Source organism: Desulfoconvexum algidum (assembly GCF_055382125.1).
Genome location: NZ_AP042394.1, coordinates 4,495,070 through 4,552,740, shown reverse-complemented (window position 1 = coordinate 4,552,740; position 57,671 = coordinate 4,495,070). Strand labels below are relative to the sequence as shown.

The 57,671-nt window shown below is 44.1% G+C and carries 54 protein-coding genes and 1 pseudogene (2 of these 55 running past the window's edge); 43 read left to right on the top strand and 12 right to left on the bottom strand.

What is annotated here, in order from left to right; translation table 11 throughout:
* From ACZ45G_RS20670 to ACZ45G_RS20650, 5 genes are all read left to right on the top strand, one after another.
* Positions 1–507: the final stretch of an FAD-dependent oxidoreductase gene (locus tag ACZ45G_RS20670; protein ID WP_464172396.1), read on the top strand. 3,954 nt of this gene lie to the left of the window's left edge; the window shows 507 of its 4,461 coding nt (coding positions 3,955–4,461); its start codon lies beyond the left edge, outside the window; its stop codon occupies positions 505–507.
* Positions 504–959, top strand: a complete 456-nt coding sequence (locus tag ACZ45G_RS20665; RefSeq protein WP_464172395.1) for a hydrogenase iron-sulfur subunit — start codon at positions 504–506, stop codon at positions 957–959. The genes ACZ45G_RS20670 and ACZ45G_RS20665 overlap by 4 nt, the downstream gene beginning before the upstream one ends.
* A gap of 41 nt (positions 960–1,000) precedes the next feature.
* Complete coding sequence (locus ACZ45G_RS20660) at positions 1,001–1,669, top strand: methylenetetrahydrofolate reductase C-terminal domain-containing protein (protein ID WP_464172394.1); 669 nt, start codon at positions 1,001–1,003, stop codon at positions 1,667–1,669.
* Entirely contained in the window at positions 1,666–2,598 is a 933-nt protein-coding gene (locus tag ACZ45G_RS20655) for a methylenetetrahydrofolate reductase (RefSeq protein ID WP_464172393.1), read from the top strand. Before ACZ45G_RS20660 ends, ACZ45G_RS20655 begins: the two co-directional genes overlap by 4 nt.
* 135 nt (positions 2,599–2,733) lie before the next feature.
* Positions 2,734–3,069, top strand: a complete 336-nt coding sequence (locus tag ACZ45G_RS20650) for a YebG family protein (protein WP_464172392.1) — start codon at positions 2,734–2,736, stop codon at positions 3,067–3,069.
* 273 nt (positions 3,070–3,342) lie between these two features.
* Here the strand turns inward: ACZ45G_RS20650 and ACZ45G_RS20645 are convergent, their stop codons facing one another.
* The 3 genes from ACZ45G_RS20645 to ACZ45G_RS20635 form a co-directional block, all read right to left on the bottom strand.
* Positions 3,343–3,651: a putative signal transducing protein gene (locus ACZ45G_RS20645; RefSeq protein WP_464172391.1), complete on the bottom strand. Its 309-nt coding sequence runs from the start codon at positions 3,649–3,651 to the stop codon at positions 3,343–3,345.
* Between the two features lie 122 nt (positions 3,652–3,773).
* Positions 3,774–4,664 carry a DMT family transporter gene (locus tag ACZ45G_RS20640; RefSeq protein ID WP_464172390.1) on the bottom strand — a complete coding sequence of 297 codons (891 nt, stop codon included), beginning with the start codon at positions 4,662–4,664 and terminating at the stop codon, positions 3,774–3,776.
* A 531-nt stretch (positions 4,665–5,195) separates the two neighbouring features.
* Positions 5,196–5,747 carry an EF-hand domain-containing protein gene (locus ACZ45G_RS20635; RefSeq protein WP_464172389.1) on the bottom strand — a complete coding sequence of 184 codons (552 nt, stop codon included), beginning with the start codon at positions 5,745–5,747 and terminating at the stop codon, positions 5,196–5,198.
* Positions 5,748–6,414: 667 nt separating this feature from the next.
* On the opposite strand from ACZ45G_RS20635, the gene ACZ45G_RS20630 reads away from it, so the two are divergent.
* The 13 genes from ACZ45G_RS20630 (at position 6,415) to ACZ45G_RS20570 (ending at position 20,984) form a co-directional block, all read left to right on the top strand.
* Positions 6,415–6,588: a hypothetical protein gene (locus ACZ45G_RS20630; RefSeq protein WP_464172388.1), complete on the top strand. Its 174-nt coding sequence runs from the start codon at positions 6,415–6,417 to the stop codon at positions 6,586–6,588.
* Positions 6,589–6,621: 33 nt separating this feature from the next.
* The gene (locus ACZ45G_RS20625; RefSeq protein ID WP_464172387.1) at positions 6,622–6,840 is read left to right on the top strand and encodes a hypothetical protein; all 219 of its coding nucleotides are present in this window, start codon (positions 6,622–6,624) and stop codon (positions 6,838–6,840) included.
* 92 nt (positions 6,841–6,932) lie between these two features.
* A complete protein-coding gene (locus ACZ45G_RS20620) occupies positions 6,933–8,534 on the top strand; it encodes a transposase (RefSeq protein ID WP_464172386.1) in 1,602 nt (533 codons plus the stop codon).
* Between the two features lie 469 nt (positions 8,535–9,003).
* Positions 9,004–10,413: a transposase gene (locus ACZ45G_RS20615; protein ID WP_464172385.1), complete on the top strand. Its 1,410-nt coding sequence runs from the start codon at positions 9,004–9,006 to the stop codon at positions 10,411–10,413.
* A gap of 328 nt (positions 10,414–10,741) precedes the next feature.
* A complete protein-coding gene (locus tag ACZ45G_RS20610; RefSeq protein WP_464172384.1) occupies positions 10,742–11,440 on the top strand; it encodes a lysophospholipid acyltransferase family protein in 699 nt (232 codons plus the stop codon).
* 483 nt (positions 11,441–11,923) lie between these two features.
* The gene (locus ACZ45G_RS20605; protein ID WP_464172383.1) at positions 11,924–12,493 is read left to right on the top strand and encodes a lipid-binding SYLF domain-containing protein; all 570 of its coding nucleotides are present in this window, start codon (positions 11,924–11,926) and stop codon (positions 12,491–12,493) included.
* 128 nt (positions 12,494–12,621) lie between these two features.
* Entirely contained in the window at positions 12,622–13,764 is a 1,143-nt protein-coding gene (locus ACZ45G_RS20600; protein WP_464172382.1) for a DUF362 domain-containing protein, read from the top strand.
* Between the two features lie 234 nt (positions 13,765–13,998).
* On the top strand, positions 13,999–14,187 hold the full coding sequence (locus tag ACZ45G_RS20595; RefSeq protein ID WP_464172381.1) for a YgaP family membrane protein: 189 nt from the start codon (positions 13,999–14,001) through the stop codon (positions 14,185–14,187).
* 24 nt (positions 14,188–14,211) lie between these two features.
* Positions 14,212–14,469: a hypothetical protein gene (locus ACZ45G_RS20590; protein WP_464172380.1), complete on the top strand. Its 258-nt coding sequence runs from the start codon at positions 14,212–14,214 to the stop codon at positions 14,467–14,469.
* 232 nt (positions 14,470–14,701) lie between these two features.
* A complete protein-coding gene (locus ACZ45G_RS20585) occupies positions 14,702–15,352 on the top strand; it encodes an HAD-IB family phosphatase (RefSeq protein WP_464172379.1) in 651 nt (216 codons plus the stop codon).
* A 186-nt stretch (positions 15,353–15,538) separates the two neighbouring features.
* Entirely contained in the window at positions 15,539–16,873 is a 1,335-nt protein-coding gene (locus tag ACZ45G_RS20580; protein WP_464172378.1) for an efflux RND transporter periplasmic adaptor subunit, read from the top strand.
* Complete coding sequence (locus ACZ45G_RS20575) at positions 16,870–20,115, top strand: efflux RND transporter permease subunit (protein ID WP_464172377.1); 3,246 nt, start codon at positions 16,870–16,872, stop codon at positions 20,113–20,115. Before ACZ45G_RS20580 ends, ACZ45G_RS20575 begins: the two co-directional genes overlap by 4 nt.
* 2 nt (positions 20,116–20,117) lie before the next feature.
* Positions 20,118–20,984 carry a class I SAM-dependent methyltransferase gene (locus ACZ45G_RS20570; protein ID WP_464172376.1) on the top strand — a complete coding sequence of 289 codons (867 nt, stop codon included), beginning with the start codon at positions 20,118–20,120 and terminating at the stop codon, positions 20,982–20,984.
* A gap of 75 nt (positions 20,985–21,059) precedes the next feature.
* Here ACZ45G_RS20570 and ACZ45G_RS20565 read toward each other — a convergent pair whose 3' ends face one another.
* The gene (locus tag ACZ45G_RS20565) at positions 21,060–21,467 is read right to left on the bottom strand and encodes a metal-dependent transcriptional regulator (RefSeq protein WP_464172375.1); all 408 of its coding nucleotides are present in this window, start codon (positions 21,465–21,467) and stop codon (positions 21,060–21,062) included.
* A gap of 174 nt (positions 21,468–21,641) precedes the next feature.
* Here ACZ45G_RS20565 and ACZ45G_RS20560 point away from each other — a divergent pair, with 174 nt between their 5' ends.
* From ACZ45G_RS20560 to lon, 4 genes are all read left to right on the top strand, one after another.
* On the top strand, positions 21,642–21,878 hold the full coding sequence (locus tag ACZ45G_RS20560; protein ID WP_464172374.1) for a FeoA family protein: 237 nt from the start codon (positions 21,642–21,644) through the stop codon (positions 21,876–21,878).
* A complete protein-coding gene (feoB, locus tag ACZ45G_RS20555) occupies positions 21,875–24,091 on the top strand; it encodes a ferrous iron transport protein B (protein ID WP_464172373.1) in 2,217 nt (738 codons plus the stop codon). Before ACZ45G_RS20560 ends, feoB begins: the two co-directional genes overlap by 4 nt.
* Positions 24,092–24,106: 15 nt before the next feature.
* On the top strand, positions 24,107–24,292 hold the full coding sequence (locus ACZ45G_RS20550) for a hypothetical protein (protein ID WP_464172372.1): 186 nt from the start codon (positions 24,107–24,109) through the stop codon (positions 24,290–24,292).
* Between the two features lie 186 nt (positions 24,293–24,478).
* Positions 24,479–26,875, top strand: a complete 2,397-nt coding sequence (gene lon / locus ACZ45G_RS20545; RefSeq protein ID WP_464172371.1) for an endopeptidase La — start codon at positions 24,479–24,481, stop codon at positions 26,873–26,875.
* Between the two features lie 97 nt (positions 26,876–26,972).
* Here the strand turns inward: lon and ACZ45G_RS20540 are convergent, their stop codons facing one another.
* Positions 26,973–27,374, bottom strand: a complete 402-nt coding sequence (locus ACZ45G_RS20540; protein ID WP_464172370.1) for a hypothetical protein — start codon at positions 27,372–27,374, stop codon at positions 26,973–26,975.
* Positions 27,375–27,821: 447 nt separating this feature from the next.
* Positions 27,822–28,805 (bottom strand): adenosine kinase, encoded by a 984-nt coding sequence (locus ACZ45G_RS20535; protein ID WP_464172369.1) that lies wholly within the window; start codon positions 28,803–28,805, stop codon positions 27,822–27,824.
* A gap of 262 nt (positions 28,806–29,067) precedes the next feature.
* Between ACZ45G_RS20535 and metK the strand changes: the two genes are divergently transcribed.
* Both metK and ahcY read left to right on the top strand, forming a co-directional pair.
* Entirely contained in the window at positions 29,068–30,240 is a 1,173-nt protein-coding gene (metK, locus tag ACZ45G_RS20530; protein ID WP_464172368.1) for a methionine adenosyltransferase, read from the top strand.
* Between the two features lie 163 nt (positions 30,241–30,403).
* A complete protein-coding gene (gene ahcY, locus ACZ45G_RS20525; RefSeq protein WP_464172367.1) occupies positions 30,404–31,849 on the top strand; it encodes an adenosylhomocysteinase in 1,446 nt (481 codons plus the stop codon).
* A gap of 110 nt (positions 31,850–31,959) precedes the next feature.
* Here ahcY and ACZ45G_RS20520 read toward each other — a convergent pair whose 3' ends face one another.
* From ACZ45G_RS20520 to ACZ45G_RS20510, 3 genes are all read right to left on the bottom strand, one after another.
* Complete coding sequence (locus tag ACZ45G_RS20520; RefSeq protein WP_464172366.1) at positions 31,960–32,349, bottom strand: winged helix-turn-helix domain-containing protein; 390 nt, start codon at positions 32,347–32,349, stop codon at positions 31,960–31,962.
* 157 nt (positions 32,350–32,506) lie between these two features.
* Entirely contained in the window at positions 32,507–33,190 is a 684-nt protein-coding gene (locus tag ACZ45G_RS20515) for a DUF6515 family protein (protein WP_464172365.1), read from the bottom strand.
* Positions 33,191–33,199: 9 nt separating this feature from the next.
* Positions 33,200–34,180: a hypothetical protein gene (locus ACZ45G_RS20510; RefSeq protein WP_464172364.1), complete on the bottom strand. Its 981-nt coding sequence runs from the start codon at positions 34,178–34,180 to the stop codon at positions 33,200–33,202.
* 216 nt (positions 34,181–34,396) lie between these two features.
* Here ACZ45G_RS20510 and ACZ45G_RS20505 point away from each other — a divergent pair, with 216 nt between their 5' ends.
* On the top strand, positions 34,397–34,687 hold the full coding sequence (locus tag ACZ45G_RS20505) for a hypothetical protein (RefSeq protein ID WP_464172363.1): 291 nt from the start codon (positions 34,397–34,399) through the stop codon (positions 34,685–34,687).
* 216 nt (positions 34,688–34,903) lie between these two features.
* A complete protein-coding gene (locus tag ACZ45G_RS20500; protein ID WP_464172362.1) occupies positions 34,904–35,098 on the top strand; it encodes a hypothetical protein in 195 nt (64 codons plus the stop codon).
* A 179-nt stretch (positions 35,099–35,277) separates the two neighbouring features.
* Here the strand turns inward: ACZ45G_RS20500 and ACZ45G_RS20495 are convergent, their stop codons facing one another.
* Both ACZ45G_RS20495 and ACZ45G_RS20490 read right to left on the bottom strand, forming a co-directional pair.
* Positions 35,278–36,591: a TAXI family TRAP transporter solute-binding subunit gene (locus ACZ45G_RS20495; RefSeq protein ID WP_464172361.1), complete on the bottom strand. Its 1,314-nt coding sequence runs from the start codon at positions 36,589–36,591 to the stop codon at positions 35,278–35,280.
* Positions 36,592–37,364: 773 nt separating this feature from the next.
* Positions 37,365–37,547: pseudogene (locus tag ACZ45G_RS20490) on the bottom strand (Rdx family protein); the annotation flags it as partial.
* An 880-nt stretch (positions 37,548–38,427) separates the two neighbouring features.
* Between ACZ45G_RS20490 and ACZ45G_RS20485 the strand changes: the two are divergent.
* The 16 genes from ACZ45G_RS20485 to ACZ45G_RS20410 all read left to right on the top strand — a co-directional run bounded on the left by ACZ45G_RS20485 (position 38,428) and on the right by ACZ45G_RS20410 (position 53,796).
* The gene (locus tag ACZ45G_RS20485; protein ID WP_464172360.1) at positions 38,428–38,715 is read left to right on the top strand and encodes a 4Fe-4S binding protein; all 288 of its coding nucleotides are present in this window, start codon (positions 38,428–38,430) and stop codon (positions 38,713–38,715) included.
* The gene (locus ACZ45G_RS20480) at positions 38,712–39,965 is read left to right on the top strand and encodes a pyruvate synthase subunit PorA (RefSeq protein ID WP_464172359.1); all 1,254 of its coding nucleotides are present in this window, start codon (positions 38,712–38,714) and stop codon (positions 39,963–39,965) included. The genes ACZ45G_RS20485 and ACZ45G_RS20480 overlap by 4 nt, the downstream gene beginning before the upstream one ends.
* 1 nt (position 39,966) lies before the next feature.
* Positions 39,967–40,929 carry a thiamine pyrophosphate-dependent enzyme gene (locus ACZ45G_RS20475; RefSeq protein ID WP_464172358.1) on the top strand — a complete coding sequence of 321 codons (963 nt, stop codon included), beginning with the start codon at positions 39,967–39,969 and terminating at the stop codon, positions 40,927–40,929.
* A gap of 13 nt (positions 40,930–40,942) precedes the next feature.
* A complete protein-coding gene (locus ACZ45G_RS20470) occupies positions 40,943–41,491 on the top strand; it encodes a 2-oxoacid:acceptor oxidoreductase family protein (RefSeq protein ID WP_464172357.1) in 549 nt (182 codons plus the stop codon).
* 55 nt (positions 41,492–41,546) lie between these two features.
* Positions 41,547–42,203: a 4Fe-4S dicluster domain-containing protein gene (locus tag ACZ45G_RS20465; RefSeq protein WP_464172356.1), complete on the top strand. Its 657-nt coding sequence runs from the start codon at positions 41,547–41,549 to the stop codon at positions 42,201–42,203.
* A gap of 15 nt (positions 42,204–42,218) precedes the next feature.
* Positions 42,219–44,828, top strand: coding sequence for a molybdopterin-dependent oxidoreductase (locus ACZ45G_RS20460; protein WP_464172355.1), 2,610 nt, complete (start codon positions 42,219–42,221; stop codon positions 44,826–44,828).
* A gap of 18 nt (positions 44,829–44,846) precedes the next feature.
* Positions 44,847–45,758, top strand: a complete 912-nt coding sequence (locus tag ACZ45G_RS20455; protein WP_464172354.1) for a DMSO reductase — start codon at positions 44,847–44,849, stop codon at positions 45,756–45,758.
* 249 nt (positions 45,759–46,007) lie between these two features.
* Positions 46,008–46,196 carry a DUF2080 family transposase-associated protein gene (locus ACZ45G_RS20450; protein ID WP_464172353.1) on the top strand — a complete coding sequence of 63 codons (189 nt, stop codon included), beginning with the start codon at positions 46,008–46,010 and terminating at the stop codon, positions 46,194–46,196.
* A 14-nt stretch (positions 46,197–46,210) separates the two neighbouring features.
* A complete protein-coding gene (locus ACZ45G_RS20445) occupies positions 46,211–46,651 on the top strand; it encodes an N-acetyltransferase family protein (RefSeq protein WP_464172352.1) in 441 nt (146 codons plus the stop codon).
* Positions 46,652–46,833: 182 nt separating this feature from the next.
* Positions 46,834–47,952, top strand: coding sequence for a branched-chain amino acid ABC transporter substrate-binding protein (locus tag ACZ45G_RS20440; RefSeq protein ID WP_464172351.1), 1,119 nt, complete (start codon positions 46,834–46,836; stop codon positions 47,950–47,952).
* A gap of 156 nt (positions 47,953–48,108) precedes the next feature.
* Positions 48,109–49,011, top strand: a complete 903-nt coding sequence (locus ACZ45G_RS20435) for a branched-chain amino acid ABC transporter permease (RefSeq protein WP_464172350.1) — start codon at positions 48,109–48,111, stop codon at positions 49,009–49,011.
* Between the two features lie 52 nt (positions 49,012–49,063).
* Positions 49,064–50,266 carry an ABC transporter permease subunit gene (locus ACZ45G_RS20430; protein ID WP_464172349.1) on the top strand — a complete coding sequence of 401 codons (1,203 nt, stop codon included), beginning with the start codon at positions 49,064–49,066 and terminating at the stop codon, positions 50,264–50,266.
* 4 nt (positions 50,267–50,270) lie between these two features.
* Complete coding sequence (locus ACZ45G_RS20425; protein WP_464172348.1) at positions 50,271–51,059, top strand: ABC transporter ATP-binding protein; 789 nt, start codon at positions 50,271–50,273, stop codon at positions 51,057–51,059.
* Entirely contained in the window at positions 51,052–51,759 is a 708-nt protein-coding gene (locus ACZ45G_RS20420; RefSeq protein WP_464172347.1) for an ABC transporter ATP-binding protein, read from the top strand. Before ACZ45G_RS20425 ends, ACZ45G_RS20420 begins: the two co-directional genes overlap by 8 nt.
* Before the next feature lie 297 nt (positions 51,760–52,056).
* Positions 52,057–52,248: a bacterial transcriptional activator domain-containing protein gene (locus tag ACZ45G_RS20415; protein WP_464172346.1), complete on the top strand. Its 192-nt coding sequence runs from the start codon at positions 52,057–52,059 to the stop codon at positions 52,246–52,248.
* 93 nt (positions 52,249–52,341) lie between these two features.
* The gene (locus ACZ45G_RS20410) at positions 52,342–53,796 is read left to right on the top strand and encodes a TrkH family potassium uptake protein (protein WP_464172345.1); all 1,455 of its coding nucleotides are present in this window, start codon (positions 52,342–52,344) and stop codon (positions 53,794–53,796) included.
* 22 nt (positions 53,797–53,818) lie between these two features.
* Here the strand turns inward: ACZ45G_RS20410 and trkA are convergent, their stop codons facing one another.
* Positions 53,819–55,237, bottom strand: a complete 1,419-nt coding sequence (trkA, locus tag ACZ45G_RS20405) for a Trk system potassium transporter TrkA (protein ID WP_464172344.1) — start codon at positions 55,235–55,237, stop codon at positions 53,819–53,821.
* A gap of 427 nt (positions 55,238–55,664) precedes the next feature.
* Between trkA and ACZ45G_RS20400 the strand changes: the two genes are divergently transcribed.
* Positions 55,665–57,671, top strand: the 5' portion of a protein-coding gene (locus tag ACZ45G_RS20400; RefSeq protein ID WP_464172343.1) for a methyl-accepting chemotaxis protein. The gene runs 120 nt beyond the window's last position; 2,007 of the gene's 2,127 nt are visible here — the first part of the coding sequence; the start codon lies at positions 55,665–55,667; the stop codon falls past the right edge of the window.

Here is a 57,671-nt window from a genome sequence, read left to right as displayed (position 1 = left end):
GAGGCAAGTTGCGATCTTGTGGTCTTGAGTGCCGGGGTTACGGCTGCTGACACGAAAGAATTGGCCACCATCATAAAAGCCCAGCGCAATCCCGAAGGGTTTTTCATGGAGGCCCATGTCAAGTTACGTCCTGTGGATGGGGGAACAGAAGGGGTGTTTATCTGCGGGACGGCCCACGGACCCAAGTTGATAACCGAGACCATTGCCCAGGCAATGGCAGCGGCTTCCCGTGCCACCACATTTCTTGCCCAGGAATATTTGACCTTAAGTGCGGTCACAGCGGAGGTCGACCAGGCCAATTGCGCATCCTGCCTGGTCTGTGTCAGGTCTTGTCCCTATCATGTGCCGGTGATCAATGAGGAGGGGGTTTCCTACATTGATCCGGCCCTGTGCCAGGGATGCGGGGTGTGTGCCTCTGAGTGTCCGGCAAAAGCCATAAAACTCAATTGGTATGATGATGATTCATTGCTCAGCAAGGTGGATGCTTTGCTGGAGGGGGTACTATGATAAAAGAATTCGAGCCGGTGATACTGGCATTTTGCTGTAATTTTTGAGGGTATTCAGCTGCGGACCTGGCAGGTTCCATGAGATTGAAGATCCCGACAAGTTTTAGAATTGTTCGCCTTCCCTGTACGGGCAAGATTGATATTATTCATATCCTGAGGGCCTTTGAAAAAGGGGCGGACGGCCTCTATGTGGTGGGGTGTATGGAAGGTGATTGTCATTTTAACCAGGGCAATTACAGGGCGCGCAAGCGGGTTGAACAGGCCGCAAAGATTTTGGATCAGGTGGGGGTTGGCGGAGAACGGGTGAAAATGTATAACCTGTCTTCAGGTGAAGGCCCTTTGTTTGCACAGTATTCCATTGAAATGGTCAACAAGATAAAAGAAATGGGCCCCAGCCCCGTTCGCCTGGCCAAACAGAAAATGGCAAAACAAAAAAAAGCAACGGCAGCTTGATATGGTTTGAAAAATTTAACAGCTGAATATGAGGTAAGCGTATGATAATCGCAGAAAAAAAACCCATTGAAGAAATTATCGAAGAAGTACGCAATTTTGACCGCATTCTGATCCTGGGATGTAACGAGTGTGTGACGGTTTGTGAGGCCGGTGGTAAAAAAGAGGTGGAGGTGCTGGCATCGGCATTGAGAATGTATTTTATCACCCAGGGCCAGGAAAAAATAATCTCTGAGCACACCATAGAACGTCAGTGCGATCATGAGTATCTGGAGGAGATCCGCAAGGATATTGATAAGTATGACGCCATTGTATCCCTGGCCTGCGGGGTGGGGGTTCAGTTTGCAGCGGAAAAATATTTGACCATGCCCCTGTTGCCCGGGGTGAACACCATCTGTCTGGGTGCCAATGAAGACCGGGGGCTTTGGACGGAACGCTGCCAGGCCTGCGGCTCCTGTGTTTTGGCAAGAACCGGGGGGATATGCCCTGTTTCCAGGTGTGCAAAACGGGTGCTCAACGGCCCCTGCGGCGGATCCACCGATGGTAAATGCGAACTAGGTCCGGATACGGATTGTGCCTGGCAGCTCATTATTGATCGGCTCAAAGCCCTTGGCAGAATGGATGATTATGAAAAGGTAGCCCCCATCAAAGATTGGTCCACAGACCGGGCAGGCGGCCCCAGAACCGTAACCAGGGAGGATGTAAACATATGAGCGAGTTCGTAAGTGCCGGCAGGCTGGAAAGAGTCATGAAAGCAGGACACCTGGGCGTCACCTCCGAGTGTGGTCCCCCACGGGGAACAGATCCTGAAGAGGTGCGCAAAAAAGGCATGCTGATCAAGGATTATGTGGATGCCATCAACGTCACGGACAACCAGACCGCCATGACACGGATGTCTTCCCTTGCCGCCTGTGTACATTTGAAACTTCTGGGAATAGAACCGGTACTCCAGATGGTAACAAGGGACAGAAACAGGGTGGCCCTCCAGAGTGATATCCTCGGGGCGGCTTCTTTTGACATTCCCAATATGCTCTGCCTCTCCGGTGATCACCAAAGTTTTGGGGATTGTGCCCAGGGCCAGAATGTCCATGATCTGGACAGCATGCAATTGGTCCAGACTGTTCGCCACATGCGCGATGAAGGGAAATTTTTGGGAGGAGATGATATTAAGCGGCCGCCTAAAATATTTGTGGGGGCGGCTGCCAATCCCTTTGCAGATCCCTTTGAAATCCGGGTGCCAAGGCTTGCCAAAAAGATTGCCTGCGGTGCGGAATTCATCCAGACCCAGTGTATCTACAATATAGACAAATTTAAGGAATGGATACGGCGGGCAGTGGATAGAGGGCTGACTGAAAAAACCTTTATCATGGCCGGCATGACCCCCATGAAATCCGTGGGTATGGCCAAATATATGAAAAAAAAGGTGCCGGGCATGGATGTGCCCGATGAGATCATCGCAAGGCTCGCCGGTGTTGAAAAGGGCAAACAGGCCCAGGAAGGCATTGATATCTGTGTGGAACACATCCAGGAGCTCAAGGAAGTGACAGGGGTTGCAGGCTTTCACATAATGGCCATTGAGTGGGAGGAAAAAGTACCGGAGATAGTTGAAAGAAGCGGTCTTTACCCACGACCGGAAATATAATTCATTTTTTTTTTTGTGCAAAGGGCCCTGGTAAGAATATCTCTTTACCAGGGCCTTATTTTGTATTAAGAGATATAGACAGTGGGACCTATCCCCCAAGTTTTTTATTATCATGCCGGATTCCAAGGAGAAAACATGGCTGTAATTGTAAAGTATATTGTTGTCAGGAATGGAGAGGAAAAAATGACATTTGCGACAAAAAAAGAAGCAGACGCCCATGATAAAATGCTTGATATTGCTGACAATTTGTTTGATTTCCTGGAAAGCGCCAAAACAAAACTCACCGAGGACCAGCTTGAAGAAATTTCCCTGGTCATGGCCCAGAAACGTGATGCGCTCATGCTTATTTTACGGGGGATGAACCCCAAAAAACAAGCCCCTTCCAAGCTGGCAGATAAACCAGTTTCTAAGCCAGCAGCCAAACCAGCAGCCAAAACAGCAGCCAAAACAAAGATAAAAGAAAAAAAATAACCCCTGTTTTTGCACGTGTTGAAAAATATTTATGGGAAATCTATGTTTTTGTTTAACAGGATAGATGCGGTTTATAAGTTTAATCCAGTTCCGAACTGATATTTTTAACAAATACAGGCCCGGAAAAAATTAAGAATTGGATACTTATCCTTGAGTCAACGTCTGAAGCCCACGGACTGCCAACCAAAGGGCGGGAACTGGGTACTTGCCCCCAGCAGTTCGGTGCAACGATGGTTATAAGGCTGCTCAGAAATGACTCGAATTTTTACCTTTTTAAAGAAAATCCTTTAATAATTCTATAGCATTTTCATACTCATCTTTATCAACCATCAGTCTACTCGTACCTGCAATATTATACATAGTGCCAAAAGATTCCCCATGGATTACATAATTAATTTCAGTAGCATCCAAAATGGATTTGATAATGCTTATTTCATCTTGCCTTAAAGAGGAGGTCACTTCTTTATAATCAACATTTTTAATAATATTTTCAAGCAACGGTTTTTCAACGAGGGGGGTTTTACAATCAGAACATTCTGTATAACCATCTCTATATTCATAACCGCATTTGGGGCAAAACATATTTTATTATTCCTTGTGATTTATATCATTTAAGCTCATTTGCCAGCCAAGGCGATTCGGGTCCTGTACAGCTTTACCTGTTGATTCATCAATTGAAAAATCGTGTGCTGTTTTGAGAAATTTTAACATTTTAATTTGCCTGTTGAGGTGATATTTTGTCGCCTAACGATATCTCGCTGAACCATGCCAACGACTAACAGCACAATTAAAATAGCAGATACCTGCATTAATGTGATGCGTTCATTGTCCAACCAACTCCACATAAGTGCTTCTACCGGAATGACATAGGTAACCATGCCAGCAAAAAGGGGGCCGTTAACTTTAATCATTTTATAAAAAAATAGCATGGCAACTCCCCGTGCAAATATCGATAACAGTATGATAGCAATAATAGCTGGAACAAAATTATCATCAATTGTGATGGTTTCAAATATTAGCGCTAATGGTGTTAGGGCAATGGCTCCAGCCGTCATAAACAGGGCAACGAGAATAATCGGTGGCAAATCCTGAAGCGAACGCTGGACAAGGGTATTTGATACTGCATAACAAAGGGGAACAGATAGGGCCATAAACAAGTAAAACCAACTGACATTTCGATCCAACCCATCAATAACCATCAATGATAGACACACCATTCCGATCAAAATGCCAAGAAATTGTTTCCGACTGGGGTATACGCCTAATAAAGGAATTGATACCAAAATTGTAAAACTGGGTACCAAGGCGACCATCATCCCGATAAACCCATGCCCAATCAGTTTGACAAGAAAAGGTTGTGCTGCATAGGGAAATATGTAACCAAGCAAAGAAACAATCGACAACGGTATCAAATGTTGACGCCGAATCTTCCACGTCTTTTGTTTGACCAGCCAGGATATCCAGAGAACCAAGGCGCCACCAAACGTGGTACTGGCTCCAATTGTCAGCGGGCCAAAAGCAAGGCCTGCTTTTTTCATGAGGAAAAAAGCACCACCCCAGATCAGAGATGTAATAACGAACAATATGTACTGCATTATAAGCCTTCTTATTTATGCCCCAAAAAGATTTTTTAAAATATCACGATTATCGAATTGATTGGACTTTTCTAATCATTGCGGGTAGAGGCAACATGTTATTTACAAGACACACGAGTAAGCTGATGCATGTGTTCGATTTTTTGATTTTGACCAAAAGCCAATATCTTTGGATGGATAATAATCCTTAGCTGCTGGAATCTAAATTTATTGGTCAACAATAGTGGAAGAAGCCAACACCTAACTCTACCAGATGAATGGTTAACATAAATACCAATGAGCTCGCTTTTTTACTATCTCAAAAATCCTTATTCAGAACTGTTTGTCTCACATTCCATTCACCGTCCAGGACTTCTGGCTTTCCCCATAAAAAAAGGGATAAATCGCACTATGTTATTGGGTATCGCCTTCATACTCTGACCGCGATTAACCCCTCAACAGGGCATAGTTTCCCCTTGGTATCTATTGTCGGAGCAGCAAATCATCATGACAGTCCGGCATTTGATCATACCGTTAATAAAAACATCCAGTTTATTCAACATGTTTCATATCGTGGGCTTTTTTGAATTCATGCCATTCATCGTGGTCCAGGGCACCGCTCCCATCAAGATCAATTGCGTTGAATGCCTTTGTCGTTTCAGATGCGTCCGGGAAATGGGCGTTGAATTCCATAGGGGTTACCAGATCATCTTTATCACTATCCATGTCCGGGAAATGCGCATTGAAACCTGACGGATCAGGCAGGCCTGTGGCATGGAAATCTTTCTTATCATGCATTCCCATCCCCTTGTGCATTTCCTTAAAATTGTGCCATTCATCATGATTCAGCATCCCGTCTTTGTCGCTATCCAGGAAATCAAAGGCCTTTTGCTCCATGGACGGGAAAGCACTCTTGAACTCTTTAAAACTAAGAGCGTCGTCACCATCAGTGTCCAGATCAGATAAATGCGCCTTCAATGCCATGCCTCCGCCTTTATTGTAACCGTCTTTATGGGGATAGGACTGATCGCAAAGTGCTGCGGTAGCGGATACCAATATAAAAAATAGTGCCAATGCCAAGAAAACCTTTAATTCCTTCATCATATCATCTCCGTAATTATACGTTCTTTTAATCATTCTTGTAAAAAACATTTTTTTTGGGTCCGACACATCCATTGATTGGATTGCCATGCGGGTCTTAATGCCGGTTCTTTAAAATATAAACATTCACAACAAGAATTCAATCAAATACTGATCCTTTTTGTAAATGTCCGGATGACATCTTTTTTCCTGCCATTAAGGATATTTTCTATTTAAAATTATTAAAAATGCAGATAGTATCTTGTGCTGTTATAGATCTGAAAAATTTTTATCTTGGATAATAAACCTTGAGTGTTGGTTTTTGAATTTCAGTTCACTTGCAGGTAGATTTATTCTAAAAAGCGGCTTAAACTCGGTATCAATTTTCTGTGGTAGGATCACACTTTAAATTTCTTAGCTTGCAATTATTACCTACTCATGTATACTTTAATCAAGTTAAGTAGGAGTGAAATATCTATCAGGACAATATCCTTGAGGGTGTCCTATCCACTCACTTTGTTTTCAAAACATTGTATTTTATCGTCCAATTTTGTTGATTTTTTTCGGTGTAAATCCATATTCAACCTCTATTGATAGAATTTCTGAAATTTCACATGTGATTATAAAAGTCATCAACCGAAGATATCGTCTATTATTAAGATGATAGATAAAACACAGAAAAGGATTAAAAATGACAAATAGAACTATTCGTCAGAATAATGGTTACAGCAAAAAAGAACTAATTGAGATAATAGAGGAAATTGATGCCGACAAAAATCAAATGAAAAATCAAGCCGAAAAACCAAATAAATATAGGAAAAACAATTATTCCTATTCTATAGGGGGACATGGTGAAACCAGATAAAAAATCAATCAATACAAATTGGAGTGAGTTATTATGAGTTCTAAAAATAGCCAATCAAATTCTTCTGCTGAGGAAAGTATTAATGAATATCCTATTCATAGTTGTAACCATTTAATCTCGACATCGCTTAAGGATTTGAGTGAAGAATATGAAAATTTAAGTCCAAAGCAAGTAGATTCTAATGACTTGAATAAAAAAATAGCTAAGATTGATGGACTCGTAAAAAGTAAAAATAGCTGTGCAACCGACTAATTTTATTACAAATATTGGTATTTTCCTATTGATTTTTTTCGAGCAATTTTGTATAATATGCCTTATATTATCAACAACTTAGGGCAAATTCAATGATCCGTGTAAATGACCACAATCAGCTTCCACTTTTCGATCCCTGGGCTTTTTTGAGTCCCAAACGTAGGAAAATGCTTGATCAGTCCTGGGCAGGTCTCTTTCAAAAGGAAATTCTCCGCTCACTTCCTATTGGCCTTATCAAACCCTACTTTTCAAGGGTGACAGGACGTCCGACAAAAGAGCTATATACCATGCTCGGTGTCCAGTTGCTCCAGCAAGCCCATGATCTGACAGATGAAGAGGCTGTTTATCAACTGGCATTTAATATCCAGTGGCATTACGCTTTGAATATTACAGATGAGTCTGACTCCGCTAAATACCTGAGCCTGAAAACCCTTTGGACCTTTAGGCAACTCATAACCGAAAATGGATTGGAAACGCCTATCTTCAATGAAATTACCGATAAGCTATCTCAAGTATTTCAGGTTGACACAAACAACCAGCGGATTGATTCTGTTCACATAAAATCCAATATGCGCCGCTTGGGCAGAATCAGTATCTTTACAACATGCATCCATAAATTTCTGGTTAACCTGAAACGGGGCAATGCAGGACATTTTGCCGAGATCAGCGACGATGTTATTGGTAAATACATTTCAGAAAAAGCATTATCCTGTTTTTCTATGGTCAAGCCCTCAGAATCCGCCAAAAATCTGTCCGATGTCAGTACGGATCTTTATGATCTGATTGAACAGTTCAAAGGCTGTCCTGATGTGAAATCCATGTACAGTTACAAGCAGCTTGAAAGGGTGTTAAAAGAACAATGCAATCTGAAAGCCGAGTCACATGGACAAAAGGTAGAACTCAAAAAGCCTAAAGAGATTCCTTCTGATTCACTTCAGAACCCCTCAGATCCGGATGCAAGTTACAGCGGCCACAAGGGACAAGGGTACCAGGTCCAGGTGGTGGAGACCTTTACAGAAACCGAAGATAAAGATGAAAAGAACCAAACCCTCAATCTGATCACCCATGTCGATGTGGAAACTGCCTGTAAAAGTGATGCCAATGCCCTTATCCCAGCAATGGAGTCCATCAAAAATCGCAACTTTTCACCGAAAGAAATACAGGCAGACGCATTATACGGGAGTGATGAAAATCATCAGGCAGCCAAATCAGAAGGGATTGACCTTGTTTCTCCCACCATGGGATCAACAAAGAAAGACGGTCTTAGTCTCTCAGATTTTGAGCTTCTGGACAATGGGCAAGTAGAGCGTTGCCCGCAAGGACATTCCCCGGTTGTCAAAAAACAAAAAAAAGGTAGGATTACCCAAGGATTCAGTCTTGACACCTGTTGCTGTTGCCCACACTTGAATGATTGTCCGGTCAAGCCTGGAAAAACACACTATTACCTTCGATACACCATGAAGTCCGCAAGGATCGCTAAAAGAAGAGCCTATGAACAAACAGATGAATTCAAAGATCGATATCGATGGCGGGCCGGGGTTGAAGCCACCATGTCAGAATATGATCGCCGAACCGGGGTTAAGCGACTCCGATTCCGAGGTTTTAAAGCTGTTCGGTTTGCTGCCGTCTTGAAAGCCATCGGTATCAATATTTTTAGGGCAACTGCCGCACGAAAGGCGGCCTGCTTTGCATAAAAAGGCTGTAGAGCCTTTTTAGCGCGAATAACTGTCTGTGTTAGCTTGTCAAAGAACGATTTTAGGAAAAAATACACATCTTGCTTAAAAGTTATCAGCCCGAAGAGCACAATCCCTCAATGGGTCAAAAAATGAGGTAATTGGATCTTTGAGTTTTTACGAGGCCATCAAGATTGTTCAAAAAAACAATCAAGTTTAAGATGAAAACTTATATATGCCCAAACAGGTTAATACTCGATCTTCAAGTTTTTATATAGACAAGCAATAAGACAAATTGGGCGTCAACCAGCAGAACTCGGAATCTCGACTCTTCTCAATCCCTTAACATTCTCGCTGGCTGGCACCCTCTGAATCTATAACCAAATATAATTTAATAATCAACATGAATAATTTTCAATTAACTGTAGACAATCACTTCAATATCAAATACCCTGACAATGGTTCCATATACTATAGTCAGGAGATTCAAATGGTTATTGGAAAAAAAATAGTCCCTTTTATCACTGAATTTGTAAATGCATTAGATGATGTTATTTCGCAACAAAAATCTGATAAAAGGCTATCGAACACACAAAAATATTGGCTTGCTTTTTGCCTTATGGGTATCCTTATTACAAAGTCAGTGTGCTGGGCAAAATTTGAGCGGGCCAGCTTTGGTCGATATAGTACTGCTGCCCTTTCCTGGGTTTTTTACCATTCTCCAATTCCATGGTCAAGATTACTTCAATATAGTGTAGAAACCATTCTTAAATTTTATGGCATCAGCCAGGGATCCCTTGTTATAGATGACACTGATAACAACCGATCTAAGAACACAAAAAATATTTGGCATGTTCACAAACTCAAAGATAAAGCCAGTGGTGGATATATTATGGGCCAAGGAATAGTCTTTATGATATTGGTCACTCCAGAGATAAGCATCCCTGTTGGCGTTGAATTTTACATGCCAGATCCTGAGTATACTGCATGGAAGAAAACTAACGATAAGCTTAAAAAACAAGGAGTTTCAGCAAAACAACGCCCTCCAAAGCCTTTAAAAAATGCTGAGTTTCCAACAAAAGTTGAAATTGCTATTAACATGGTAAAACATTTCAACGAGTGCTTTTCAAGCATTGTGATAAACTGCATCATTGCAGATGCTCTGTATGGAACAAGGCAGTTTTTCACAGGTGTTTCAAAAGAGTATAACAATGCTCAAATAATTAGCCAGATACGCAGAACGCAGAATGTTTTTATCCGGAATCGAAGACAAACTGTGGACGAGTATTTTTCAAAACATCCTGGCGTTGCTCAAGAAATGCGAATCCGTGGAGGTAAGATTATAGCAGCTACCATAGGAAGTGCCAGAATACATGTTTGTAGTTTTGGCAGAAAACTTTTTGTTATTGCGCTTAAATATGAAGGTGAAGACCAATACCGCTATATTATTGCCTCTGACCTGAGTTGGAGAACCATTGATATTGTGGAAGCATATTCACAAAGATGGCTAGTGGAGGTTTTTATTCAGGACTGGAAAGCCAATGAAGGATGGGCTACATTGACCAAGCTGCAAGGTGAAAAGGGGTCTCGCAGAGGCTTGATTCTGAGCCTTCTGGTTGATCATTGTCTTTTCTTTCATCCGGAACAAAAAGCCCGGTTTAAAAACAATCTTCCCGCACTGACTGTAGGTTGCCTACGACGCCAAACTAATCTTGAAAGCTTATTTTTGTTTATTACCGATATTCTTGATTCTGAAGATCCATATAAAGAAAGGGACCATAAATATTCAATACTGAAGGACAATCTGCTTAATTTTGAGGAATCAAAAAAACATATGATCACAAAAGATATAAACAATTTTAAACCTACAGAATCGTTAAAATACAAAAATATTGCTTGAGTAGAGGTGTTAATGGCTAAAAAAACTTGAAGATCGAGTAATAAACAAATTGAATTCTATAAATGCTTCAGTTATTCGATATTTAGAGTTATGAATAGGATAATTCTTAACCGGTTGAGCATAGTCATACAGAGTGTCTACAACAACAGCACAAGTATCCCCAATAATTAGGCCTGCATTGTTCAAACCCCGAAATCCTTCATGTTGGATATATGTATAGACTTTATCGCTGAGTTTATGTAGGCTTTTTGTGAAGGGAACCTAGGCATTTTGTAATAAATTGAACAGCGACGAATGATCAGGCCAAACTACAAACTTAAGGAGTGTTATGCCGTATTCATTTAGGCAGAGAACCAAAGCTGCTATCATCGGTTTTTTAGTTGCCTGGTTTGCCCGGCTATGGTTTGCCACTGTACGGATAACCATCATCAATCGGCAGGTATATGATCGTCATTTCCGTCAAACCGGCTTTCCCCACCACGTGGTAGGTGCATCTTGGCACCGGCATTCCATTTTTCTTTTTTATTTTTTTCGAAAGTTAGGTGACCGGCTGATCATGATTAGCCATAGTCTGGATGGAGAGATGACAGCCGTCATCGCCAGACAGTTTGGATACACACCGGTAAGGGGATCTTCTTCCAGGGGCGGCAGACAGGCTTTGCAACAGATGATTGATGTCATGAACAAGGGGGATAAAAAATACCTGTGTGGTACTGCCGTAGATGGCCCCCAAGGACCTCCTCGCAAATTGAAAAAGGGTATGGTTGCTGTGGCCAGGCAGACCGGGGCCCTATTTGTCCCCATGGCCTGTTCCGGCGACCGGATGATCACCTTTCCCAAGGCCTGGGACAGGACCGTTCTGCCCAAGCCGTTCAGTCGCATGGTTATTGCATTTGGCGAGCCGGTAGCCATTCCTGAGGATATAGCCGATGACGAACTTAAGTCCCTGTGTCAAAATCTCGAAGATAAGCTGAACCAAATGACGGACAGACTGGACAGTATGTGTGGATACAAATCGTGCCCATGATCGGGTTTCTTCCCACAGGAAAAGAAATTCAATTAATTTCTCATCGCCAAGAATCAACAATACTTTTGGCATCAACTTTAATCCAGGCTTTCGGTTATGTATTATTTTAGTATCCATGACAATCTTGGCGGTTGGATACGCCACCTTCGGATAATAATCCTTAAATTGCTGCAATCCAATTTTTCGGTCAACAATAATGAAAGAAGCCAACACCAATATAGCGATGGCCTGGGGCAACAAAAATAGACATAGGTCAACAGATCTCTGAGCCTATCAAATCAGTTTCACAGGTATAGAATGTAGTCAATCACTTGTTTTATTTTTTGAAGTTGATATATCGATAATCAATAAAAAAGATTTTTTTTTGCTTTACATAAAGAATAATTTCAGAGACTTTCACAAATTTTCACAAATGAAGCTGTGTAAGCAGAAACAGTTGTCGAAGGATGTTTTTACTTGATTTGCTAACGAAAGAGGGATTTTATGAAATTTTATAAATTGGTCTTGGCATTAATTTTGTTTGGTGCTTGTTTTTCAGGAGTTGCAATTGCTGATAGTTATTCTATTACTATTTCAGTATTTAAACAATCAGAAGCCGTGGAGCCTTTTTTCAAGGATTGCTATGGCTATGCTGTTTTCCCGACCATTGGGAAGGGTGGTTTCTGGATCGGTGGTGCATATGGAGAAGGCAAGGTATACAAAAACGGTAAGATAACCGGGGCTAGCTCTTTAACGAAACTGAGCATTGGATTTCAATTTGGTGGCCAGGCATTCAGCCAGATACTTTTTTTCCAGGACAAGCGAGCGTATGATGAATTCACCAGTGGTAATTTTGAATTTGACGCTTCAGCATCTGCTGTTGCAATCACAGCCGGAGCACAAGCAAAGGTTGGGACAGAAGGTGGTACTGCTGGGGCTAATGCAGGACAGATCAACGTAGTACAGGCTGAAACAGTTTATAGAAAGGGAATGGCTGTATTTGTTCATGCAAAAGGAGGTCTGATGGTGGAAGCTTCTATTGGCGGACAAAAATTTAATTTTAAGCCCAATTAGACTAAAACGGCCAAATGAAATATATGTATTTCTGGAATCACAGTTGAGATGGACAGGCCTGGGAGTGATGTCCTTGGCTCATATAATTGAATTACAATGTTTATTCAGAAAAAACGATAAGGTGTTTTATGTCAAAAGTTGCTCTTATAAGATGTGAATCATATGAATATGAAACCGTGAAAAGATGTATCGAGAGAGGACTTTCACTTTTAGGCGGTGTTTCCCTATTTGTTAAAAAGGGCGAAAAGATTTTATTAAAGCCCAATATCTTAGTGGGTGAAGCCCCAGAGAAGTGTGTTACAACAAATCCGTCTGTTTTTAAGGCAGTTGCCGCAATATTAATAAAAACCGGAGTAATTGTTACCTATGGTGATTCACCCGCAATAGGAAAAACTTCAAAGGCCGCAAAAAAAGCCGGACTAACACAGGTTGCGGATGAAATTAACATCAAGTTGGCAGATTTTAAAACCGGAATTGATGTATTTTTTGATGAAGGTCTTCAAAACAGAAAATTCACAATTGCAAAAGCTGTATTTGATAATGATGCGGTTATCAGTCTCCCGAAATTGAAAACCCATGGATTAGAGAAATTTACAGGTGCAATTAAAAATCAGTTTGGCTGTATTCCCGGAGTTCTTAAAGGAGAATTCCATTTAAGATTACCCGGAGCTGATGATTTTGCAAAAATGCTTGTTGATTTGAATAAATTTATCAAGCCAAGGCTTTATATTATGGATGGCATCTATGGTATGGAGGGAAATGGGCCAAGAGGTGGGACTCCAAAAAAAATGAATATACTTATGATCTCTTCTGATCCGGTTGCTTTGGATGCAACGGTTTGCCGATTGATAAAAGTAAACCCAAAGGATGTTCCAACAACAAAATATGGTATGCAAGCTGGCATGGGATCATTTCTGGAAGAGGACATAGAACTGCTTGGTGATGATTTTGGAAGCTTTATTATGGAAGATTTCAAAATTGATCGGAAACCTATAAAATCTTATAATCCAGGTTTTTTCTCAGATTTTATGAACAATCGGATTGTATCAAAACCATATATTGAGGCAGAAAAATGTGTTCGCTGTGGTGCCTGTGTCAGTATGTGTCCGGCAAATCCCAAAGCTGTTTTCTTTAAAAATGATGATAAATCAATCGTGCCCGTATACAACTACGATAATTGTATCAGATGCTTTTGCTGTCAGGAGATATGTCCAGAAAGTGCTATACGACTTAAAACACCGTTTTTAAGAAAATTAATAAATGCAATATGAAAAATAAAGAACAGGATAAATACAGAAAATCCAAAATTTCATACATGGATAATTAACCTTAACCTCAGAAATACTTCGATATGATAAAAAAAGTAGTTTAACTGAGCGACCAAAATATCGGGGGAGGATCACGATTACTTTTTTTATTCAATTCTTCTTCCCTTAAACGCAGAAATGTTTATATTATTTTTATGATTTTGGAAAAGTCCACTTTACGATTAGGAGAGAAATGCCATGAAACAAAACATTCATAATATTGAAAGAGTTATTCGTGTCTTATTAGGAATTGTTATCTTATCACTTATTTTTGTAGGTCCAAAATCTTGGTGGGGCTTAATAGGTATTTTGCCGATTCTCACCGGCTTCTTGGGATGGTGCCCACCTTATCAGCTTTTAGGGATTTCCACATGCAAGAAAGTTTAATAGTTTTCTGACTGAATTAAATCTATGAATGAAAGGGTTCCTGAGGATATTAAGAAAGATTTGGAGAAAGCACAACACTTGCATGAACGAGCAGTTTCTGACTATGCTCAGTGTATGGAATTCATCAAATTAATGTCTGATATATTAGCAAGGCTGGAGGATTCTTGTTGTTATGAAACTGCTGATAAAGTGATGTCAGTTCTTCTTGTCTGTAATCCCAAAATAGGTGCACATTGTGACAAGTCACTTATTGTAGCGCAAGCAACAAAAAAATTCAGGTAGGGGTATACCCGTAAAATAGTATAACTGCCAAACAGCGATAGCCCCTCTCTCGGTGAACGCATTTGCGCAATGGTTACCTTGTCATATTTTTCACTTTGGTATGAGTCACTGTAACTACAGCAGATATAATAGAGATTATAATGAGATTTAAGAAACCGATTTTACACACTGCAAAACCCTCAAATGCATCCTTTTTATCGGGATTAGCGATCAAAAGGATATGCCCAATATAATGAAACTGGAAAAAAACCATAGGCGTGTTGTGTTTTGTGATTTTGATGGCACTGTTACCAAGCAGGAAACATTTGTCGCAATGCTGAACCGGTTTGCACCGGAGAAAATGAAAGAATTCGGAAAAAAACTTTTTCAAAAAAAAATCACTTTGAGGGAAGGGGTCAGGGGGGTTGTGGAGTCCATTCCATCATGTCATTACAGAGACATGGTAGAGTTTATAATTGATAAGGAGATCAGGGAGGGATTTGAAGACCTGCTGGTGTTTTTAAAAGAGGCTGATACGCCCTTTATTATCATTTCAGGTGGCTTGAAGGACTCCGTTGAACTTCGGCTTGAATCCTATATGGACTTTATTGACGGCATATATGCACCGAGTATTAATGCTTCAGGAGAATTCTTAAAAATAGTTTCTGCTTTTGAGGAAGACGATGAGCTGGTGGCCAAAGTCCGGGTGATGGATCTGTTCTCATATGATCAATCCATTTCTATTGGAGACGGGGCGACTGATCATAAAATGGCACTTCATTCAACCTTGGTGTTCGCCAGGGACAGGCTTGCCACTTTTCTATATAAAAGTCAGGTCCGGTATGTGCCCTGGGAGAATTTTTTGGACATAAAAAAATATTTTATTCAAACATGGCATGAATAAGTTTTAAGGAAATGTCCGGTTCAATCCATTCGAAATTAATCCTTTCCGAAGTCAAACACCGCATGTATTTCCCATAAGTTATAATCCGTTATATTATATTTCCTTTCCAAAAAAAAAATCTTGGTATATAAAAAACCGAAACCATATGATGTAAAGACTCGAATTTGTAGATCAAAGGATATGCCCATGGAAAAACCATCGAGAGTTAAGGCGGTCGCTTCTTTTCTGTTCAAACTTCTGCGGGTTCTTATTGTGTTGGGTATCGCCTTTGCCCTGGCATTCTGGCTGTACGCGAGTCGGTCAACCCCTGAGAAAAAAGAATTGGTGCGAATCCCGCCCAGTGTGCGGATATTTGAGGCCCATTCCCAATCTGAAATGATGACGGTGGAGGCCTTTGGCACGGTTAGTCCCAGGCGGTTGGTTAAAATTGCCGTGGAAGTGCCCGGACGAATCGTCTATATGAATCCCAGCTTTTTAGAGGGAGGAATGATTGAAAATTCAGACCTGTTGGTCCAAATTGATCCGCAATCCTATGGTTTAGGCAAAGAGGCGGCAGCCATCCGGGTTACCCAGGCCCGGGTGGATCTGGACAGCCTGAACCAGGAAATAGAAAATCTGAAAAAGGATATGGGGCTGGCCAAGACCAATGTGAAGCTGACCCAAAAAGAATTTGCGCGTATGACGGCGTTGAGTCAAAATCAGTTTGCATCCAAAACCAGTCTGGATAAGGCGGAACAGCAACATCTTGCCGCCAGGATCCAATTACAGACCATCCAGAACCGCCTTTCGCTTATCCCGGCCATGGTGGAACAAAAAAAGGCGGCACTGGCCATGGCCGATGTGGAGTTTGACAAGGCAGCCCTGGCATTGGACAGGACCCGGATTCTGTCCGGATTTGACGGGTTTGTCCTGGACAAACAGGCCCAGGTGGGCGAATATGTGAATCCCGGTCAGATCCTGGGGTCTGTTTATGCGAAGGATGAGCTGGATGTGGAGGTGAGAATCCCCCTGGAACAGATGCGCTGGATCCAGACCTATTTTGAAAATGGCCGCTTGCCCTCAGCCCGGATCCATATAGCCAATTTTGAGGGTCCCGAAAAAAGGGTATGGGAAGCCAGGGTTGCCAGAATTAAGGCCAGGGTCGATGAACGAACCAGAACCCTGCCCATGACCCTGGAGATCCAAACAGGAAGCAATAATGGGACAAACCCGGTCCGGGCAACCCTGTTTGATTTAAAACCCGGCACCTTTGTTGGGTGTACGATCATTGGTGAGACCTATGAAAATATTTTTGTGGTGCCCCGGCATCTGCTCAAACCCGGGAATGTTTTGTATCTTGTCACAGATTCTCACCTGGAGATACGGCAGGTTCGTTTGTTGCGCAAATTTGAAGAACAGGTTTATATCAATGGCGGGCTTACCAACGGGGACAAGATTATTGCATCTCCTGTTCCCGGTGCCATTGAGGGGATGGAATTGACCATTAAAGAAAATGGTCAGCAAGCGGGAAAAAAACCATGAATGCCTTGGGCAAATGGTCGGTTGAACACAGGGTTTCGGTAAACCTGATCATGGTCTTTTTGATTGTAGCCGGTTTTTTTACGGTTATCAATATGAAGCGGGAAATGTTTCCTCAATTTTCTCTGGACATGATTAATATTGGTGTTCCCTATCCGGGGGCCTCCCCTGCAGAAGTGGAAGAAGGCATCTGCATTAAGATTGAAGAACAGCTTAAAAGTCTTGAAAATATCAAAACCATGTATTCAACCTCCCTTGAGGGACATGGTTCTGTCACGTTGGAGCTCGCTGCCGGAACCAATATCAATGAAAAACTAGATGAAATCCGAACGGAAATAGATTTGATCGATTCATTTCCTGAACAGGCAGAAGACCCGGTGATCATTGAGATCAAGAACAATGAGCCTTCCATATACTTGGCAGTTTATGGGGATGTGGATGAACTATTGCTGCGGGATACGGCTGAAAAAATTCGGGATGATCTGGTGGACACAGATGCCATTTCCCTGGCAAGTCTGACCGGGGTCAGGGAGTTTGAGATTTCCATTGAAATATCTGAAGCAAGCCTTCGCCAGTTTAACCTTTCCTTTGATCAGGTGGTGGCCGCTGTCAAAACAGGTAGCTTGGAACTGCCCGGCGGGAAAATAAAAACCCGGGGAAGCGAGGTATTGGTCCGGGCCAAGGGAAAATTGTATAAAGGAGAAGAATTTGAGCGCATTCCGCTGGTGATACGCTCCGACGGCACGGTGATCCGTTTAGGGGATGTGGCAAGAGTAAAGGACGGGTTTGAAGATACCGATGTCACGGCAAGGTTCAATGGCAAGCCTGCGGCAATGATTGTGGTGAGCCGAACCGATTCTCAGGATACCATTGCCATTTCAGATACAGCCATCGACTATATGGAAACCCACAGGGACCTTATGCCCAAAGGCGTGACCCTGGGGTATTGGTTTAATATGGCAGACATGGTTCAAGACCGCATTGATCTGTTGCTCAAGAACGGGGCCCAGGGAATATTATTGGTCTTTATTGTGCTGGCCCTGTTCCTGGATCTGGGTCTTGCCTTTTGGGTGGCATCGGGAATTCCCATCTCTTTTATGGGGGCATTTCTGGTGTTGGATTATTTTGGCGCCTCCATCAACATGCTGTCCTTGTTTGGGTTTATCATGACCCTGGGGATATTGGTGGATGATGCCATCATTGTGGGTGAGAATATCTATACCCACTATTCCATGGGCAAATCCCCAAAACAGGCGGTGATGGACAGTATGGAACAGATCGGCGGACCCGTGGTCATGGCGGTGGCCACCACCATCGTGGCCTTTACCCCTTTGATGTATATCTCCGGGATCATGGGTAAATTTATTTCCATCATGCCCCAGGTGGTGATCTGCATCCTTGCCGTTTCCCTTTTGGAGGCCTTTCTTATCCTTCCGGCCCACCTGGAACATACCTTGAAACCGGCTAAGCAGAATAAAGTCTGGTTGTATCGGTTCTTTTTTTTCTGGCTGGGCTGGCTGAAAAAAGATATAATAGACGGTCATACCTGGGTCAGGAGTCGGGTGGAAAAAAAAATGAACCAGTTTATCCACTCGGTTTATCTGCCTGTTTTGCGATATTGTGTGCGGAACCGTTACTTTACCCTGGCCCTGGGAGCAGGGTGTCTCATTGTCTCTTTAGGGCTTCTGGCCGGGGGGCATGTGCCCTTTGTTTTTTTTCCCAAAACCGATTCCAACTGGATCATTTCTGAGACCATCTACCCACTTGGCACCCCTTTTGACACCACGGAAAAAACCATTAAACAAATTGAGAAGGGGGCCTTTGAGCTCAACGATTATTTCAAGAACCGGGTAAAGGGTGGCAAGGATCTGGTGGTCAACACTTTTTCCCTGGTGGGGGTTATTCCCAGGCGTGACTGGAAACCAGGGGTCTATGGCGGACATTGTGGCGAAGCCTGGATCGAAATTTTGCCTGCTGACATGCGACCCGGTATTTCCGCTCCCGAGGTTACGGCCAAATGGCGGGAATTGATCGGAGATATTCTGGGGGTTGAACAATTAACCTTTACCATTATTGGCGGCGGTCCCGGGGGTAACCCTATTGAAATCAGGCTTGTGGGCGATGATCTGGCCCAGCTTGAACAGGCGGCTAAGGTGCTTAAACAGGAAATTTCCACCTATCCGGGAACCTTTGATATCACAGACGATTTCCGGCCCGGAAAAATGGAAAAACAGATTTTTATCAAAAAAGGGGCAGAATCCCTGGGGGTCACCATGGCGGACATTGCCATCCAGATCCGCCAGGCTTACTACGGGGACGAGGTCTTAAAGATCCAGCGGGGAAAAGATGATATCAAAGTAATGGTGCGGTATTCCCAGGAGGAACGGGAAACGGAAGCCAGCATTGATGATTTGAGAATCCGCACCCGGGATGGGAGGCAGATTCCCTTGAACCAGGTGGCCCGCATTGAGATGGAGCAGGGCTATTCCACCATCCAGCGGGTGGACAGAAAACGGGTGATCACGGTGATATCCGACCTGGATGAGGATGTGGCCAATGCCCAGAAGATTGTGGACAACTTGCGGGCAGGATTTTTAGATACCCTGGTGACTCGATTCCCGGGAGTATCCTATGACCTTGAGGGCCAGGCCAAGCGGACCGAAGAATCCATCGACAGTCTGATCAAAGGGTTTTCCCTGGCAGGCATGGTGATGTTTTTGCTCCTGGCCAGCCAGTTTAGATCCTATATACAGCCGGTGATCATCATGACAGCTATCCCTTTTGGTCTCATTGGTGCCATTGTCGGACATTTTTTCATGGGACTGGATATTACCATGATCAGTATTTTTGGGATTGTGGCCCTGTCCGGTATTGTGGTCAATGACAGCTTGATCCTGATTGATTTTATTAATAGCAAGGTGCGTGGTGGGGAAAAGGTGTTTGATTCGGTAATAGATGCCGGCCAAAGTCGTTTCAGGCCGGTGTTGCTCACCTCTGTGACAACGGTGGCAGGGCTTTTTCCGTTATTGCTGGAAACGAGTTTCCAGGCCCAGTTTCTCATCCCCATGGCCGTGAGTATCAGTGCAGGACTTATTGCTGCCACCGGGTTAACCCTGGTATTTGTGCCGGCCCTCTATGTGGTGATAATGGATGTGACAGGGGTTTTTATGGCAAAACAAGAGAATGGGACGCGAAGGGCCCTGGCGCTGAATGAAGCACAAAATACAAATAAAAGAGGCCACTAATTATGGATTCTATCTTTAATAAATCTTTTTGGATCAACGAGTGGGAACAAGATAAATCAAGTGATACCTATGCGGTTCACAAGGGGTTTTCCACGCCCGAGTATTGGGACAAGGCTTCTGCCACCTATGACAAGAGTGAACGAGAGATCCAGGCCCGGCGCCTTGAAAAAACCCTGGGACTGTTGAAACAAAAAGGCCTTTTGTTTGAGGGGATGACGGTGCTCGAGATCGGTTGCGGAACTGGTCTTCTGGCCATGGCCCTGGCAAAAAACGGGGCCCATGTGACGGCCCTTGATTTTTCCCAGGGAATGCTGGATCAGTTTTCCCAACGGTTAACATCGGATCTCGCTGACCGAATCACACTTTTATCCGAAGACTGGCATACGCTTGATATCCAAAAAAAGGGTTGGGCGAAACAATTTGACCTGGTCATCGCTTTCATGTCACCGGGAGTTGCAACTTCAGAGGCTTTTTTTAAAATGATGGCATGCTCGAAAAACGGATGTGCCGTCCGGGGGTGGGCGGCCAGGCAGCAGCATGAAATTTTAACCCATCTTTGGAAAACGATCATGGGCAGCCCCCTTGATGACAAACCCCAGAGTATCCTGTACAAGATCAATCTGCTTTTTTCCCTGGGACTTTTTCCGGATATTGTCTTTGACACGGTGGAGTGGGATCAAAATGTAAGTCTGGAGCAGGAATTTGATAACCAAATGGCTTTTTTTTCAAAGGTGAGTGATAAACCGGCGGCCCTACTTGAAAAAATTATTCGAGATTACCTTGAATCTATTTCTAATCAAAGGGTCATTACGAAAAAACAAAAGGGCCTGACCGCCACTGCGGTTTTTTCGGTTAGCCCTCTTATTTGAAATTTCAGGGCGATCCGGGCAAACAATTGGTTGGCCTCTGAATCAACCGTGGTGTTGCTACAGAACCCGTTTTGGTTATTTTTCGTTGCGATGGGGGCAGGCATCCATGAATGCAACAAATTTCTGGAACTTTTTAAAGGTGTCTTTGTTCATGGCATGTTCCATTCGGCAGGCGGTGTCATTGGCTGTCTTTTCATCCACCTCAAGTATCCGGAATAAAAAATCTTTTAGGAATATATGGCGGCTTTCAATTTCCTGGGCAATTTTTCTTCCAGAGGCTGTCAGGGTGACATATCCATAGGGTTCATAATGGATAAATTTATGGGCCGCCAGTTTTTTGAGCATCCCGGTAACGGATCCCCTTTTGATGTCTAATCTTTCAGCAATATCTTTCGATCGGGCAACGGTATTCTTAGTCTGAAGTTCCAATATGGTCTCAAGATAATCTTCAAGGCTCTCGGAAAGTTCATTCTCTTTGGTCATTGTGACTCCTTTATATTGATTCAGCTATATATTCTTATACCCTGATTATATAGTAAGTCAAATAATTAGTTCTTAGTTTCTTGGTAAATGTCATTGACATAATTAAAAGTTAGCTATATAAAACTTTCTGTATCGAGCAATACATAATTACCTATGCCTATTTTAGGAGAAATCGTGACGACAATAAAATTAAGAGAGATGCAGGTAAATCAGACCGGCGTTATTGTATCTGTTAAAGGATCAGGAGAGCTTGGCAGAAGGATTCGGGACATGGGGCTTGTACCGGGAAAAGAGGTAAAAATACAGGGGCGAGCCCCTCTGTTTGATCCGGTATCTTTGAGGATCATGGGATTTACATTGACGCTTCGTAACAATGAAGCAGATATAATTCAGGTGGAGGTGAATGCATGAGTTTTGCCATTTGCTTGGCCGGAAATCCGAATTCCGGAAAAACAACCCTTTTTAACGTCCTGACAGGCGCCCGGCAGCAGGTGGGAAATTATCCCGGGGTAACGGTTGAAAAAAAGCAGGGAACCTGCACAAGTGATGCCGGACACTTTAATGTGGTGGATCTTCCCGGAACCTATTCTTTGACAGCCTATTCTCTGGAGGAAGTGGTGGCAAGGGATTATCTGGTCAATGAAACCCCTTCCATGATTGTCAATATTGTGGATGCTTCCAACCTGGAAAGAAACCTTTATCTGTCGCTTCAGTTCATGGAGATGGGGGTTCCTGTTTGTGTGGCCTTGAATATGATGGATGTGGCTAAAAAACGCGGGATCCGGATTAATATTGAAAAGTTGTCACAGCTTTTGGGTGTCCCTGTGGTGCCCACGGTTGCCAGAAGCGGGGAAGGCAAGAAAAAATTATTGACAACCATTGCCGCAACCATTGCGAGCAATGGGGATAAAGAGGTGACTCCCTTAAAAATTTCCTATGGGATGGATATTGATGGTGCCTTGGATGAGATGGAAGCCATTATTCTTTCAGGCTCTTTTTTGACCCAAAACTATCCGGCCCGGTGGACCGCCCTTAAATATCTTGAAAATGATAACCAGATTATTCAGATGGGGAACGCTAGCAATGCCCTTGTTGCAAAGCATCTTGAGAAAATTGTTAACAAGGTGACAAGGCATTTGGAACGAACCCTGGATACCCACCCCGAGGGGATGATTGCCGACCAGCGGTATGGATTTATCAATTCAGTTTTGAAACAGAATGTGGTGACCTATGCCCATGATAGAAATCGCATCCAGCGGTCTGACAAAATAGACAAGATCGTGACAAACCGACTTGCAGGCCCTGTGATCATGGTGGCAATCCTCATGGGATTGTATCATTTTACCTTTAGCTATGGACAAATCCCCATGGGATGGTTGGAATCATTCTTTGGCTGGTTGGGGGCAATCGTCGCGGGGGTACTGCCCGACGGACATCTGAAATCCCTGGTGGTTTCAGGGATTATTGGCGGAGTGGGGGGGGTATTGGGGTTTGTTCCCTTGATCATGTTCATGTTCCTGGGGATATCCTTTCTGGAAGATTCCGGATATCTGGCCCGGATGGCATTTATGCTGGACCGGGTGTTTAGAATATTCGGACTTCATGGCAGTTCGGTGATGGCCTTTATCGTCTCCGGGGGAATTGCGGGCGGTTGTGCTGTTCCAGGCGTCATGGCCACCCGAACCCTGAAATCTCCCAAGGAGAGACTGGCAACCCTTTTGACGGTTCCCTTCATGAACTGTGGTGCCAAATTACCGGTATTCGCTCTGTTGGTGGCCGCCTTTTTCTCTGAAAATAAGGCCTTGGTCATGATGGTGATTACGCTTATTTCCTGGGTGGGGGCATTGCTGGTGGCAAGGTTGTTGCGCTCCACTCTTATTCGAGGCGAATCCACTCCCTTTGTCATGGAGCTGCCCCCCTATCGTCTGCCCACCCTTAAGGGCCTTTTTATCCATACCTGGGAAAGAACCTGGCAATATGTAAAAAAGGCTGGAACGGTTATCTTAGGAATATCCATTGTGATCTGGGCCATGATGACATTCCCAGAGCTTGACAGCCAAAAGAAAGATCTGTTTGAAGCCCAGCGCGCAGGCGTTACCCGGGGAATGTCGGCACAGGATGTTGATCAGATGATGGCTCAAGATTCCCAGGCATTGTCACCCCGGAACCAGGCCTTAAAACAGGCCCTTGTTCAGATTGATCTGAAAGAGGTCCAGGCTGGATTGAAAAATTCTGCTGCTGGTCGGTTGGGGGTAGCACTTACGGGGATTACACAATATGCAGGGTTTGATTGGCGGACCAATATTGCCCTTGTGGGTGGCTTTGCAGCCAAAGAGGTGGTGGTCTCCACCCTGGGTACGGCTTATTCTTTAGGCGAAGTGGATCCCGAAGATACAGGTTCTCTTTCAGATCGGCTCAAGACAGCAGACGGGTGGGGTCCCTTAACCGCATTCAGCCTGATTATCTTTACGATTTTTTATGCTCCGTGTTTTGTTACGGTGGTTTGTATTGCAAAGGAAGCAGGCTCCTGGAAGTGGGCCGCTTTTTCTGTTGTTTTTAACACAACCCTGGCCTTTGGATTGTCAGTGGTGGTTTACCAGGTTGGTTCTTTGATCATGTCTTGATGGGGAGGAAAGAAAATGGATAATATATTTGTGGGGATTATAGTGGCCATGGCCTTATTGTTTTGCATCAGAAGTTTTGTTAAACTCTATAGGGGGCAGGGGGGCTGCAATTGCAGCAGTGGCTGTGGCTGTGGCTGCGGAATCAAGGACAAGACAGGCCATTGCAGTCAGGGCCAGCCCTTTAAAATCATAGATAAATAAAAGTACAAATAACGAGTCCGGTAAAATCCATATTATGGGAGAAGTAAATTTAAATGCTTTCCCATGGTATGGATTTTGCTTTTTTCTATTGTCATAAGGGAAAATATAATTATAGTATATGGGTAATTATAAAGTTTACCCCAAGTGTCATACCCATAAATGAAATTTTAAATTTTGAGGTGATATATGACCGACGAGACCAAACCCATTACGCCTGAAATAGTAAACGACGAAGAAGAGAAGACAGAAAGCGGGTTGGTAGAGCAAAATGTCAAACCTGATATATTATACCTGGTTCCCATAACAGGACGTCCCCATCTGCCAGCCCAGGTCCAGCCGTTGATTGTTGATAAAAAACGGTGGGAAGAGACCTTGAGAAAAGCATCACGGGATTCAAAAAATTTTCTGGGCCTTTCCTATTTAAGTGAGGTAAAGGGAAAATATGTGTATCAGAAAGATTTTCCCAAGGTCGGCTGCGTGGTCCGCATGATCAATATTACAGATGTGGAGGGGCATATCCAGTTTATTGCCCAGGGACTTGAACGCTTTAAAATCAAAAGATTTCTCTCTGATAAACCCCCCTTTGTGGTCGAGGTGGAATATTTTGAAAAAATGGAAGAGGATGAAGACAAGTTAAAGGCCTATGCCATTTCCATCATCAGCTCCATCAAAACGCTTTTATCCTTAAACCCGTTGTATTCAGAGGAACTTAGACAATATCTGGGACGGTTCAGTCCGGACCAGCCCTCTCCTTTGACAGATTTTGCTGCAGGCATCACCACTGCCTCCGGGCCTGATCTCCAGGAAATCTTGGAGATAGAATCTGTGATTGAGCGGATGAAAAAAGTATTGATGCTGCTCCAAAAAGAGATAGAGATTGCCAAACTCCAGACAAAGATTCAAAAAGACCTGAATACCCAGGTGGATGATAACAAGCGGAAGTTCTTTTTAAAGGAACAGCTCAAGGCCATCCAGAAAGAACTGGGTATGCAAAAGGATGATAAAACAAACGATGTGGATAAATTCAAGGCAAAATTTGAAATGCTTGATCCACCGGAGCATGTGGTGGAGCGCTTTGAAGAGGAAATTGAGAAATTATCTGTATTGGAGACAGGTTCTTCTGAATACGGGGTAACGCGAAATTATCTGGATTGGATCACCTCCTTTCCCTGGGGGACTTATTCCGAAGATAATATTGATATCACCCGGGCAGAAGAGATCCTTGAACGGGATCATGCTGGGCTTTCAGATGTCAAGGAGCGGATCATTGAGTTCTTTGCAGCAGGGGTTTATAAACGAGATATATCCGGGTCCATTATCCTTTTTGTGGGACCTCCGGGTGTGGGTAAAACTTCCATCGGAAAATCCATTGCCGAAGCCCTTGGACGAAAGTTTTACCGGTTCAGCCTGGGGGGCATGCGGGACGAAGCGGAGATCAAAGGCCACAGAAGAACCTATGTGGGGGCTCTTCCCGGTAAAATGGTCCAGGCCCTTAAGGATACAAAGGTGGCAAATCCCGTGATCATGCTCGATGAGGTGGACAAAATCGGGGCTTCCTACCAGGGGGATCCTGCTTCGGCCCTGCTGGAAGCCTTGGATCCGGAACAAAATAGCGAATTCCTGGACCATTACCTGGACCTTCGCGTTGATTTGTCAAAGGTGTTGTTCATTTGTACGGCCAATACCCTGGATACCATTCCCGCGCCCCTCCTGGATCGGATGGATCGGATCAATCTGTCCGGGTATATCACGGCGGAAAAAATGGAGATTGCCAGAAAGCATCTTTGGCCAAGATTGTTGAAGCGAAATAATTTGACCAACAGTATCATTACCATCACCGACCCCACCATCCAATACCTCATTGAGGGGTATGCCAGGGAGGCCGGGGTCAGAGGGCTTGAAAAATTGCTCAACAAGATCATCCGGAAGAGTATTGTTACCATCCTGAAAGAGAAAAAGAAAAAAATCCGGATTAATATCAAATCCCTGGAAGGGTATCTGGGGTCGCCTTTTTTTACAAAGGAAAAGCAGATGAAAGGGGTGGGAATTGTGACAGGCCTTGCCTGGACCTCCATGGGAGGGGCCACCCTTTCCATTGAGGCTGTAAAGGTTCACGGGAAAAATTCCGGGTTTAAACTGACAGGCAAACTTGGAGACGTGATGCAGGAATCCGCCGCCATTTCCCTGTCCCATGTCCGGGCAAATTCCAAGGCCTTTGGTATTGCGGAAGATTATTTTGACAACGCCTTTATTCATATCCATGTGCCCGAGGGTGCTACTCCCAAGGACGGCCCCTCTGCCGGAGTCACCATTACCACGGCATTGGTTTCTTTGGCCACGGGCAAGGCTATCAAGCGGCCCCTTGCCATGACCGGTGAAATTACCCTTACCGGAGATGTGCTGCCCGTGGGGGGGATAAAGGAAAAAATCATTGCTTCCCGGCGTATCGGAATTAATGAAATTATCCTGCCCCATGGGTGCAAAAGTGAGTTTAAAAAGCTTCCCGATCATATTAAGGAGGGGATAACGTTTCATTTTGCCAAACGCTACAAGGATGTTTACGAGATCGTGTTTAAACCATAAGGGTCCATATTAAAATTGTCGGAATCCAGGTGCCTGCAATGTCCTCCCTCCTCCGAAAAGAGGACATTGCAGCGTCCTTGTCCATACCAGACCGTCTCTATTCTTCTATGCCCGGGTTTTCATATGCCTCAGCTGATAAGGGCAAAATTGCTTCACACCGCCAGCCTGCTGGATGTTTATCAGATGCCAGCAGAATCTGTTGTACGACCTCTTTGTTTAAATATCTTTCATAAACCAGGTATGATTCATGGGTCAATTCATTTATGTAGTTGCTTTTGACCAAATGGGGTTGGGTGTTCGGGACATCGGTTCTGAGCAGTTTGCCTCGTTTGGAATACTCGGCATAGGTGGTATTTGAATTTTTAATATACCGATGGCCCGTGGCAACATCGAAATAAGCATCTCCCTTTGCCATATCCTTTGTGCTTTCAGCACCAATGGCAGCGGTGTTGATTCCCCAGAACAAAAAAATAATGATAAAACAAAATAATTTTTTCATGGTCCCATCTCCTTCATAAAATTTATCGTGCAGGAAAAATATTCTTGATGGATGTGTTCTGTAAAACGCTGGTTAGTGACCCTGGAGATTCCTGCATCATTATGTGTCGAGGCCAAGCTTGCGAACATGATTCCAGCTAGTCCTCTGTATGAAATATAATCAGCGGAGGTGCCCTATGAATAGCGGGTCTGATTATATTTCTTTACGATATACATAACACTATAAAATTATGGGAAATGCAATCAGGGAAACGCCTATTTTTTATGTAAAAAGTATGTATTTTTGGCTTTCTCCTGGGCAATTTGCCCAGGAGCGATTGATCCCAAAGAGAGGTTAAGGGTCTCACCTGGGGCAGCACCTATCTGGAATTGTTTGGCGCTAAAACTGCCTGACAATAGCGGTTGCCCGTTAAAGGAAGCCATCGCTATTTCATGGGGATATCTTGGTTTAGATTAATGCCCGGATTTTTTGCCAGGTCGTTTCCGGGATCTGGGCGCCCATGACCTGGCAAACTTCATAGCCGCAGGCAGATCCAAGCTGCCCGCTTTTTTCAATGGAAAACCCATTGGCAATGCCGAACAAAAAGCCTGCTGCCCAGAGGTCGCCAGCTCCTGTTGTATCCATTGGCTCTTTGCCAACCACGGGGTCAATTCGGGTGATCTTGTTCATAAAAGAGACAAAACTGCCTCTTTTGCCCACCTTTAAAACGGCGTAGATAACATCCTGGGACAACACTTCCATGGCAGACATTTCATCGGTAAACCCGGTATATGCTTTTGCCTCATCTTCATTGGCAATGAGAATATCTACATACTCTTTGACAATATCCTGTAAAATTGTTTTTGAGGCATTGACCACTTCAAAACTGGCAAGATCCAGGGCAATGAGTGACCCTGCTTCCTTGGCAGCTCGTATGGATGCCATCATCAGATCGGGGTTGAACAGCAAGTAACCTTCAATGACGCTGATGGCGGTGTCTTTAAAAAGTGCGGGTGTGATGCTGGCCGGCGCAAGTTCTGTGGAAGCCCCGAGAAACGTGAACATGGAACGCTGGGCATCCGGGGTGATCACGGACAACACCTTACCCGTGGGAGAAGCGGGAGAAATGGAAAGTTGTGGTTCCACGTGGCAGGAGATAATCTGGGATTCAAATTTTTTGCCATAGGCATCATTTCCCCTGCGGCCGATAAACCTGGCATCACCCCCCAGGTTTCCCACACCTATAATGGTGTTGCAGGCAGCGCCTCCGGGCACAATGATAGGGGTTTGGGCGGTTTGGGACAGAATCGACTCAATGGCATTGTCCTGAACCAGGGTCATCCCTCCCTTTGTTTTTCCAAGGTCCTGTAAAAATTGATCGGTTTCATTGATGAGCACATCCACAAGGGCGGATCCGATTCCGGTGATTCGTTTACTTGTCGCTTCTGGCATATGGTTTCTCCCAAAAAAGGTTTGTTGTCTGCCCCTGAAGGCTTGGCTTTTATCTGGTTTTTGTTAGGAATAATAAAAGGTATCACCCAATTGTCAATAGAATTATGACTTTTAATATAAATATGAACATATCTTGATATATTTTTGAGACACTATTGACAAATGGTCTATAAAAAATTATTAATACAGGCAAAATTTTTTATAATTTTACGATATATTATCGAAAGAAAATAAAATTACCATCAAATAAAAGGAGTTTGAAATGTCAAAAAATAAAGTATCCTTATTTACATCTGAATCAGTTACAGAAGGACATCCTGATAAAGTCGCAGACGCTATTTCCGATAGTATTTTAGATGCCATCATGGCGGAAGATAAAAAATGCCGGGTTGCCTGTGAAACCCTTGTGACAACCGGTTTGGCCATGGTGGCTGGTGAAATTACAACCGATTGCTATGTGGATATTCCCCATGTGGTTCGAAATACCATCAAAGATATCGGGTATAATTCTTCCAATATGGGCTTTGACTGGCAGACCTGTTCGGTTGTTACCAGTATTGACCAGCAGTCGCCTGATATTGCTCAGGGGGTTGACGAAGGTGCGGGCCTTCATAAGGAACAGGGGGCGGGTGACCAGGGGATAATGTTCGGGTTTGCCACAAATGAAACCGAAGAACTCATGCCCATGCCCATTACCTATGCCCATAAATTGACCCACCGCCTGGCCCAGGTCCGGAAGAATGGGGCCCTTGATTTTTTGAGACCCGACGGCAAGTCCCAGGTGACCATTGAGTATTTGGATGGAAAACCCAAGCGGGTGGATACGATAGTTGTTTCCACCCAGCATTCTCCGGACGTTTCTCATGATGACCTGAAAAATGCTGTGATTAAAGAGGTTATTAAAAAAGTGATCCCTGAAAATATGATGGACGGGGATACCCGGTTTTTCATCAATCCCACCGGCCGGTTTGTCGTGGGGGGGCCCATGGGAGACTGCGGGGTGACCGGGCGTAAAATCATCGTGGATACCTATGGCGGAAAGGGCAGCCACGGGGGGGGATGTTTTTCCGGCAAGGATCCCTCAAAGGTGGACAGAAGTGCGTCTTATATGGGACGATATGTCGCTAAAAACATGGTGGCGGCAGGGTTAGCTGACATGTGTGAAATCCAGGTGGCCTATGCCATCGGTGTTGCCCAGCCTGTATCCTTGCTGGTGGATTTCATGGGAACCGGTAAGATTTCTGAAATTCGTGCCATTGAAATTGTCAAAGAGGTTTTTGACCTGAGACCGGCTGCGATTATTCAGGAGCTGGACCTTTTGCGGCCTATTTACAGGAAAACATCTGCCTATGGCCATTTTGGAAGAAAAGACCCGGATTTTTATTGGGAAAGAACCATTAAGGCCGATCAAATAAGAAATCTGGCGGGGTTATAACCTCGTTGCCTACCATACACGGCCGCCTGAACCAAAAATAGATATTAAGGTTGGGCGGCCCTTTTTGTCCGCAGGGTACCAAGACCATAAAAACGGTATCCTGTTTAAAACCAACCTGCTTTGATAATCATGCAATAAAAAAATAGTTAAAAAGGAGTTAAACATGCAACAGCCAAGCAAAGACCCTAGTTACCTTGATCTTGATCCGGGTTTGAAATATAAGGTCAAAGATATCGGCCTTGCCGAGGACGGCGACAAGGACATGCAATTGTCTGAAAAAGAAATGCCGGGACTCATGGCCATCCGTGAAAAATACGGCCCCCAAAAACCCCTGGCCGGACTGAAAGTCATGGGCAGCCTTCATATGACCATCCAGACAGCCATGCTAATTGATACCCTGTATGAACTGGGTGCTGACATTCGCTGGGCCACCTGTAATATTTTTTCCACCCAGGATCATGCCGCCGCTGCCATTGCGCAAAAAGGTTCGGCTGCTGTTTTTGCATGGAAGGGCGAAACCATGGAAGAGTTTTGGTGGTGTACGGAACAGGCCCTGACCTGGCCAGACGGTTCTGGTCCTGATCTCATCGTTGACGATGGGGGGGATGCCACCCTTTATGTCCACCAGGGCGTAAAAATGGAAACAGATCCCTCTTTACTGGACAATGAGACTCACAGCGTGGATGAACGCTGCCTCATGGACCGTCTCAAGGTAAGTGTCAAGAAGGACGAGCAAAAATGGACAAAAATTGCCAAGGGTATCAGGGGTGTCTCCGAAGAGACCACCACAGGTGTTCATAGACTTTATCATCTGGCTGCCAAAAATGAACTGCTGTTTCCTGCCATCAATGTCAATGATTCGGTTACCAAATCAAAATTTGATAATCTATACGGATGCCGGGAGTCCCTGGCCGATGGGATCAAACGGGCAACGGACGTGATGCTGGCCGGAAAAACTATTGTTGTGGCCGGATACGGGGATGTGGGAAAAGGGTGTGCCGCTTCCATGAAAGGATATGGGGCCATTGTCCTGGTTACTGAAATTGATCCCATCTGTGCACTACAGGCTGCCATGGAAGGGTATGAAGTGGTTACCATGGAAGCTGCAGCGACAAGGGGCGATATATTTGTCACTGCCACGGGAAGTTATCATGTCATCACGGGCAAGCACATTGAGCAGATGAAAGATGAGTCCATTATTTGTAATATTGGTCACTTTGACAATGAAATTGAAATGAGTTTTCTGGACAATAACCCCACCGCTAAAAAAGTGACCATCAAGCCCCAGGTGGACAAATGGACCCTTGAATCTGGCCGCTCTGTGATTGTTCTGGCAGAAGGCCGTTTGGTAAACCTGGGATGTGCAACCGGTCACCCCAGTTTTGTCATGAGTAACAGCTTTTCCAACCAGACCATGGCCCAGATTAAATTGGCCCAGGAAAAATTGGAAAAAAAGGTCTATACCCTGCCCAAGGAATTGGATGAGGAAGTGGCCCGTCTTCATTTGAAAAATTTGTCCGTTACCTTGACAAAATTAACCCAGGAGCAGGCTGACTATCTTGGGATTCCCGTGAACGGACCCTTTAAATCAGATCATTATAGATATTAAACTAAATAGATACCCAGGCTAACTTTTTATTGGGTTGTTTTTGATCACGGGGCAGAAAACATCTGCCCCGTGATTTTTTTTTGGGACAAATAATTTTTTTACCAACAGGTTTATTCGTTTGGTTTTGGGGTCACAGGGTTGATATTGATATGTGGTTTAAGGGATTCTTCCAAATGGAAATCCACTTGTTTTTCAAGAAGGACAAGTGTTTTTCCGAATTCCTCAATTAATTTTTCTGCCAGGGGGGTCAACTGGGATCCGCCTCCTTTTTTCCCTCCCACCGTTTTTATCAGCAGTTTTTCCCCCAGTCGTTCTTCCGTGGCTTTAATCCGCCCCCATATGCCTCGATATCCCATTTTTAATTCCTTGGCAGCTGCCTGAAGGGACCCTTTTTCTTTGATGAGGGTCAGAATTCGATAGCGTCCCAGGCCAAACACGACATTGCCGTGATCATCTTCGACCCAGATTTTAGAACGGGAATGAAATTTATGTGATGTCATCTATTTGAGCCCTGTCTTAATTTGTGAACAGGGCTCAAGCATACGCAATTCGTTTTTTTATGGCAATACATTATTGTAAAGCCGCTTTAAGGTCTGGGAATAAAATTTTCTTTGAGTGCCGGATGTTTTTTGTTCAATGACAGGGAAAAATCTTTGCCTAGGACACAGGTTGCGAAAATTTTACCGATTTTGCGCCCAGCGCTTTGGGTTTCAAAAGGCTTGTAAATTTTACCATTACCCAGCCAAAGGTATTATCAGGCAGCTTAACGTAATACCAACCTGAATTTGATGACTGTACCACAAGCATTTCTCCTTTTTGCACGGTTTTAATGATTGAATGTTCCATTCCAGGACCAGACCGAACATTTAAAATTGAAACGGTTACCCGGATTTGATCTCCCTCCCAGGCAAGGTTTTCACCGGTTTGAACAGGTTCCAGGGGAGGAGGCGTCACCACATACCCATTGGGCGTCTTCCGGTAATAAACATCTGCATAGGTGTAGTAGGTATCGCCTCTGATGGGTATCACTGCCGCAAAAGGAGGCAGCAAGGGAATCACGGCGCCAACGGGTGCTGCCGCCACAGCATAACCATGTCCCAAGGGCCTGTAAAAAATGCCTTCCAGAAAAAAATAGGTCAAGGCCCCGATATGGACAGGCCAATGGCCCTTCAAAGGACCTTGGATGTCCATTCCTATCGGAGGATAACCCTGTGCGGGGTGTCCTTCGGGTCTGAAAGCCCAGGCGGATCCTGCGGGCAGAATACCCCATGATACCAAAAGAAAAAGGATCAGAATCGTCAGGGCCTGGGGGTTGATTTTTTTTGCAATGCTTGTATTCATTTTTTACTCCTAGGGCTTTTCAATATTTGAAGAAAGAGCAAACTTTAATTGATGTGACTTGCCGGTATCGGTTTCCACCAACCGCAGCTGAAGGTTTTTGGCACTGCGGGCTTCGGCAGGATAAAATAAAATCCCATAGGCAAGGGTGTCGGGTAAAATCGTTTTATTTTGCAGCGATTTCTCCTGCAAATCCTGTGAGATTGTCCGTTGGGCATCTTTGTTTTCATGGCCCCTGATCCCGCCGGTAAGAATTCCAATAGATCCACCAACGGCTGCTCCCTTTCCGGCTGCAGTGCCTATGCTTGTGCCGGTAACAATACCGATGGCAGAACCGATGATTGCCCCGGCTGCAGCGCCCATTATTCCGGAAGATGCCCCACTTTTCAGCATCTGATCATTTTTAGTATTCCGGGACGCTCTTTCATAGACCATTTCCCTGCTCAATATGGTCCACATATTTCCGGCAGTGTCTTGGATAAAAGATTGGGACCCATCAATCTCAAATGTATGGCCGCTTTTGTTGTCAAAAACCACCTGCACCGGCAAAATCCCTGAGCCGATGATGTCAAAGCCGAATTCCCGGGCCGCCTCTTTGCTTTCCCCATAGGATTTAACACCAATTTGTGCCCCGTCAATTTGTATGCAGTTGACGAGACTGGACGGTGATTTGAAGGATACTGGCGCTGCTTTATAAGCAGTTGAGCAGCCGGTGAAAATGACAATGAAGATTAAGCCACACAACAGCCGTGGTCTGTGCCTTATTTTTGTTTGTAATTGATTGTTCATATCTTGCTCCTGTTTTTTTGGACAATTGTATTTACCAATGTATTTACCAATGGTTATTGTTTCACCGGGCCTGTTTGAAAACAGAACCAGTGGAAAACGATTAAACACAAGTATAATTCCATGGGGAATGGCATTCAATGCCTGGGGGTGGATCTCTATTTTTAAACTTGTTTTCATCAAGGTTTTATCATAATTTAATGTCATTTTATCTTCAAAAGGCCAATAAAAAAAACGATGCTCGGTTAATGCCGGGCAACAAATATTGGATCCAATACTCACATTTTCCACATAATTCTCTTTTTTTATCCCCACAATTTTTTAGTATTATAAAACGGATACGATAAGAAAAATTTTAGTTTTTTTTAAAATTTTTTAACGGCAGCATGGAAATGATCAACAATTAATTTAAGGAAATCAGCAATGACAATTAGCGCTCGTAGATTAATGACAATGATCCTGTTGGGAGTTTTTACTCTCTTGAATTTGTATGTTAATATAGCATCTGCTCAGGAAGGAGGCAGAGGTCAGCATAATGGTCCGCCTCCCGAAGCCTTTACTGCATGCGAGGGAAAATCTGCCGGAGATACCGCAGAATTTGTAAGCCCCCGCGGAGATACTGTTACTGGTACCTGTGTTGCGGAAAAAGACAGCCTGGTCCTGCGTCCAGATAATCCGCCTGACGGCAAAAGAGAACCCAAGACAGACGACTAAAGATATTAAAGTGTCTGGAAAACCCATTCCATTATCCATGGGATGGGTGCTCTTTCGCATGTGTTTTATAAATAAATTGGCGGATATAAAGAATCATCCTTTGTCAGCGGCCGTTCAAATAACACCGATTAGCGGTTAATGAGATTAAAGAATTGGCGAAGCTGACCATCCAATTTCCAGGTATGAAAAATTTTATTTTCTTGGGAGGGATAAAATATGGATATCATGAGTGATGATTATTCAAAACAGATGTGGAAAGCAATTAACAGTGCAAAATCTATAAGCGATTTGCAAGATGCTTTATACCTGGTATGTCTTCGATTATATGAAATCGAAAAATGTTTGCCACCAGAGCACAAAGATCTTGAAATCAACTCTTTATTAAAGAGAATTTGTGGCCGCTTCAATTGATTTGTATCATTCCTTTAATAAAATAACTTTCTTTTTCACGGGTATGGATCTGAACAAAAGATCCATACCCGTTTTATGGCATTCTTATTAAAAGGAGCGGTCCTTTCCCTATCTCCATAAATACACCATGGGAACAAAAGGATATCATAAAATATACACCAAAGATTCATGTTGCGGATTTATCCCCGGGGTTTTTGTGTTTCTGTCAATCTTTTACGAAACATATCAATATGCATGCGCAGGTGGAACAATCCTTCTGCATAGGGTTGGGGCACATTAATATTGGCAACATTTTTTTCAAGCGTATCCAGTTCGACCATATAATCCCTATGCTCCTTTAGGGAGTGTTCCCCTTGCACCTTCATACCCACAGCGGCCAGATCATTATACCAGCGGTATATTCGGGCGCGCATCCTCCAGCGGTATATCCACGGCATGAGTTTAAAAAGCGGATACATTATGGCAAGCAGGGGCAGGACCATGACTTTCATCCTGGAGAGAAAGGTTGCAACCCAAAAAGGAAAATAACGTTGGAGAAATGGGGTACGTTCCGAATAAAAACGTTTTGCCTCTTCACTCAATTTAAAGTCCAGATATTTGGGGGAGGGGAATTCTCCTTTTTTGTTTACGCCCCCTCCTTTTGTGTGGACCGTCCTGGCGGCCTGGAGCAGCAGATCAATTAGAGCCGGGTGCAGATCCGCCCGCACGGCTAATTGGGCTGTTGGTGCCAATATTTTCATCTCGTGATCCGGAATGTTGGCCTCAAAATCAATGATACCCTCGGGGATGGTGATAATATTTAAATAACTATACCAGAATTTATATGCCTCTGCCCGGTCTAACCCCATTAGGAAAATTGATTTTGTCATTATAAGTTCAGAAATATTAGAGGCCCATGGGCTTGAAACAAAAAAGGCGATATCAACTTCATTTTTTAAGAGCATATCAGCGGAAATCTTGGATCCTTGGGAAATAAACCGGGTATTATTTTCATTAATGCCGTTTAGCTCAAGTAAACGGGTGGAAAGGATTTTGGTCCCGCTTTTTTCTTTTCCTACGGCAATCCGCAGACCCTTCATCTCTGTTATGCGGTCAGGTCTGATTCCGGGGCCGCAGAAAATCATCAAGGGTTCATAATAGAGGCTGCCTATGGATATAATGTCCTTTGAGGTGGATAATTTTCCAATGCCGCCCTGGATAAAGGCGATGTCAACCCCGCTGTCCTCATTTTCAAGGAGGTGAATATTTTCAAGAGATCCTGCCGTTGTTCGAATTTTTAATTCTATCCCATTCTCTTTTAACAGCGGTTTGTATATATTTCCATATTCAAAATAAGCCCCATCCGGCTCACCTGTGGCAATGGTAATCGTGCGGGGAGGGCTTGGCTCTACAAATTGGTAGGCCGCAAAAAAAACAACAAGGGTGACCAAAACAGCTGGGAAAAAAAATATGAACAATTCCTTTCGGGTTGTGGGTCCTTTCTTTTTCAACATAAATGCATGTTCCTTTTGTTTTGACGGATAGTCTCCTGTGTTGAAATTGATATTAAACCATAGGTAATATTGGTGTTAAAATCCAGAAAAATGAATTTTTCACAGGGTGTTACCCGGGTTTTTTCAGGGATGGGAAAGGGGAAAGAAAATATTTATAAAAAAAATGCTGTAAAAACAGTTGATTATAACTTGTTTTAAGTTTTGTAACGATGGTGGCATAAATGTTGTATATATAATTAATTAACATATAAAAACAAATTATTTTCATCTTTTTCCTTTTCTAAAAGAGGCTGCCCCATAAAACGGAGCAGCCTTTTTTGGTTTTGGATATCAATTTTCCCTGGGTTAATAAAAGTGAATTTCTAAAAAATCTTCTAATATCTTGTTAATTCGAATGGTTATATGTTTTTGAGAGTGGTAGTGATGAAATGGGTTCAAAAAAGTAAACTTCTCAGGATAAAGATTCAGAGAATTTGATCCAGGCGGGAGGAAGTTTTGAGGAATGAAAAAGCATTTGATTTAATATGTCCTATTAAATCAAATGCTTTTAAAACTTTATGAGGATTATGTCTTTAAGCGGCACATCCGTTGCATTATAACAAATTATTAAATAATTATAAAAAAATCATCTTTTTTCCTTTTCTGAAAAAGGCTGTCTGGTAAAAAATCAGGCAGCCTTTTTCAGTTTTGAAAGACAAGATATTTTTCCAGGTATAGTTCTATTCCTAGCGGCACAGATTGCCTGTGTTTGGACCCATCCGTCTGGGATTTTTTTAGGATGACATATTTTTCAGTAATTTGATGATTTCATCATTATCTGGAAATTGTTTTGTCTGATGTTTTGAAAAAAGGATCTTTGCATCAACCTCAATATCATAAACCCCCTGGGACCCAGGGATTAGCTTTGGTGTAAACCCCAATATTTGATGTATGGTGTCTGCCAGACCAGCAGCCCGTGGTTGATAATTTCAGACAGCGCAATAGGTGATTCGTATATCCATTTTTCTTCCTTTCAAACGTGTCGGATTGATTTGAGATAATTTTATCCATAAACTGTATCAAGTTTTTAGGAATTGTTCAAACCGGAATTGGGGAATTTCTATATTCAACCGCTTGATGATTTTCTGGATGGAGGCCCTTTCAAGGCCGCTGATGCGGGATGTTTCCGAGATGTTTCTCTTTGTGTTTTTGAACAGCCGTGTCAGATAATCCTTGGAAAAGATAGACCATGGCAGGTGGCATTTTTCCAAGTATAAACAACAGAGAAAAGAGTTTTTGGACAATTGGCTTCTTTCCAGAAAAAAGGCCTTGAACGAAGCCTTCGACGCCATTGACAAAAAAAGGAAACCAGATACCTAAACCCTTGCAGACCAGGATGAAAACGCCTTAAATAAAGCATTGCTTCCCCAGCTTCGCAAAACATCCCAAAATGTGGGCTCAACCATCAAAAAAATTGAACAAGGGTCTGATCGCCTTCGTCGTTTGGAGATCAACGAAATCTTTGCCCCTGTAAAATAAACACTCCCAACCCCCTGCAAAATTTTAGGGATCCAGAGTCGTGGACCCGGTCATTCAGAAATCGCAAGCATTGCCGGTTTATATAGTTGACCTATCAACTATATGGAATATTCTGAAACCTGCATGTATCCTATAAGTATTACTTCTTATTGTCTAATTATAGTATTTTGTTGATTGAAAAAGTAATTTTTTACTTGACAAGGCAATCAACCTATCGCTATTTAACAGCTATGAAATAGTTACGGAGTTTCCGTGATGTTTTATAATAAGGGTTATAAAGGGTTATCTCATTTTCCAATTCGTAAACAAGGGGGGGGTATGCCGTCTAATAAGTATTTTAAGCATGAAGGCCCGTGGTCTGATGCAAATGATCCGTTGATGTGCAGCGATACTGGGGACTGGCGAACCAAGCGCCCGGTGGTGGATAAGGAGCGCTGTATCTTCTGCGGGTTTTGTGCCATTTATTGTCCTATCCAGATCATAACGATGCAAGGGGATACCCATTTTGAGGCAGATTTAACTTTCTGTAAAGGGTGTGGGATCTGTGCCAAGGAATGTCCCAAAGATGCCATTACCATGATGCCAGAGGGGGATTTTAAACGATGAATACACAGGCCAAAATCAAAGAGAAATCCAAAACACAGATTAAAGTCATCACCGGAAACGGGGCAGCCGCCATTGCAGCCAAACTTGCCCGCCCTGACGTTGTGGCAGCATATCCCATTACGCCCCAGACAGAAATAATTGAGCAGATTTCCAAATTCCATGCCACAGGCGAGATGGATTGCGAGCTGATCACGGTTGAAGGGGAAAATTCGGCCATGAACGCTGTTATGGCAGCCTCCCTTGCAGGGGGCCGGGTATTTACCGCCACCTCTTCCTGGGGCCTTGCCTTTATGTATGATGCGGTTTTGGCAACGGCAGGGGCCAGAGCACCGGTTGTCATGGTAAATGTGAACCGGGAAACACCGGGTATTATCGCCGTATCCTCGGGCCAGCAGGACATGATTTCCACACGGGATTGCGGATGGATATTTTTAATCGCCGAAGATTGTCAGGAAGTCATGGACGTGGTCCTCCAGGCATATCGCCTGGCAGAGGATTATGATATCCAGGTGCCGGTGATGGTTCATTATGACGGATTCTATCTTTCCTATCTGTCCGAAGGGGTGGATATTCCCTTCCAGGAAGATGTGGATAGGTTTCTCGCTGTTTTAAAAGAGCAGCCCGAAAGAACAAAACTTGTGCCCGGCGGCCGACTGGGGTGTGGTTCCCATGGTATCCTGGGCGGATATCTGGAACTAAGATACAAACACATGTCTGCCATGGAAAGAGCAAAGGATAAATTTGAAGAGATAGACAAAGAATATGAAGCGATATTTGGAAGATCCTACGGCGGTCAGATTGAAGAATACAGAACGGCGGATGCAGATGTGGTTCTGGTGGGGTCCGGCTCCATGTGCGGCACCATAAAAACCGTGATTGATAAACGCCGGGAGGTCGGGGTCAAGGTGGGTCTCGTAAAAATGAGAATGTACCGTCCCTTCCCGTCTGAAGCGCTTGTTGCCTCTCTTAAGGGCAAAATAGCCATTGGCGTTGTGGACAGAAGCCTTGCCTTTGGGTTTAAGGGCGGTCCTATGTATACGGAACTTAAAGCTTTTGAGACGCAGCTTGAAGGCGCTAAATTGATTAGCTTTATTGACGGTATCGCCAATACAGATATCACCACAGCCAATGTGGGACAGATGATTGATACAATTTGTGATCTTGCCGCAGGAAAAGATGTCCGGGAAGTCACCTGGGTTTGTTATCCGGAAGCCCATGAACCTGATTGCGAAAACACAGGAGGGCAATAAGATGGCCGAAAAAAAGCGAGTCAAACCAACCAAGATCTTGGATCATTTTGTCCATGAGGATCCCTTTTCCAAGGGCGTGGCATTTTGTCCCGGTTGCGGGTTGGAACTGTTATTGCGACTTATTCCAAGGGTTTTGGGAAATGATATTGTCATTACCGGCACCCCTTCTTGTTCCGCACCTGTCCTTTTGGGTCAGAACAATCAATCCTGGCATACCCTCTCCTATTTTGGCACCTTGATGACCGGTGCTGCGGCAAATGCCACAGGCCTTGCAAGGTATTATAGAAAAGCGGGAATAGACAACACCGTGGTTTGTTTTAACGGAGATGGAACTGCCGCTGATATTGGATTTGGGAACCTGTCCGGGGCTGCGGAACGAAACGAGCCCTTTATTTATATCTGCTATGACAATGAAGGATATATGAATACGGGTATTCAAAAAAGCGGTACCACTCCCTTTGGGGCCACCACCACCACCACTCCCTATGGGGCATCTGCTACCCAGGGAAAAAATCTTAGAAGAATGAATCTTGGCCTAAAAATGGCCATGCACAAAATTCCCTATACAGCAACGGCCACCTTGAGCGATCTGGATGACCTGGCTAAAAAACTGAAAAAAGCAAAGGAGATGAAGGACCAGGGGTTTTGTTTTTTACATATTCTGGCCCCCTGCCCAACGGGGTGGGGATTGGCGCCGGATCATACCATCGAAGCCTGCCGCAGAGCGGTCAACACCAATTACTTTCCTTTGTGGGAAGCAATTAACGGTAAAATTCGTATGACCAAAATCGTTAAAAAACCCAAACCGGTTTCAACCTATACAAAATTGATGAAAAAATTTGCTCATTTGAGTGAAGCAGATCTCCAGATCCTCCAGGATGATATTGATTACGAATACTGTGTACTTGGCGGGTTGAGTGTACTGGAGGCTGAATGCCGCCTTCCCCTATCGGATGAAGATTAAAGGAGACAAGACAATGAGTGAAGTCAGATTTCATGGTAGGGGAGGCCAGGGGGTTGTTACCACATCTAAAATTTTGGCCAATGCCTTTGTTTTAACCGGGCAATTTGGTGCTAGTTTTCCCATGTTCGGATTTGAAAGACGCGGGGCGCCTGTCACCGCATTCGGTCGATTTTCAGACAAGCCGGTCAGGGAAAAAACACAGATTTACAATCCGGATATCCTGGTGGTTTTAGATCCATCCCAGAGGGAGTGGCCAGCCGTTTTCCAGGGCCTTTTGCCCGGGGGGATGATGCTGCTCAATGATTCCGAGGACACAAAGGATATCTCCCACGAAAATTTAAGGAAACTTGGGGTTATTGATGCCAATAAAATCGCATTGGAAGAGATAGGGTTGGCCATACCCAATACAGTGATTGTAGGGGCTTTTGCACGAATGTCGGGTCTGCTTGGGATTGAGCCCTGCTGCGAAGCACTCCAGGACTATTTTTCAGGTAAAAAATTAGCTGCCAATATCGGGTGTGTACAAAGAGGGTTTGAAGAGGTGGAAATTTTTGACTTATAGGCGGGGTTCGCAAGGGTACTGAAGGGATAACTTTTTAATCGTAAAAGGAGTTGTTATGCCTAGATGGGGAATGGTAATCGACGTAAAAAGGTGTATTGCGTGTTGGGGTTGCACCATCGCATGTAAAGAGGAACATTTTCTTCCTCCCAGAGTTTTTTTTAACAGGGTGCTGATTGGAGAAACCGGGAAATTTCCGACATCCAGCAAATTGATCTATCCGGTTCTTTGCAATCATTGCACGGATGCGCCTTGTGTGGAAGCATGTCCCACGGGAGCCACCTATATCAGAGAAGATGGTATTGTGGTGGTGGATGATGATAAATGTGTCGGCTGCCGGGCTTGCCTTGTGAGCTGTCCCTACCAGCAGAGAACCTATTATGACCAGGAAGTCAAAGACAGGGAGTATTTTCCGGGTCAGGGCAAAACCGAGATGGAATTGATTGGTGAAAAACTTTACCCCTTTAAAGTGGGGACGGTTATTAAATGTAATTTTTGTGCTGAACGGATTGATGACGGCCTTAAACGAGGGCTTACGCCTGGAAAGGATGATGATGCAACACCGGCCTGTGTCGTTGCCTGCCCGGTTGGTGCCAGAATTTTTGGAGATCTTAGTGACCCTGAAAGTGAGGTCAGCCGTTTGATCATGGAGAAAAAGGGTAAACAGCTCAGGCCGGAATTTGGAACTGAACCATCCGTCTATTATATTGATTAATGAACAGGGGAAAATATGACCTATAAAACAGATGAAATTTGGGAAGATAAATGGGTAAATACCACCTGTGGTGTATGTTATTGCGGCTGTGCTGCAAGGGTGCGGGTGGTGAATGGTGTGCCGGTAAAAATTGAAGGTATAAAAGAAAGTACCATGGGGGGGACAGGAGCTGGGCTCTGCGGTAAAGGTATCGCGGGACTTATGTACTACCATGATCCCAACCGGATTAAAAAACCGCTTCGACGCACCAACCCTGAAAAAGGGTTTGGCGTTGATCCCAAGTGGAAAGAAATTGAATGGGAAGAGGCCCTTGAAGAGATTTCCACCCGTATGAAAAAAATCATGGAAGACAATCCCAATAAAATTCTCTTCACAAATCAGACCATGCGAGCCAGTGACGGTCCCCATAATCATCTTTATTTTTATGCAAAGGCCTTTGGCGTGCCCAATAATGGTAACTTTATCATTGGCGGCGGCAGTCTGCACTGCGGTAATGCAGCGCATATGCTGGGGGGGTTGGTTCATGGTGCATGGTCCATCGCACCGGATTGGAAATACACAAACTACGTTCTTAAATGGGGGTCCAGCAAAGGAACCGGTTCCGGACATTCAGCCATGACCAATGCAAGACTTCGGGCCGATGGTATAAGGCGTGGACTAAAAGAAATCGTTTTTGATCCAATGGGTAATTTTGCAGGTGGCAAGGCAACACAATGGGTGCCTATCCTTCCGGGAACCGACACGGCTGTCGGACTTGCTATCGCAAACTATATCCTTAATATCAGGGGAGAAATCGACGAACTTTATCTTAGAGCAAAGACAAACTTTGTTTACCTGATAAGAGAAGATGGTACCTTTGTCCGTGATAAAGAAACAGATAAGCCCCTTGTTTTTGATGAAAAAACAAACGAGATCAAACTCTTTGATGATCCCTCCATGGCCTTTGAAGATTTTGCCCTTGAGGCTGACTGTGAGTATAAGGGTGAAAAATGCCGGCCCTGCTTTATGGCATTAAAAGAACATTTAAAGCAATTTTCCATGGAATGGGCCTCTAAAATAAGTTCGGTTCCTGTGGGAACCATCCTTGAAGTTGCAAAGGGGTGGGTGGATAATGCCCAGATTGGATCCACCATTACAATCGAAGGACAGACATTTCCCTATCGACCCGTATCCTCTGTAACCTTCCGTGGCTCCCAGGGACATTCAAATGGGATTCATCAGGTGGCGGCAATAGATCTTTTAAGTCAGCTGGTGGGTGCTGAAGATGTCCCGGGTGGTACCATGGGGTGGCCGTCTATTCGACGCAGGTATCCTGGTGGTCAATACGAACGTATGCCAAAGGTTGGTAAAGACGGCGTTATTGTTCCTTCGGTATTTTATTCACATGATCCATGGCCTGTCCATGCACCCAGTTATCCCTGTACAAATTCAGGTTGCGTTGAATTCTGGTCACATTCTACACTGTCTCATATCCCCTATGTGAAAGAAAAAGATTATATCCAGGATAAATTTGGTGTTGAAAAGGTCAAGCCCGAAATGATTTTTGGAATCGCCGTAAATTTTCTTATCAGTCAATCTGACTGGGACGTTGCCCTTGAAAATTTTAAAGATTGTTTTGTTGTACAAAGTGATATCTGGGTCAATGAAACGGACCAGGCCATTGGTGATATAATTCTTCCGGATACCTCATATCTTGAAAAAGATACCTGGTCATCGGAAATTGATAGTTTTTTCTTCAATGGAAGCCCCTCCAATGAAGACTGGTATGTTCATTTGCAAAAACCTGTTGCAAAACCGGTTGGTGAATCACGGGATTTCATGAACGTTTATCTGGATGTTGCAAATCGTGTGGGGGTTCTTGACAAATATCATGAACTGCTCAACGATTATTATAGTATTACAGATGAAAACCTTAAACTCAAGGCCGGGGAAGTCCTGACCTGGAAGGAAATTGGGGAAAAAATTCTGACCTGGGTTTATGGGGATGATAAAGAAAAAATTCAGGAACAAGGATTTGCCACTTGGCATAAACCCATTGAAGATGTTTATTGGAGATGGAATATGCCGACCAGGTGTCCGGTTTATATGGAATTCCTCATCCATGACAGAAGAGCTGCTGAAAAAATCATAAAAGATACCGGGTTTGAACTTGAAATGGAGATGGATCAATATGGTCCTTTACCGAACTGGTTCTGGCCGACATCCCACAAAGAACTGGATGATGAATATGATCTTTTAGCCTTTTCCTATCGGGACGTTCTCCACACAAACAACTCAACATTTCAAAATCCTTTGGTAGATGAAGTCAGCCAGATGAGCCCTTATACCTTTACCATTACACTTAATAAAAGTCTGGCAGATCAAAAAGGATTCAAAGATGGTGATATTGTCTGGATAGAAAATAAATATGGAACCAAAGAAAACGGTATTGTAAAGACAATGGAAGCGCAACATCCAAAAGTTCTCGGTATTTGCGGACAAGGGGGGTTATGGGCGGATGGACGACCCATTGCCAAAGGTAAGGGAAGTAATTTTTGCAAGCTGCTCCCCTCCTACTTGAGACATTATGACCCCATCACCGGGAATATTGAAACGTCTGTTGCTGTTAAAATTTACAAGGGCTAAAGGGAGGAGTGAACAATTATGAAAGAACCAAATGAGCTTGAAAAAATTATGTTCCATCCTACCGGCAACGGTTTAAAGCCATACGAATGGATGATGCGGCCCACCCGTCAGATGGAGTGGATTGATAACAAAGGCATTTTTCTCTGGTTGGCCTTCTTTTTTTCTGAAATCGGAGCAGGTCTGTATTTTGTTTCCCTGTTTTATGAATACAGGGCAGGGATTGTATTGGGCTGGCTTGTTACCCTGATTCTTGGCGGCTTGATCCATGTTCTTTACCTGGGCAATCCCCTGCGGGCCTGGCGGATGCTCATGAAACCCGCCACCTCGGAACTGTCCCGGGGGATCTGGATCATCGGTGTTTTTGCAGCCCTTGGATTTCTTCAAATGGTGACTGCCGGCGGGTTCAACATCGTCTTTAATGTAATTATGGGAATTTTGTGCCTGCTGATTATCTCCCACGGATTTGCCACCATGAACGTCATCCGGGCATTACCAGCCTGGAGTTCCAATATTGTCTTGCCCTTTTCTATCATCTCAGGTGTCTGGGTGGGCCAGCAGATCCTGCAGTTTATGTTTGCGGCAAGTGGTTCAGCCCTATTGGCTTCAGGAATGGAAGTGTGGGCGGAAAGTTTCTTTTTTGCTTATTTTCTGTGTCTTGTGCTGTATGTGTGGGGAACCTGGCATGCCAATGAAATTGGGCAGACCTCCATTAAAATGATGGTCGATGGCGACTTGAAGAAAATTACCTTGATCGGCGTTGGGGGGCTGGCTGTGATATTGCCCCTAATTTTTACGCTGATTATGTGGGGGGGGCAAACCAATGGGGTTTTAATCTTTTTGAGACTAGCCGCTATCTGTGCCGGAGACCTGGCGGTTCGATATATTATAATGAAAAGTGCAGTTTATACACCTTTGCTGGAAAAAAATTAGCAAGAAATCACTATACTAAATATGAAGTGGGGCAGATAGAGATCGTTTTCTCTCCTGCCCCTATTAGTTTTTAGAGTGGATTGAAAAGATTAAAAAATATTGAAAATTCCAATTGAAAGATATATTATCGCTACAAAATAGATAATATAGCGCTTATTGCTTAAATCAGGGTATTTTAGATAAAAAAAATTGACGGATGTTATTAAAAACAGTAACAAAGGAGTTTTTTTGTAAAAATTAGGATTTTATATGGCTGATAATACGAATAATAAAGATACGGGTTTAACCAAGGAATTGAGTTCCAGAGCCAAGGTAAAGTTTGAGGTCTATGGAGAGGAAATGATCGAAAAAGAGGTCAAGTCTTCGGGTAACAGCGGCCGGATTTATCTTCCCCCCAATTGGGTTGGACACATCGTTAAAATCATTAAAGTAGAATAAGAATGGAGACTCTTGTGGAAGAAAACATCAGCATTCGGGAAATCAGGTTGGAAGACACACAAGCCATTCAGGATATACGAATTGCCATTTCAGAAGAAGATGCACGGGTTGATTTCCAAAAATTAATTGAACAGCATGTCTCTGAAGGGAATGGTAAAACAAGCCTGGTGGCCGAAGTAAACGGTAAGGTGGCAGGCTACATGATATCCACCACTCTCTACGCCGGGTTCGGCATTGGCAAAAGTGCATGGATTATGTCCCTAGGTGTCCATCCCGACTATATGGGCCAGGGGCTTGGACTTAAGTTGGCCAACAGGATCTGTGATATTTATAAGGAAAAAGGGGTTGGCTCCATCTATTCTTCAGTAATGTGGGATTCCATTGATGTGCTTTCTTTTTTTAAAAAACTCGGATTTACGCGCAGTGAGTTTATTAACCTGAAAAAAGATCTTTAGCCCCCATGGTATGATTCGCTTAATGATCATCGGTTTTATCTCCGGATTATGGGTTGCCACCTCATCATCAAAATAATTTTTTTTGCTGAATTTGTATGCTATCTTTTTTTTTTTGAAAATGATAAGGAAAGACAGCTTTTTTATGTGTTCGTCTATTAATACTAAACGGGAGGGAGATGAAAATGAAGTCATTCGGTAAATTGTGTGCTGTATCCATCATCGGTGTTTTTTTATTTGCAGGCTCAGGGTTTGCAGGCGATACGATTAAAATCGGTATTGCCGGACCCCACAGTGGCGATCTGGCCTCATACGGACTTCCCTCGGTAAAGGCTGCTGAGCTTGTTGTTAAAGAAGTGAATGCAAACGGGGGGATCCTGGGCAAACAGATTGAACTTCTTATTGAAGACGATGTCTGTAAACCGGAAGTTGCAACCAATACGGCGACCAAACTGGTATCTGACGGCGCCCAGGTGGTTATGGGCCATATCTGCAGCGGCGCAACAAAAGCTGCTTTGGGAATCTATAAAGATTCCGGCATTATTGTCATGTCCCCTTCTGCTACAAACCCGGGCCTGACCCAGAGTGGTGATTATCCTAATTTCTACAGAACCATTGCCTCGGATGATTCCCAGGCAAAACTGGATGTGGAGTTTGCCCTTAATGTCCTTAAAGTGAAAAAAGTTGCCGTCATTCATGACAAAGGTGATTATGGAAAAGGGTTTGCCGAGTTTGCAAAAAAATATTTTGAAGAAGACGGCACGGCAGAAGTCCTTCTTTTTGAAGGGGTAACACCCGGGGCAATGGATTATTCAGCCATTGTTCAGAAGATTAAAAGAGCAAAGGTTGATGCGGTTGTCTTTGGCGGATATCATCCTGAAGCCTCTAAAATTGTAAGTCAGATGCGTAAAAAAAGATTGAAAATGCCTTTTATCTCTGATGATGGCGTAAAAGATGACACCTTTATCAAGGTTGCCGGAAAATATGCAGAAGGCGTTTATGCTTCAGGACCAAAGGATACATCTGCAAATGCATTGAATATAAAAGCGGTTAAAGATCATAAAGAAGCCTATAAGACAGATCATGGCGCATTCTATATCAATGCCTATTCTGCAATGCTGGCTTTGATCAATGCCATTGAGAAAACAGGTTCTACTGATTACGCGGCATTGACAAAAACACTTCAATCCGAGTATGTTGAAACCCCCATTGGAAACATTTCCTTTGACAAAAGAGGGGATGCAATCGGAGCCGGGTTCTCTGTTTACCAGGTTAAAGATGGTGTGTATGTAGAATTAAAGTAACTATTTGGCAATATCCAAGGCCGGGGGTTTATTAAAGCCCCGGCCTTTATTATAGAATTAATTTAATTTTGAACCTGGCCTAGTTCTTGGGTTTGTTTTGTAAAAAAAAATCAAAGATCGGCAGGTTGTTTAAATTTAGAGGCGTGGAAAAAAATCATGGATTATTTCCTGGAATTGTTTCTTGGAGGGTTGACCAGAGGGAGTATTTATGCCCTGATAGCCCTTGGATATACCATGGTTTATGGTATTATTGAATTGATCAATTTTGCCCATGGCGAAATATATATGATCGGTGCATTTACGGCGCTTATTGTTGCATCGGTTTTGGCTATGCTTGGGTTTAACCATCTGACGGTTTTAATTTTGGCGTCTGTTCTGGCAGTGGTATATTCTTGCGCCTATGGATTTACCGTTGAAAAGATTGCCTACAAGCCCTTGCGACATGCACCCCGTTTGTCTGCATTGATTTCGGCCATCGGGATGTCACTTTTCCTTCAAAATTATGTTCTGCTTGCCCAGACCTCTGATTTTCTTCCTTTTCCCAGTCTGATTCCGGATTTTGACTTCTGGGAACCCTATGCCCATATTATTTCTTCTCCGGAACTGGTTATTTTGGCAACCACTTTTTGTGTCATGATCTTTTTGACCATCCTCATAAAGTTTACCAGAATCGGAAAGGCAATGCGAGCGACCTCCCAAGATAAGATCATGTCCGCCCTTGTGGGGATTGATGTGAATAAAATCATATCCATCACCTTTATCGTCGGGTCTGGAACAGCTGCCATCGGCGGGGTATTGATTGCCTCCCATGTGGGTCAGATAAACTTTTATATTGGTTTTATTGCCGGTATTAAAGCCTTTGTCGCTGCTGTGTTGGGGGGGATTGGCAGCATCCCGGGTGCGGTTCTGGGCAGCCTTGTGCTGGGGTGGACCGAAAGTTTTTTTACCGGATATATTTCAAGTGATTACGAAGACGTTTTTGCCTTCCTCTTTCTGGTGTTTATTCTGATATTCAGGCCATCTGGAATTCTGGGGCGCAAGGAAACAAAAAAAGTATGATCTGTTTACCCTCTGTCAATCATCTGTCAATCGTATACAAAGTGAAGCTATTATGATGAGTTTTGAAAAAATTAAAAAAGGGGCGCTGGCGGGAATCTGGTTTATATTTTTAACCTTTCCCATCATGGTGATCCGGGTAAATACCGTTGAAAATATCATTGAATGGCGCTGGATGAATATGTTGTATGCCGGTGTCGGCGGTTTTTTCATGTCTATTATCTGGGATGAATTGCTTAGAAAGCAGGACGAAAATAAAAACAAAGCCGTGACAGGCGAGATGCCGTTTCTCCAGAGAATGATGGAAAACAAGAATGTCAGGTTGCCCTCCATTATTGGTCTTGTTATTTTTGCCTGTGTCTTCCCCTACATTTTTTCCATGTATCAGACCAATATTATGATATCCGCCTTGATTTATATCATGCTGGGATTGGGGCTCAATATTGTGATTGGGCTTGCGGGTCTGCTTGATTTGGGGTATGTGGCCTTCTATGCAGTGGGGGCCTATTCCTATGCATTGCTGAATATGCATTTTGGGTTGAATTTTTGGTTCGCTCTTCCAATAGGGGCGGCTTTGGGCGCAACCTTCGGCATGCTTCTGGGGTATCCGGTACTTCGGTTAAAGGGGGATTACCTTGCCATCGTTACCCTGGGATTTGGAGAAATAATCAGACTTGTACTGGAAAACTGGAACGCATTTTCAGAAGGTCCCAGCGGCATCGCCAATATCCCCCGGCCTTCCATACCGGGGATTGATTTTACCCTTACCCAGGCAACTATTTTTATTTATTTTTTAATGATCGTTCTGGTTATTTTCACCATTTTCATGGTGAACCGGCTTGAAAATTCACGAATCGGCCGTGCCTGGATTGCCCTGAGGGAAGATGAAATTGCCTGCCAGGCAATGGGTATTGACAAGACAAAGACAAAATTAACGGCCTTTTCTTTGGGTGCCACCTGGGCGGGAATGGCCGGCGTTGTTTTTGCGGCAAAGACCACCTTTATCAATCCGGCAAGTTTTACTATCTGGGAATCGGTTATGATCCTGTGTATTGTTGTTATCGGAGGGATGGGGTCCATTCCCGGGGTGATTGTGGGGGCGTTTTTCCTGATTTTGATGCCGGAGTATTTAAGGGCTTTTTCAGAATATAGAATGCTTGTCTTTGGTGCAGTTCTGGTTATTATGATGGTGTTCAGGCCCGGTGGTCTGATCGCCAATGTCCGAAAAACCTATCAATTTAAAAGTTCAGAAGTTTAAGTTTATGAAATCAATACTGACTGTAGAAAATATTACAATGAGGTTTGGTGGGCTTAAGGCGCTGGATAACCTGGATCTTGTGGTCAATGAAGGTGAGATTGTCGCCCTGATCGGCCCCAATGGTGCCGGCAAGACAACCTTTTTTAATTGCGTCACTGGTATCTATCCCCCGACTTCAGGGGATGTGCTCATCACCCCTCCTGGTAAACCCTCTGAACGGATCAATGGTCTCAAAACCAATGAGGTAACCCAAAGAGGCATGGCCCGGACATTCCAGAATATCAGGCTTTTTGGCAGTATGTCCGTACTGGAAAATGTCATGATAGGCCGTCATTGCCGATTGAAATCAGGGATTGCAAGTGCAATCTTCCGGCCCAGGTCCACGGTGAATGAGGAGAAACAACTTATCAAAGACAGCTATGAGGTATTGGAAAAAATTGGCCTGGCCCAATATGTCAATGAATTGGCCATGAACCTTCCCTATGGAGCCCAGAGACGACTTGAGATTGCCCGGGCCATGGCAACAGAACCTTTTTTACTGCTGTTGGATGAACCGGCTGCCGGGATGAATCCCCATGAAACAAAGGAATTGGATGATTTGATTGTCTGGATCAGGGACAATGAAAATATATCCATTCTTTTGATTGAACATGATATGAAGCTGGTCATGAGTCTTTCGGATAAAATTTTTGTAATGGATTATGGGAAAAAGATTGCCGAAGGAACGCCCACGCAAATAAAATCCAATCCCGTTGTAATCAAGGCCTATCTTGGGGAAGACGCTGATGCTTAAGTTAAAAGATATAAATACCTTCTATGGAAATATCCATGCCCTGAAGGGGGTTACCCTTGAAATTAACCAGGGGGAAATAATTTGCCTTATCGGCGCAAACGGTGCTGGTAAGTCCACCACCTTGATGACGATTTCCGGGATTGTTCCTGCCCGGCAGGGCAGTGTGACCTTTCTCGGGGAAGATATAACCCGTGTTCCTGCCAATAAAATCGTTGAGAAAGGAATGGTCCAGGTGCCCGAGGGAAGACGGATTTTTCCCTACCTGACAGTGGCTGAAAACCTTGACATGGGCGCTTTTTTAAGAAAAGATAAGGCGGGTATTAAACAAGATATTGAGTATGTCTATGATCTTTTCCCCGTACTTGCCAACAGAAGAAATCAGGCAGGGGGAACGCTTAGCGGTGGTGAACAGCAGATGCTGGCCATTTCCCGGGCACTGATGGCCCGCCCGAAACTGCTGCTCTTAGATGAACCTTCCCTGGGACTTGCACCCATTATTATCAAGCAGATTTTTGATATTATCAAGCGTATCAACCAGGAGCAGAAGACAACCATCTTTCTTGTGGAACAAAATGCCAATCTGGCCCTCAAATCTTCCCACAGGGGATATGTGATGGAAAATGGGGTTATCACCCTGTCTGATACCGGTGCCAACCTTCTGGTAAATGAAGATGTGAAAAAAGCGTACCTGGGTATATAAAATTACAGGCTACCTTGATAACCTTTCTCAGGTAACCAAAGTGACTCTGGGTGTAAACCCTTCGGGGAAAGCTCAGTCTCATCAGTTTAAGACGGGATGCTAAATCCTCTCTTTTTTCATTAACGCTGCCGAACATGACATTTCCCAGTCCCCCTTACAGAAAATGAGACTTAAAAGGCGTGAATCCGAATAAATAAATCGCCCGTTTCTTTACTCCCCTTTATTTTTTTACATCCATAACTGGTCATCGTGCAGGTTTACCGGGGGCTTGCTCCAATGGCAGGAAGCGGTTGATGCATGGCATCTTATCCCGGGAGTGATCCTTTTGAGGTGGTCTACCGAAATCTGATGATCCTGTACCCAGACGCAGACCGTAAAAACGTGGCCCTTCATGTGTTCAAGGAATGCTGTTCCATCCTTAAAAAAGAACTGGACACAGAACCAGAAGTTCAAACCCAGGAGATTTATACCCGGATTCTAAAGTTGTAGTTCATGAATAGGGTTGATTCCGGGGTTGATTCCTGGGTATTGTTTAATTGTCACCTTGGATTGATTTACTTTAAGATTAAATTTGGATATTGAATGAATTACAAAACCATTGCAAATGTTCTGGGAAAATTATTGATCATTACCGGTATTTCCCTGGTGTTCCCCATCATCTGTTCCCTGTATTACGGTGAAAACGACCTCCATTCCCTTGGTCTCACAGGGCTTATCGCCATTGGGTTGGGCTATCCTTTGTGGCGGTCTTTTCGCCGGTGTAACGAGTTAAACATAAAGGACGGCTTTTTCATCGCTTTTTTCGGATGGATTTTAATTTCTGCTGTTTCCGGCCTGCCGTATATGATCCATGGATCTATTCCCTCCTTTACCGATGCTTTTTTTGAGATGATGTCCGGCTATACCACCACCGGGGCCACCATACTGACGGATATAGAAATCCTACCCCATGGGTTGCTGTTTTGGCGGAGCCAAACCCATTTGCTGGGGGGGATGGGTTTTTTAACCCTGACCATTATCTTTTTGCCCCATGGGATGGGGGGGGTGCGCATATTCCGTGCTGAGTCCAGCCCCGGCCAGGTCATCACCAGGGAAAAATTTATCCCCCGGAACCGGGATACCATGGTCTGGCTCTGGGGGATCTATATTGGTCTCAACATTTTAGAAACCCTTTTGCTGTGTTTCGGCGGCATGTCCATTTTTGATTCCCTATGCCATTCATTCGGAACAGTTTCCACCTCTGGTTATTCTCCCTATAACGATAGCATCGGTCATTATAACAATGCCTATTTCGATTGGATCATCACCCTTTTTATGTTTTTAGGCGGGATGACCTTTATGCTTTTTTATCACATGATGCAGGGCAATTGGCGGGTGATAAAAAACAATACGGAATTGCGCTGGTACCTATGGGCGATGTTCTTTTTTTGCGGGGTTGTCGCATTGATTCTATGGAAGGAAAATACCTATGATTTTATTGATTCCATTCGCTATGCCACCTTCCAGGTCACTTCAATTCTCACCACCACTGGATTTACCACGGCGGATTATGAGCAATGGCCCCAGGCAGCCCAGATGTTTCTTTATGTGGTCTGCTTCATCGGGGCCTGTGCCGGATCCACCACCAGCGGTATTAAAATTGTTCATTATATTCTGATCATTAAGTTTGGTGTTGCCATCATAAAGCAGATTTTTTTCAGGCCCATGGCGGTGGTGTCGGTTCATTTGAACCAGCGGCCCGTGGACTCCCAGATCATCCACCTGGCAATTTTTTATTTTATTGTGAATATCTTTTTGATTTTGGGGGGCGGGTGCTTCATGACCCTTGTGGATCCCATGGATATCACCACTGCCATGAGTTCTGTGATCGCCGCCCTGATGAACATTGGCCCTGGGTTTGGCGGGGTGGGTCCCTCCCAGAATTTTGCCTTTATTTCCGATCCAGGCAAATGGTTCTTATCCTGGAACATGCTGGTAGGCCGGCTTGAAATGTTTTCCGCCCTGGTTATTTTTTATCCCTCTTTCTGGCAAAAGTAGTCCTGACTGCGCCAAGGATAATTCAAGCCAGGAATAATTTTTGGACATCTTTCAGGTGCTGGGACATGCAGACCACAATTACCCGTTCATTATCTTGAATATGGGTGTCCCCAACGGCAACCTGCCATACCCCGTCCTTATGGATGCCTCCGATCATTATTTTATTGGAGTAATAAGAACTGAGTTTGGAAAGTGGCTTACGGGTGATGGGTGAGTTGGGGGCTGCAACAATTTCTACCATCTCCGCATCAAACCCATGGAGGTGGGCCACGGAAATCAGCTCCCCCCTTCTGATAAATTTTAAAATTTTGTTTGAGGCCAGGATTTTTTTGTTCATGGCAATATCCGACCCCATTGTTGCCGCAAGCACCACATAATCTTCTTTTGTTACCAGCGCGATGCATTTGGTCTGTTTTTTGGATTGGTTGCCTTTTTTGCTGGTGTTGTGTGAGGTCATCAAATGCTTGGCCAGCACACAGGTCATGATATTGGTTTCGTTTTCTCCTGTGGCAGCAATGAAGGTATCCATTTCCAGCAACCCGGCTGAAACCAGCAGATCTGAATCCGATCCGTCGCCGTTTAACACCTCTGCATGTTTCAGTGCAAAGGAGAGTTCCTTGGCCGAGGCTTCATCCTTTTCAATGATCCTGACTGCAACTGTTTTTCCCAATAGTTCAGCCAGGCGGCGTCCCACAAGTCCCCCACCGATGATCATCACCCTATGGCGGGTTTGCTGCTCAACCCCTGTCAGGCCCATTAATCGGTTCAGGTCTTTATTGGCGGCCATGAAAAAGGCCTGGTCCTGGGGCAATAGTTCATCCTCCCCACTGGGGATCATGGTGGAGATTCCCCGGGTCATGGCAACCACTCGAAAGGGGAATTCATTATATTCCTGGGAGATATCCTTGAGTTTCCGGTGGGCAAGGGGAGATTTTTCATGGATGCGGGTGGCCATGGCCTGTATCTGTCCTTTGGCAACCGCAATGATGTCGTTTCCTGCTCGAAGATTTATCAGTCTGAAAATTTCCTGGGCAGCCAGTTCTTCCGGGTGAATGATCAGATCTATTTTAAGATCTTCGGCACTCATGAGGGAATCTTTACTTCCAAACTCTGTGGAGCGAACCCGGGCAATTTTCCGGGGAATTCCAAAGCGATGGGCAATCTGGCAACTCATCATATTTACGGCATCATTGTTGGTAACTGCAATGAGATAATCCATTTTTGCCGCGCCCACTTCCTTCCAGCATTCGATGCTCATGGCATTTCCCTGGATCAGACGGGCATCTATATTGCCGTCGGCATGGCGAAGCAATTCGCCGTCGGGCTCTATGGCGGTGATGGCATACCCCTCATGGACGAGGCGTTTGGCCAGATAATAGCCAACGCCTCCCAGCCCTAAAATCAAGATGTTGGTCGATTTTGTCGGCTTTTTTTTACTCATATAGTAGGTCCCGTTTTTACATTAATAATACGGTTTTTCCGGCCTTGAAAAGAGTTAGCCCATGAAATACTAGATACCCCTGTCTTTGTCAACTTTTAGGCCCGGCAGCCCAGGGCTATCTCCAGGAAATGATCTATCCGGGTTTTTAATCTGATGACATAATCTGGTTATATGGCCTGAGAGTTTAAACGTTATCTTTCCGTTAAATGTTTGATAAAAAGATACTTGCCATGGTATGGAAACCCCGATTTCGATCAGGCGTTTACTCAGTTATTGAACCGTGGCCTGGCGGTAAACCTGGTAGTCATACTATAGGGATTGCCCTTTGAATTAAGGAAAATATTGAGTATCTTTTTTAAACAGAGTATGCTGTTTGAGTTTAAATATGCAGTACTTCAGTTACTCAAAATTATGGAGACGGTGTGACATGATTTTTTTTTCTTTTAAACTTAAGCAAAAGATTTTAAGTGTTATCCTTTTTGTAATTTTTATGGTCATGATTGTTTCCTGTCTGGTGGTCTCCTATGTCACCTATGGCCAGAATGTTGCGGCTACCAACACCAATCTTGTGGTGGGGGTCAATAATATCAAAAATAAGATCCAAGAGGTTCGGCAGGATCTGTTCACGAAAATCAGTCAGATGGATACGGTGTTCAAGGTCAGTGAAAACGTTAAATTCATTGGTGAATTTAAAAAGGGTTATGACCTGAGTATGACGGAAAGCGCCTTTGTAGATCTTGCCAATGCCATGTTTGCCACGGCTTCAGCAAATAATATTCAAAAATTGGCTGTCTATGATGCTCAAGGAGAGTTGGTGGCCTTTGCAGAACAAAAAGAAGACGGTAACCTGTTGGCAGGATTTTATTATGTGAATCCGGAAAAAGCATTTAAAACAACCCGTATAAAGGCAACAGATGATTTAAAAAAGAGCCAGTGGGAAACAGGGGGCTCAATCAGCGATCTTGACAGCAAGGTATCACAGCCTCCCACAAACGCCATCATACCCGAGAGTCGCCTGATCCGGCAGGGGGACAATCTGGCATTGTCCATTTTAGTGCCGGTGATGGTAGATGATTACAATAAGCAAACCGATAAAATGGAGCCCCGGCGCTTTGGGGTTGTGGTTTTGTCAAAACTGCTGGACAAGGCCTTTGTAACCCAGATGGCTGAGCTGACAGGCATGCATGTTAATATATTTGCCGGGGAAACCCTGGTCGTTGGTGACTTGCCTTCCTATGCCAGCCTTAAAAAGGAAGGCGTTCCCTTGGCAGCACCGGTTGGCTGGATCCTGGAAAAACAGGCGGCTATCCCCGGGGTAATAGCGGTGGATAAAGAAAAATATTTCCAGGGCCTGCTGCCGATTTATACTGGGACCGATTTTTGTGGCGCCATATCTGTGTTGACTTCAAATAAAACCGTGATGGATAATACCCTGCAGCTGGCGTTTACCATGGTGATCGTCTATCTTTGTTGTCTGGTGCTGATCATTCCGGTGGCATTGTTTTTTTCCGGTACCATGGTGAAATCCCTTGTTAAGGTTACTGCTAGCCTGAAAAATGTGGCTGAAGGTGAGGGGGATCTGACCCAGCGCATCCAGATAACCTCCAAGGATGAGATCGGGGAACTTTCCCATTGGTTCAACCTATTTATAGAAAAACTCCAGAAGATGATTCAGGATATTTCTAAAAGTTCACAATCCCTGGCCCGTTCCGTTGATGTGACAACGGGTGCATCCCGGGATATATCGGATACTTCAACCCAGATGTTGGATACGACCCAGGCGGTCACCCGGTCCACCCATGGGATGAGTTCACAAATTTCTTCCATTTCCCGGGTGGTGGGCCAGTCGTCGGATAACCTGGATATTGTGGCATCGGCCACAGAAGAGATGACAGCCACCATCAATGAAATTGCCAAAAATGCAGAATCAGCCAGGTCCATGAGTAGGGAAACCAGGGGAAAAATTGAAACTGCCTCGATCAAGGTGAATCAATTGGGAATGGATGCAAGACAGATTGATGGTTTTACCGCATCCATCAACGATATCTCGGAACAAACCAATCTTCTGGCCTTAAATGCCACCATTGAGGCGGCTCGTGCCGGTGAGGCAGGCAAGGGGTTTGCCGTTGTGGCAGGGGAAATAAAAGAACTTGCCAGGCAGACGGCCATGGCCACCCAGGATATCAAAGGTAAAATTGACACGATCATGCTTTCCTCCGGAGACACGGTTGCTGAAATGACCGGCATATTGAAAACCTTTGGAGATATGAACGATGTGGTCAACGAGATTGCTTCGGCCATTGAAGAACAGTCTGTCACCACAAAGGAAATAGCCGATAATACCGCCACGGTGGCAACGGGCATTAATGAAGTGAACACCAACATTTCGCAGTTCGACACCCTGACAACCGACATTGCAACACAGATGGAAACG

What these genes read in the sequence shown, in the direction of transcription:
- ACZ45G_RS20610 (WP_464172384.1), top strand. Translation starts at nt 10,742, where the DNA reads ATGCCGTATTCATTTAGGCAGAGAACCAAAGCTGCTATCATCGGTTTT.
- ACZ45G_RS20550 (WP_464172372.1), top strand. Translation starts at nt 24,107, where the DNA reads ATGGATAATATATTTGTGGGGATTATAGTGGCCATGGCCTTATTGTTT.
- ACZ45G_RS20505 (WP_464172363.1), top strand. Translation starts at nt 34,397, where the DNA reads ATGACAATTAGCGCTCGTAGATTAATGACAATGATCCTGTTGGGAGTT.
- ACZ45G_RS20565 (WP_464172375.1), bottom strand. Translation starts at nt 21,467, where the DNA reads ATGACCAAAGAGAATGAACTTTCCGAGAGCCTTGAAGATTATCTTGAG.
- ACZ45G_RS20620 (WP_464172386.1), top strand. Translation starts at nt 6,933, where the DNA reads ATGATCCGTGTAAATGACCACAATCAGCTTCCACTTTTCGATCCCTGG.
- ACZ45G_RS20455 (WP_464172354.1), top strand. Translation starts at nt 44,847, where the DNA reads ATGAAAGAACCAAATGAGCTTGAAAAAATTATGTTCCATCCTACCGGC.
- ACZ45G_RS20440 (WP_464172351.1), top strand. Translation starts at nt 46,834, where the DNA reads ATGAAGTCATTCGGTAAATTGTGTGCTGTATCCATCATCGGTGTTTTT.
- ACZ45G_RS20425 (WP_464172348.1), top strand. Translation starts at nt 50,271, where the DNA reads ATGAAATCAATACTGACTGTAGAAAATATTACAATGAGGTTTGGTGGG.
- ACZ45G_RS20500 (WP_464172362.1), top strand. Translation starts at nt 34,904, where the DNA reads ATGGATATCATGAGTGATGATTATTCAAAACAGATGTGGAAAGCAATT.
- ACZ45G_RS20510 (WP_464172364.1), bottom strand. Translation starts at nt 34,180, where the DNA reads ATGACATTAAATTATGATAAAACCTTGATGAAAACAAGTTTAAAAATA.
- ACZ45G_RS20535 (WP_464172369.1), bottom strand. Translation starts at nt 28,805, where the DNA reads ATGCCAGAAGCGACAAGTAAACGAATCACCGGAATCGGATCCGCCCTT.
- ACZ45G_RS20460 (WP_464172355.1), top strand. Translation starts at nt 42,219, where the DNA reads ATGACCTATAAAACAGATGAAATTTGGGAAGATAAATGGGTAAATACC.
- ACZ45G_RS20430 (WP_464172349.1), top strand. Translation starts at nt 49,064, where the DNA reads ATGATGAGTTTTGAAAAAATTAAAAAAGGGGCGCTGGCGGGAATCTGG.
- lon (WP_464172371.1), top strand. Translation starts at nt 24,479, where the DNA reads ATGACCGACGAGACCAAACCCATTACGCCTGAAATAGTAAACGACGAA.
- ACZ45G_RS20630 (WP_464172388.1), top strand. Translation starts at nt 6,415, where the DNA reads ATGACAAATAGAACTATTCGTCAGAATAATGGTTACAGCAAAAAAGAA.
- ACZ45G_RS20450 (WP_464172353.1), top strand. Translation starts at nt 46,008, where the DNA reads ATGGCTGATAATACGAATAATAAAGATACGGGTTTAACCAAGGAATTG.
- ACZ45G_RS20660 (WP_464172394.1), top strand. Translation starts at nt 1,001, where the DNA reads ATGATAATCGCAGAAAAAAAACCCATTGAAGAAATTATCGAAGAAGTA.
- ACZ45G_RS20615 (WP_464172385.1), top strand. Translation starts at nt 9,004, where the DNA reads ATGGTTATTGGAAAAAAAATAGTCCCTTTTATCACTGAATTTGTAAAT.
- ACZ45G_RS20515 (WP_464172365.1), bottom strand. Translation starts at nt 33,190, where the DNA reads ATGAATACAAGCATTGCAAAAAAAATCAACCCCCAGGCCCTGACGATT.
- metK (WP_464172368.1), top strand. Translation starts at nt 29,068, where the DNA reads ATGTCAAAAAATAAAGTATCCTTATTTACATCTGAATCAGTTACAGAA.
- ACZ45G_RS20470 (WP_464172357.1), top strand. Translation starts at nt 40,943, where the DNA reads ATGAGTGAAGTCAGATTTCATGGTAGGGGAGGCCAGGGGGTTGTTACC.
- ACZ45G_RS20655 (WP_464172393.1), top strand. Translation starts at nt 1,666, where the DNA reads ATGAGCGAGTTCGTAAGTGCCGGCAGGCTGGAAAGAGTCATGAAAGCA.
- ACZ45G_RS20485 (WP_464172360.1), top strand. Translation starts at nt 38,428, where the DNA reads ATGCCGTCTAATAAGTATTTTAAGCATGAAGGCCCGTGGTCTGATGCA.
- ACZ45G_RS20465 (WP_464172356.1), top strand. Translation starts at nt 41,547, where the DNA reads ATGCCTAGATGGGGAATGGTAATCGACGTAAAAAGGTGTATTGCGTGT.
- ACZ45G_RS20410 (WP_464172345.1), top strand. Translation starts at nt 52,342, where the DNA reads ATGAATTACAAAACCATTGCAAATGTTCTGGGAAAATTATTGATCATT.
- ACZ45G_RS20650 (WP_464172392.1), top strand. Translation starts at nt 2,734, where the DNA reads ATGGCTGTAATTGTAAAGTATATTGTTGTCAGGAATGGAGAGGAAAAA.
- ACZ45G_RS20645 (WP_464172391.1), bottom strand. Translation starts at nt 3,651, where the DNA reads ATGTTTTGCCCCAAATGCGGTTATGAATATAGAGATGGTTATACAGAA.
- ACZ45G_RS20635 (WP_464172389.1), bottom strand. Translation starts at nt 5,747, where the DNA reads ATGATGAAGGAATTAAAGGTTTTCTTGGCATTGGCACTATTTTTTATA.
- ACZ45G_RS20570 (WP_464172376.1), top strand. Translation starts at nt 20,118, where the DNA reads ATGGATTCTATCTTTAATAAATCTTTTTGGATCAACGAGTGGGAACAA.
- trkA (WP_464172344.1), bottom strand. Translation starts at nt 55,237, where the DNA reads ATGAGTAAAAAAAAGCCGACAAAATCGACCAACATCTTGATTTTAGGG.
- ACZ45G_RS20435 (WP_464172350.1), top strand. Translation starts at nt 48,109, where the DNA reads ATGGATTATTTCCTGGAATTGTTTCTTGGAGGGTTGACCAGAGGGAGT.
- ACZ45G_RS20605 (WP_464172383.1), top strand. Translation starts at nt 11,924, where the DNA reads ATGAAATTTTATAAATTGGTCTTGGCATTAATTTTGTTTGGTGCTTGT.
- ahcY (WP_464172367.1), top strand. Translation starts at nt 30,404, where the DNA reads ATGCAACAGCCAAGCAAAGACCCTAGTTACCTTGATCTTGATCCGGGT.
- ACZ45G_RS20475 (WP_464172358.1), top strand. Translation starts at nt 39,967, where the DNA reads ATGGCCGAAAAAAAGCGAGTCAAACCAACCAAGATCTTGGATCATTTT.
- ACZ45G_RS20495 (WP_464172361.1), bottom strand. Translation starts at nt 36,591, where the DNA reads ATGTTGAAAAAGAAAGGACCCACAACCCGAAAGGAATTGTTCATATTT.
- ACZ45G_RS20480 (WP_464172359.1), top strand. Translation starts at nt 38,712, where the DNA reads ATGAATACACAGGCCAAAATCAAAGAGAAATCCAAAACACAGATTAAA.
- ACZ45G_RS20575 (WP_464172377.1), top strand. Translation starts at nt 16,870, where the DNA reads ATGAATGCCTTGGGCAAATGGTCGGTTGAACACAGGGTTTCGGTAAAC.
- ACZ45G_RS20520 (WP_464172366.1), bottom strand. Translation starts at nt 32,349, where the DNA reads ATGACATCACATAAATTTCATTCCCGTTCTAAAATCTGGGTCGAAGAT.
- feoB (WP_464172373.1), top strand. Translation starts at nt 21,875, where the DNA reads ATGAGTTTTGCCATTTGCTTGGCCGGAAATCCGAATTCCGGAAAAACA.
- ACZ45G_RS20600 (WP_464172382.1), top strand. Translation starts at nt 12,622, where the DNA reads ATGTCAAAAGTTGCTCTTATAAGATGTGAATCATATGAATATGAAACC.
- ACZ45G_RS20640 (WP_464172390.1), bottom strand. Translation starts at nt 4,664, where the DNA reads ATGCAGTACATATTGTTCGTTATTACATCTCTGATCTGGGGTGGTGCT.
- ACZ45G_RS20590 (WP_464172380.1), top strand. Translation starts at nt 14,212, where the DNA reads ATGAATGAAAGGGTTCCTGAGGATATTAAGAAAGATTTGGAGAAAGCA.
- ACZ45G_RS20585 (WP_464172379.1), top strand. Translation starts at nt 14,702, where the DNA reads ATGAAACTGGAAAAAAACCATAGGCGTGTTGTGTTTTGTGATTTTGAT.
- ACZ45G_RS20420 (WP_464172347.1), top strand. Translation starts at nt 51,052, where the DNA reads ATGCTTAAGTTAAAAGATATAAATACCTTCTATGGAAATATCCATGCC.
- ACZ45G_RS20415 (WP_464172346.1), top strand. Translation starts at nt 52,057, where the DNA reads ATGGCATCTTATCCCGGGAGTGATCCTTTTGAGGTGGTCTACCGAAAT.
- ACZ45G_RS20580 (WP_464172378.1), top strand. Translation starts at nt 15,539, where the DNA reads ATGGAAAAACCATCGAGAGTTAAGGCGGTCGCTTCTTTTCTGTTCAAA.
- ACZ45G_RS20625 (WP_464172387.1), top strand. Translation starts at nt 6,622, where the DNA reads ATGAGTTCTAAAAATAGCCAATCAAATTCTTCTGCTGAGGAAAGTATT.
- ACZ45G_RS20540 (WP_464172370.1), bottom strand. Translation starts at nt 27,374, where the DNA reads ATGAAAAAATTATTTTGTTTTATCATTATTTTTTTGTTCTGGGGAATC.
- ACZ45G_RS20595 (WP_464172381.1), top strand. Translation starts at nt 13,999, where the DNA reads ATGAAACAAAACATTCATAATATTGAAAGAGTTATTCGTGTCTTATTA.